The organism is Micromonospora sp. NPDC005205 (assembly GCF_040608275.1).
In the GTDB taxonomy this organism is placed as follows: domain Bacteria; phylum Actinomycetota; class Actinomycetes; order Mycobacteriales; family Micromonosporaceae; genus Micromonospora.
Window position 1 is genome coordinate 1 of record NZ_JBEXHV010000011.1, and the last position, 57671, is coordinate 57671.

Below are 57671 nucleotides of genomic sequence, written 5' to 3' on the forward strand. Positions count from 1 at the left end.
GACCTACACCACCCTCACCCGAGCAGCCTGATCAACAACACATGACACATCTATCGGGACTTCCCCTTGACACATGTCTCGGGACACGACAGTCATGGCGTGACGAAAAGTGTCCAAGATCTGCGGGTCGGCGGGGTGCGGCCGAGACCGGGCTGCACGTCGGCCTTTCCGGACCGTTCAATCTGGCCCGAGGCGCCGACGGTGGTTGGGTGGGGCACATGGAGTCATCAGATTGACGGTCTCGTGGTCGATGGCGACCATGAGGTGGCTACGCTGCTGGCGCGTTGGGAGATGATCAGAAACGCTGCGTTGTCTCGCCGCCAGTCGATCGAACTGATGAAGGAAGTTGTGACCTCATGGACCTGATCGGCGCGCTCTGGCGCACGTCCAGCCGTAGCGGCAACGGAGAGTGCGTCGAGGTGGCGGACAATCTGCCGGGGGTCGTGGGGGTGCGGGACAGCAAGGACCCGGCCGGTCCGGTGCTGGTGTTCGCGCCCGCCGCGTGGCGGGCGTTCGTGGCCGTCGCCCGTCAGCCGACTGCCTGAGCCGGGAGGTCCTGATGCCGCAGCACGACCCGTCCGGCGACGACCCGGACATGCCCCCCAATCCCCGGCCGCCGAAGACGCCACAGCCGGCTGAGGCTCCGCCGCCGGTGCCGGTTCCCGTCCCGGGGGTCGACCTGGACGAGCCGCCGGCGGTCCCGTCCGGGAAGTTCGGCACACCCGGGCGGCCACTGCGCCGCAGCAGCTTCCTGCTCGGCTTCACCGGTGCGCTGGGCGTGCTGCTGGCGTACACCCTCTATCTGGGGATTCGCAATGCCGGCGGCATCCTCGTGCTGGTGGTGATCGCGCTCTTCCTCGCGGTCGGCCTCAACCCGGCGGTGGTCCGACTGCGCCGCTGGGGTGTGCCGCACGGCCTGGCGGTGGCGGCGGTCGCCCTGACGGTGGTGCTGCTGCTCTGCGGCGGCATCGTGGCGCTGGTCCCACCGATCATCACGCAGTCGGGGCAGTTCATCGACCAGATCCCGAGCCTGCTCGACGAGTTGCGCCGCAACCCGACGGTCAATGACCTGGTGGAGCGGTACGACGTGGTGGAGCGGGTGCAGGGCGCGGCCAACGCGGAGACGGTCGGACGGGCGCTCGGCGGGGTGCTGGGCGGCGCGCAACTGATCTTCGGCACGGTGTTCCGGACGCTGACCGTGCTGGTGCTGACCATCTACTTCCTGGCGTACTTCGACAAGCTGCGCTCGCTGGGCTACTCGTTGGTGCCCCGGTCGCGGCGGCAGCGGGTGCAGCTGATCGGCGACGAGATCCTGGCCAAGGTGGGCTCGTACATGGTCGGCGCGCTGAGCATCGCGGTGCTGGCCGGCGCTACCACCTTCGTCTTCGCGCTGATCGTCGACCTGCCGTACCCGTTCGCGCTGGCCGTGGTGGTCGCGGTGACCGACCTGATCCCGCAGATCGGCGCCACCCTGGGCGCGGTGATCGTGAGCCTGGTCGGCTTCGCCGCCGACCTGCCCACCGGCATCGCCTGCGCGGTCTTCTTCCTCATCTACCAGCAGGTGGAGAACTACCTCGTCTACCCGAAGGTGATGCGGCGTTCGGTGGAGGTCAACGAGGTGGCCGCCCTGCTGGCCGCGCTGCTCGGAGTGGCGCTGCTGGGTGTGGTGGGCGCGCTGATCGCCATCCCCACGGTGGCCGCGCTGCAACTGATCCTGCGCGAGGTGGTGCTGCCCCGCCAGGAGCGCCGCTGAGCGTCAGCCCGCCTGACCGGCGGCCGGGCCCTCGGGCCCTCTGGTCAGTCCGCCTTGGTGGAGGCCGGGCCGGGCACGGGGGTGTCGGCGAAGGCGGCCACCGTCCGGTCGGCGTACGCGCTGACGTCGCCGGACTCCATCGGGCCGTCCCAGGTTGTCGGAAGCGGCACCTCGACGGCCGGGTTGACCCGCCGGACGATCTCGTCGAGCACCGTCTCCGCGTCGCCCACCCACAGGTGCTTGGCGCCCGGCACCCCGACCACCTCGGCCTGGGGCACGGCGGCGAACCGCTCCCGCGCCTCGGTGGGGCGCAGGTAGTCGTCGAACTCCGGCACCAAGGCCACCAACGGCCGACCCGAGTTGGCCCAGGTGGTCAGGTCCTCGGGGGCGGAGAAGCGCAGCGGCGGGGAGAGCAGGATCGCCCCGGCGATCGCCGGGTCGCAGCCGTACTTCAGCGCCAGGTCGGTGCCGAACGACCAACCGACGAGCCAGATGTTGGGCAGCTCGGCGAACTCCGCGTACTCGATGGCGGCGGCCACGTCGTACCGCTCGCCCACCGCGCCGTCGAAGGCTCCCTCGCTGGTGCCGCGCACGCTGCTGGTGCCCCGGGTGTTGAACCGCAGCACCGCCAGGTCGGCCAGCGCGGGCAACCGCCAGGCCGCCTTGCGGAACACGTGGCTGTCCATCATTCCGCCGTGGGTCGGTAGCGGGTGCAGGCAGACCAGGGTGGCCACCGGCGGCCGGTCGGCCGGCAGGGCCAGCTCACCGACCAGCCGAAGACCGTCGGCGGTGTGCAGCTCGATGTCCTCCCGGCGGCCGGGGAGGATCGACGACGCGCGGATCGCTGTGCTCACCGCCCAAGTCTGTCGCGAAGTCGCCGCCGCCGCCCGCCCAGGCACGAACAGGGTGACCCAGGTCGCTATCGGGCAGGCTCCCGAGCCCTTACCCGGGCGGTCGGCTCACCCCGGGCACGGCAGCGCCCCGGGGCAGTCGGCTCGGTCCAGCGTGGCAGCGCCCCGGGCCCGGTCGTTCAGTAGCGCGGGGAGCTCCGGCCCCGCTGCACCGCCGGGCCGCGCCGCTCCCGGGCCCGCCAGCAACCGCTGTGCCAGTGCCGCCGGTCGGTCAGGTCACCCAGGCCGTCCGCCGGCCAGGCGACCAGGTGCGCCACCCCCGGTGGGATCTCCTGGTTGCAACCGGGGCAGCGGTACGTCTTGACCGACGCCCCGGCGCCGATGCCGCGTACCTGCCAGGCACCGTCGGTCCACTGCTGGACCGAGGCGACGCCCTGCCGGACGCGGTCGGCGTCCAGGTTGGCGTTGTCGTCCCGGCGAGGGCGATTGCGACGGGGGCTCACAGTCACCAAGGTTACGGTCACTCCCAGCTGGCCGGCTCGCCAAGGTCGTCGGCGACCCGGAGCCCGCCGATGACCGTGCTGACCTCGGCGTCCGTGGGCGACCGTTCCCAGCGGTTCTCGTACCCCAGAGACAGCAGGGTGTTCGGAATTCCGAGCACGTGCCAGAAGTCGCCCATGTCGAACACCGGCCGGCCGGCGATCTCGCGGTTGGCCTTGGCCTTGGCCCGGTCGGGCGAGGATGGGCGCGGTGAGTAGTCGAGCCGTACCGGCAAGGTCGCCGCGCCCTTGAGAGCGACTGTCAACGCCGCCTCGGTGTGATCCGAGGCCACGAAGGGCATCTGCGTAGGCGTCGTGGTTCCCGCCACATTCACCACGCGGGGCCAGAACAGTTGCCGCACCGCCACGTCGCACGCGCTGATCCGGGCACCCGGGGGCAAGGCGGTCAGTTGTATCGGCGCGACACAGCGGCGGGCTTCGTCGAACCGAAGCGCCGCCGCCGCCCGGCGGACCTCGGCGCTGGTCTCCCCGAGAGCCGCGACCCGGACGTACAGGCCCGGAACGGGCTGCCAGCGCAGCACCCAACCCTTCGCGACCCTGTCGAGCTGACGTATCACCCCGTTGTACCTCGATGCGGCATCGACGTCCCGGCGGGGCGGGGCGAGATCCCTGTCGCCGGTGACGGTGGCCTTGTCGGGGCCGATGTCACGAAGCTGGCTCGGGTCACCGGTCTCGACCGTCCGTGGGTCAGCGGCAACGATCACCATCGCCTGCACGCCGCCACCCAGGTCCACTCGCATGCTCTCGACCTGGCCCGCGGAGCGCCAGGCGACCGGCTCCGCCGCTGTCGGATCGACCCCGAAGTGCAGCACCTGTGGGTCCGTGCCGATCAGGGCTGGGCGCTCCGCTGCCCCCGGCACCCCCGGTGCCCGGGGCGGCGTGACCACGACCGGGCTGGGTGTCACGGCCGGCTGGGGAGGCGCAGCCGACGGCGTACGCACTGCCACACCGGCCCCGAGCAGCACCGCGACGCCGAGCGCCGCCCCGATGACGGCGCGCCGTCGCCGCCGACGGGCCCGTCCCCCGTTCACCGCCGCCTTCAAGAGGCTGTCGGTGTCCACGGGCCCGTCGGCCTGCTCACGGAGTGCCCGTGCGATCCGCTCGTCGAGGTCGGTCACGGCCGGCTCCCGTTCGTCGTGGGAACGCCGTGGCGCTCCCGCAGCTGGCTGAGCGCCCGCATCGCGTGGGTGCGGACGGTGACCGGGGAACAGCCGAGAATCTGGGCGATACTCGAGTCGTCGAGGTCCTCGTAGTAGCGCAGCACGAGCACCGCGCGCTGCCGGTCGGGCAGGCCGAGGATCAGCCGCCACATCTCGTCCCGGTCGGCCGCATCGCCACCCAGGTCCCCGCGCCCCGGCCGGTCGGAGAACTCGGCCGTGGCCAACTCCCGGCTGGACCGGCGGCGCCACCAGGAGGTGTTGGCGTTGACGATCATCCGGCGCACGTAGACGTCCGGGTGGTCGGCACGGGAGATTTTCCGCCAGTGCACGTACGCGCGCGCCAACACGTCCTGGGTGAGGTCCTCGGCCCGGTGTTCGTCACCGGTCAGCAGTCGGGCCAGCCGGACGAGCGCCGGCCCGCGACTGCTGACGTATTCCTCGAAGGTCACACCACTCAGACGCCGTCACCGGCGCGCACTGTTGACACCGCTCAGCGGTGCGAGTGGTCGCGGAAGCCGCGGCGGGTCTTGCGGCCCAGGTAGCCGGCGGTGACCAGGTGCTCCAGCAGCGGCGCGGGCGCGAAGCCCGGCTCACGCAGTTCCAGGTACAGCTCGCGCTGGATGGCCAGGGAGACGTCCAGCCCGACCACGTCGAGCAGCTCGAACGGGCCCATCGGGTAGCCGCAGCCCAACTTCATGGCGTGGTCGATGTCGTCGGCCGTCGAGTAGCTGGCCTCCAGCATCTTCACCGCGTCGTTCAGGTACGGGAAGAGCAGCGCGTTGACGATGAAGCCGGACCGGTCGCCGCAGACCACGCCGGTCTTGCCGAGCGCGGCGCAGACGGCGCGGGCGGTGGCGGTGGCCTCCGGGGAGGTGCGGATGGTGCGGACGACCTCGACCAACGGCATGACCGGGGCCGGGTTGAAGAAGTGCAGCCCCACCACGTCGGCCGGACGCTGGGTGGCCATCGCCACGTCGATCACCGGCAGCGACGAGGTGGTGGTGGCCAGCACCACACCCGGCTTGCAGATCTCGTCGAGGCTGGCGAAGAGGGCCTTCTTGACGCTCAACTCCTCGACGACCGCCTCGACCACCAGGTCGACGTCGGCGAGATGGTCGAGCGTGGCGGACCAGCTGATCCGGCCCAGTGCGGCGTCCCGGTCGGCCTCGGTGAGCTTGCCGCGCACCACGCCCTTGTTGAGCGAGGTCTTCACCGCCTCGCAGACCTTCGCGGACTTCTCCATGCCGCGGGTGACCGAGACGACCTCGTAGCCGGCCTTCGCGAAGACCTCGATGATCCCGGTGGCCATCGTTCCGGAGCCGACCACGCCGACCTTCGCGATGGCGCGCGCGCCGTCGGCGAGCGCGGCGTCGGTGGCCGGCGGCGTCGCCCCATCCGGTACGACCACCGGGGAGCCGGGCCGCTCGTAGGTGTAGAAGCCCCGGCCGGACTTCCGGCCGAGCAGCCCCGCCGTCACCATCTGCTTGAGCAGCGGCACCGGGGCGTGGCGGCGGTCCCGCCCGCCGCGCCGGTACATGGTGTCAAGGATCTCGTACGCGGTGTCCAGGCCGATCAGGTCCATCAACGCCAGCGGGCCCATCGGCAGGCCGCAGCCGAGCTTCATAGCGGCGTCGATGTCCTCCCGGGTCGCGTAGTGCGACTCGAACATGCTGACCGCGTGGTTGAGATAGCCGAAGAGCAGCGCGTTGGCGATGAAGCCGGCCCGGTCGTTGATGGTGACGTCGACCTTGCCGAGCCGGGCGCAGAGCGCCTCGACGTCGGCGACCACCTCGGGTGCGGTGACGACGGTGCGGACCACCTCGACCAGCTTCATCACCGGGGCCGGGTTGAAGAAGTGGATGCCGATCACCTGGTTGGGTCGGCTGGTGGCGACCGAGATCTCGGTGACGCTCAACGACGAGGTGTTGGTGGCGAGGATCGTCTCCGGTCGGCAGACCCGGTCCAGCTCCGCGAAGATCCGCTGCTTGAGGTCGAGGTGCTCGGGCACCGCCTCGATGACCAGGTCGACGGAGTGCAGCGCGTCCAGCCCGACAGCGAAGTGCACCCGCTCGTGCAGGGCGTCGCGGTCCGCCTCGGCGAGCTTGCCCTTGGCGACCGCCCGGTCGGTGGAGCCCTTCAGGGTGGCCCGGCCGCGCTCCAGCGCCGGTGCCGAGATTTCCACTGCCACCACGTCGATGCCGTTGCGGGCGAAGACCTCGACGATGCCGGCACCCATGGTGCCCAGCCCCACCACACCAACGGTGCTGAACTCGCGCGCCACGACCGGCCTCCCCAGGACTCCGCACGGCCACTGAACGGCCGCTAAGGTTATGCGCGCGAGTCTGCCACGTGACGGTGAGTTGTCGAGACGCCGTGGCCTATGTCACCCACGACCCAGCGGTGCCGCTACCCGGCCGCCACGCTGGTCAGAGCCAACAACTCCGCGACGAACTCCGCGGGGCGCTCCAGGTGCGGGCTGTGCCCGCAGCCGGGCAGCACCACCTCGTGGTACGCGCCGCCGGCCGCCGCGTACCGGTCGAGCACCGCCCGGGTCTGGCCGACCATCGGCTGCGGTGGGCAGGCGTCCGCGCCGGGCCAGCCGGGCACGAGATCCAGCGAACCCAGGTACGCCAGGTCGAAGAGCGAGGTGTCCGAGACGATGACGTCGACGTCTCCGCGTACCCAGGTGACCGGCGGTTTCTCGGCGACGGCCACCAGCTCGTCGGCGAGCCGGAACCAGGTCGGCGCCAGCGCGTTGAGCACCCCGCGCTCCCCCGGCGCGGTGCCCGGCCAGTTCTCCGACGGCACTGCCGTGCCCGGGTAGTTGTCGTCGCCGGTGGCGGTGGAGAGCACTGTGTCCAGCAGCAGTTCCTCATCGGTGCCCAGCGAGGCGGGGTCGGCCACGTAGGTGGCTCGCAGCACGGCGCGCGGGCTGGCCGGCGCGTCAGTGCTCCGGTCACCGGCCGCCAGGCGGGCGACGAAGTCCCGGTTCGCCGTGCCGGCGCCGGTGCCGGCGAAGTCGGGGGTGGTCGGCGTGCCGGTCAGGTCCCGGGTGCCGCCGAAACCGTACGGGGAGACCGGCGCGGCGAGCAGCAACGCCCCCACCCGGTGCGGATGGTCGACCAGCAGGCGCATCGCCACCCCGCCGCCGAGGGAGTGCCCGACCACCACCGGTCGCGCGTCGGTGTCGAAGAGCGTCGGGTCGTCCAGCAGTGCGGCCACGTCGTCGGCGAAGTCCCGCAGGCCCCGGGTGGCGTCGACCGGGGCGGTCGCGGTGTCGCCGTACCCCCGCAGGTCGGGGGCGACCACCCGCAGCGTCGGCGGCAGACGGCGGACCAGCGGCTCCCAGAACAGCGCGGACGAGCAGTTGCCGTGGATGAGCAGCACCGGCGTGCCGTCCGGCGGGCCGGCCACCCGTACCGCCTGAGTGATGCCGTTCGCCGTCACGGTCCGCTGCTCGGTCTCCATCCGCGGCATGGTGCCACGGGTGTCCCCGTCGGTCCAGGTGTCGGACCGCCACCCAACGGGCCTACCCGGTGTGGCAGGCCGCCAGGCGATCAGCGACGCGAGCCCGGCGGCGCGGCCAGCGGCAGCGGCAGCGTCGGTCGGACGTCGCGTCGGGATGGGCCGAAGCTGAGCCCCACCGGGTCGGTGAGCGCCACCCCTGGGTCGAACAGGCGCAGTTCGGTACGGCCCAGCCGGATCACGTCACCGTCGGAGAGTCGTTCCACCTCGGTGATCCGCCGGTCGTTGAGCCAGGTGCCGTTGGTGGAGCCCAGGTCCCGCAGGGACGGGCCCTCCGGTGCCAGCCACACCTCGGCGTGGCGACGGCTCAGGTGTGGGTCGTTGATGACAACCTGACCGGTCGGCGCTCGGCCGATCACCTGTATCTCGGCTCGCATGCGAAAGCTCGCGCCGCGCATCGGTCCACCCGCGACCGTCAACAGCGGCATCAGTTCCGGATGTTCCTCCATGGACAGTCAGCCCTCCACCCCACACCGTCACTCCGCGCGTCAGCTTGCCATCAGACGGTAGTCGTCAATACCGACCGGCCGGTCAGCCTCTCGTCACCTCCCGGCCACCTGCCGTTCGACGATTCGGGCGGGCCATTTCCGATACCAACGCCCTGACCTGCACTGATCAACGATCGGTCGGGTTGGTGCGACGCCGCTCCCCCAGCCTCGAATCGGGCACCCTACCGGTGAGTAATCCTCGGGTCTAGACTTCCGCCATGACGGCAGTGCATATCCCGGGCGTTCCGGTCATCGATGCGGGTCAGTTGGTCTCCACCAGCCCGGCGACCGGCGCTGAGGCCGGACGCCTCACGGTCGCCACCGACGCCGACGTGCGGCAGGCCGTCGACCGCGCCCGCGCCGCCGGCGAATGGTGGGCCGGCCTCGGCTTCACCGGCCGCCGCCAGCGGATGCTGCGCTGGCGCGCCCTGCTCGCCAAGCGCATCGAGCAGCTGGCCGAGTTGGTGCACGTCGAGGGCGGAAAGCCGATCGCCGACGCCATCGTCGAGATCGTCACCGCGATCGAGCACATCGACTGGGCCGCCCGCAACGCCGGCAGCGTGCTCGGTCCACGTCGGGTGCGGTCCCGGCTCATCCTGGCCGAGTTCTCCGGGCATCTCGAATATCAGCCCTACGGCGTGGTCGGCGTGATCGGGCCGTGGAACTATCCGGTCTTCACGCCGATCGGCTCCGCCGCGTACGCCCTCGCCGCCGGTAACGCCGTGGTGCTCAAGCCGAGCGAGTACACCCCTGCCGTCGGCCAGTGGCTGGTGGACAGCTTCGCCGAGGTGGTGCCCGAGCAGCCGGTCTTCACCGCCGTGCACGGGCTGGGCGACGTGGGCGCGGCGCTGTGCCGCTCCGGCGTCAACAAGCTGGCCTTCACCGGCTCCACCGCCACCGCCCGCAAGGTGATGGCCGCCTGCGCCGAGACGCTGACCCCGGTGCTCATCGAGGGCGGCGGCAAGGACGCCATGATCGTGGACAGCGACGCCGACCTCGACGCGGCCGCCGAGGCGTGCGTCTGGGGCGCCATGACAAACGCCGGCCAGACCTGCATCGGCATCGAGCGGGTGTACGCGGTCGACGCCGTCTTCGACGCCTTCGTCGACAAGGTGGTGAGCCGCGCCGGTCGGCTGACGGTCGGGCCGGAGGGCACCGACATCGGCCCGATCACCATGCCCAAGCAGATCGACGTGATCCGTCGGCACATCGACGCCGCGATCACGTCCGGCGGACGCGCCGTGCTCGGCGGCCCGAGCGCCGTACAGCCGCCGTACGTCCACCCCACCGTGCTGGTGGACGTTCCGGAGGAGTCGGCCGCCGTCCGCGAGGAGACTTTCGGTCCCACGTTGACCATCAGCCGGGTCCGCGACGCCGACGAGGCCCTCACCCGCGCCAACGCCCTGTCGTACGGCCTCGGGGGTTCGGTCTTCGGCCGGCGGCGCGCGGTGGCCATCGCCCGGCGACTGCGCTCCGGGATGGCGTCGATCAACTCCACGTTGACCTTCGCCGGCATGTCCACCCTGCCGTTCGGCGGTGTCGGCGACTCCGGCTTCGGGCGGATCCACGGGGAGGACGGCCTGCGTGAGTTCGGTCGGGCCAAGGCGATCACCAGGCGTCGGGCCCGGTCGCTGCTGCCCTCGATGACCTTCGAGCGCACCCCGGCCGACGTGGCCCGACTCGTCAAGGCCATCAAGGTCATGTACGGCAGGTGAGTGTCAGATAACCGATCATCAACGAAGATCGGTGCATCCACATGTTTGGTCACTGTGGCCACGGCGGTACATTGCGTTAGATGGGCCCCAATCGATTGCGCTACCGCCTTGTCGACAGTGACCAGTCGTGGAGCGCCCGACGGCGTCGGCACCGCTCGGACTGGCTGGCGCGCACCTTTCCCGAGATCGGCGACATGCACGTGGTCGACCTCGGTGGTCGGCTCGGCACCTGGCACCGCGCCACCGTCCGACCGGCCCGGGTGACAGTCGTCAACCTGGAGCAGCCGCCCGCTGTCGTCCCGGATTGGGCCCACGTCGAGCAGGCCGATGCCTGCGACCTGCCCTCGCACCTCACCAAGGGCGGCTACGACCTGGTCTTCTCGAACTCCGTGCTGGAGCATGTGGGCGGGCACGAACGCCGGATCCGCTTCGCCGCCGCCGTCCGCTCACTGGCTGACCGGCACTGGGTGCAGACGCCCTACCGCTACTTCCCCATCGAGCCACACTGGATCGCGCCCGGCATGCAGTTCCTGCCGGTACGACTGCGCACCGCGTTCGCCCGACGCTGGCCGTTGGGGCACAAGCCGACCCGCAGCCACGACGCCGCCATCCACCAGGTGCTCTGGACCGAGCTGTTGGACCGCTCGCAGATGCGTCACTACTTCCCCGACTCGACAATGCTTGTGGAGCGGGTGTTCGGTCTGCCGAAGTCGCTGATCGCGGTGCGCACCGGGTAGTACGCCGGTCAGAAGAGGGTCAGCTCGTCCTTCACGATGCCGCGCAGCTTGTCGTAGTCCACGACCACACACCTGATGCCCCGGTCGGTGGCGAGCACCCGGGCCTGCGGCTTGATCTCCTGGGCGGCGAAGACCCCGACGACCGGGCTGAGCAGCGGGTCACGGTTCATCAGCTCGAGATAGCGGGTCAACTGCTCCACGCCGTCGATGTCGCCACGTCGCTTGACCTCGACGGCCACCGAGCCCGAGTTGGCGTCGCGGCACAGCAGGTCGACCGGGCCGATGGCCGTCATGTACTCACGGCGGACCAGCGTGAACCCCTCGCCCAGGGTGCCCGGGTTGGCGGCCAGCAACTCCTGTAGGTGCGCCTCCACCCCGTCCTTGCGCAGGCCCGGATCCACACCCAACTCGTACGAGGTGTCCTGGAAGATCTCCTCCAGGGTGATCCGCAGCTCCTCGCCAGCCTTGTTGACGACCCGCCACACACCGGGGGCCTCCTCCAACCGACACGGCGGGCTCATCCAGTTCAACGGCTTGTAGGCCCGGTCGTCGGCGTGAATGGACACCGACCCGTCCGCCTTCACCATCAGCAACCGGGTGGCCAGCGGCAGGTGAGCCGAGAGCCGTCCGACGTAATCAACCGAGCACTTCGCAATGACCAACCGCACCCGACGAGGGTAGCCGAGCACCCACCGGTCGCCAGCGAGCGGCACTGGCGCGTCGATGCGATGCTGAGACCGTGTTCGAAGTCCTCACCGGCACCGGTCTCGCCGCATCGGCGGGGCTCAACGCCTACATACCCCTGCTCATCCTCGGCCTACTCGGCCGTTACACCGACCTGATCGACCTGCCCAGCGGCTGGACCTGGCTCGGCAACGGCTGGGTCATCGCCATCATGGCCGTGCTGCTCGCCGTGGAGATGGTGGCGGACAAGGTGCCAGTGGTCGACCACATCAACGACGTGGTGCAGACCGTGGTCCGACCCACCGCCGGTGGCCTGGCCTTCGGTGCCGGCTCCTCGTCGGAGACGGTGACGGTCAGCGACCCGGGGAGCTTCTTCTCGTCGCACCAGTGGGTGCCGGTCGTCACCGGCGTGCTGCTGGCGTTGGGCGTGCATCTGCTCAAGTCCGCGGCCCGGCCCGTGATCAACGCGACCACCGCCGGAATCGGCGCTCCGGTCGCCAGCACCGCCGAGGACGCCACCAGCGTGGTGGTCTCCCTGGTGGCGATCATCCTGCCGGTGCTGGTGCTCGTCGCCCTGGTCGGCCTGGCGTTCTTCGCCTTCTGGTTCTTCCGTCGTCGGTCTGATCGACGCCGCGAACGGGAGGCCGCCCGCGCCGCCGGCTTCCGCGTCTGACGTGTGATCGGCGGCCCGCTATACCAGGGCTGCACGGGGCGACAAAAGCCTAGTATCGGGGCAAGAGCCCAGAGGAGGTCGGCATGACCGCAGCGTTGGAGATGCCCCGAGTCCAGGAATGCGTGGTCGCCGCATGCGCGTACAACCAGTCGGGTGACTGCCACGCCTTCGCGATCACCATCGGCAGCATGGATCACGCCCACTGCCACACCTTCGTCGAGTCGCCCGTCCGGGGTGGCGTGGAGAGCCTGATCGCGCAGGTGGGGGCCTGCCAGCGCGCCGACTGCCGGCACAACGAGCAGTTGGAGTGCCACGCGTCGTCGATCAGGGTCGGCCCGGACAACGACATGGCGGACTGCATGACCTACACCGGCCGCTGACCCACGCCGGGCCGACGACCTGCCCGAGACGGCCCTTCGTTCAGGGCAGGTCGTTGGCGCGACGGATGACGGTCACCAGGTCGTCGATGATGCCGGTGAGGGCGAAGTCCTTCGGGGTGAAGACCCGGGCGACCCCGGCCGCGCGGAGGGTTTCCGCGTCACCGGCCGGGATGATGCCGCCCACCACCACCGGCAGGTCGGCCCGGCCGGCGGCGCGCAGCCCGTCGAGCACCGCCGGCACGGCGGCCAGGTGCGACCCGGAGAGCACGGAGAGCCCGACCAGATCGACGTCCTCCTCGACAGCGGCGGCGACGATCTGCCCCGGGGTCAACCGGATGCCCTGGTAGACGACCTCGAAGCCGGCGTCACGGGCGCGTACCGCGATCTGCTCCGCGCCGTTGGAGTGCCCGTCCAGGCCGGGTTTGCCGACCAGCAGCCGCAGCCGGCCACTGCCCAGCTCCCGTGCCGTCGCGGCGACCCGCTCGCGGACCGCCGCGAGGCCCGGCTCCCCGCCGCCGCCGGTAGCTCCGGCCAGCCCGGTCGGCGCCCGGTACTCGCCGAACACCTGGCGCAGCGCGCCGGCCCACTCGCCGGTGGTCACCCCGGCCCGCACGCACTCCACTGTGGCCGGCATCAGGTTGACGGTGGTCGCGGCGTCCGCGCGCAGCCGGGCCAGCGCCGCGTCGACGACGGCCGCGTCCCGGTCGGACCGCCACCGGCGTACGCCGTCCACGGCGGCCGCCTCGACCGCGGGGTCGACCTGCTCGACGGAGCCCGCGCCGGCAGCGGTCAGCGGGGAGGGTTCGGTAGCGGTGTACCGGTTGACCCCGACCACCACGTCGGCACCGGACTCCATCCGCCGACGCCGCTCGGCGAGTGACGCGACCAGCGCGCTCTTGAGGTAGCCGGTCTCCACCGCGGCGACGACGCCGCCCAGCTTGAGCACCGCGCCCAGCTCGGCCCGTGCCCCGGTGACGATCTCGTCGACGAGTGCGGTCATCACGTGCGAGCCGGCGAAGAGGTCGGGATATTCGAGCAGGTCCGACTCGTACGCCAGGACCTGCTGCATCCGCAGCGACCACTGCTGGTCCCACGGTCGGGGCAGGCCGAGCGCCTCGTTCCAGGCGGGCAGTTGGACGGCGCGGGCCCGTGCGTCGCGGGACATCGTCACGCCGAGCATCTCCAGCACGATGCGCTGGATGTTGTTCTCCGGCTGCGCCTCGGTCAGGCCGAGCGAGTTGACCTGCACGCCGTAGCGGAACCGCCGAAGTCTTGCGTCGGTGACCCCGTACCGGTCCCGGGTGATCTCGTCCCAGAGCACGCCGAACGCGCGCATCTTGGCGATCTCCTCGACGAAGCGCACCCCGGCGTTGACGAAGAACGAGATCCGCTGGACCACGTCACCCATCCGCTCGGCCGGCACCTGACCGGAGTCCCGGACCGCGTCGAGCACGGCGACGGCGGTGGCCAGCGCGAAGCCGACCTCCTGCACGGGCGTGGCGCCGGCCTCCTGGAGGTGGTACGAGCAGATGTTCACCGGGTTCCACCGGGGCATCTCGCGCAGCGTGTACGCCACCACGTCGGCGGTGAGCCGCAGCGACGCCGCCGGCGGGAAGATATAGGTGCCCCGGGACAGGTACTCCTTGATGATGTCGTTCTGGGTGGTGCCGGCGCAGCGGGCCAGGTCGGCGCCCTGTTCCAGCCCGACGGTGCCGTACAGGGCGAGCAGCCACATCGCCGGGGCGTTGATGGTCATCGAGGTGTTCGTCTCGGCGAGCGGGAGACCGTCGAAGAGCGCCCGCATGTCGCCGAGGTGAGCCACCGGCACGCCGACCCGTCCGACCTCGCCGGCGGCGAGTTCGTGGTCCGGGTCGTACCCGGTCTGGGTGGGCAGGTCGAAGGCGACCGAGAGGCCGGTCTGCCCCTTCGCCAGGTTGCGGCGGAAGAGCGCGTTCGTCGCCGCGGCCGACGAGTGGCCGGCGTAGGTGCGCATCACCCACGGGCGGTCCCGCTCGGGCAGTCGCCCCGGGAATGGCGTCTCATCCATGGCCGGAGTCTAAGTTACCGTTCAGTAAAAGGAGCTGTGGAAAACCACACAGGTCCATGTCGGGGACGTCCGGGTGCCAAGCCCCCGCTGTGGCGCGGACCGCCACACCCCGGGCACCCACCGGTTGCTGCCAGGACGCACACTTGACGTCATGGATGACGAGCTGGCCATCTCCGTCCGAGGGCTGCGCAAGGCGTACGGCGACAACGTGGCCGTGGCGAGCGTGGATCTCGACGTGCGCCGTGGCGAGGTGTTCGCGTTGCTCGGCCCGAACGGCGCCGGCAAGACCACCACGGTGGAGATCCTGGAGGGCTACCGGCACCGGGATGCCGGCGAGGTCTCCGTGCTCGGCGCGGACCCGGCCAACCCCGACGCCGACTGGCGTTCCCGGGTCGGCATCGTGCTCCAGGGCACCGGCGAGTTCGACGAGCTGACAGTGGCCGAGGTGATCCGACACTTCTCCGGCTTCTACCCCGGCGCCGACGACCCGGCAAAGGTGATCGAGCGGGTCGGGCTGGCCGACAAGGCGAAAGCCCGCACGCACACCCTCTCCGGCGGCCAGAAGCGCCGCCTGGACGTGGCCCTGGGCATCATCGGCCGCCCCGAGCTGCTCTTCCTCGACGAGCCGACTACAGGGTTCGACCCGGAGGCCCGCCGTGAGTTCTGGGAGCTGATCCGCGATCTCGCCGCGGCCGGCACCACGATCGTGCTCACCACCCACTACCTGGACGAGGCCGAGGCTCTCGCCGACCGGGTCGGCGTGATCGCCGGTGGCCGACTTGTCGAGGTCGCCGCGCCCAATCGGCTGGGCAATCGGCAGGAGGCCCTCGCCACGGTCTCCTGGCGTACCCCGGACGGGACGCTGGAACTTGCGCAGACCGCGACGCCGACGGCCCTCGTGGCCGACCTCGCCGCGCGTCACGGCGGCGAGGTCCCCGGCCTCACGGTGACCCGGCCGACCCTGGAGGACGTCTACCTCACCATGATCGGACACGCGCGATGACGACCACGACGAAGCCGGCGACGACGGTCACCGCGACCCGCGGCCGGCGGCCGGGTGCCGGCGCGCTCGCCCTGCGCCAGGGTCGACTGGAGATCACCCAGTTCCTGCGCAGCCGGGAGTCGGTGGTCTTCACCATGGGCTTCCCGATCATCATGATCCTGATCTTCGCGTCGATCTTCGACGGCACGATCGGCGGCGGGGTCAAGTTCACCCAGTACTTCATCACCGGCATGATCGCGACCGGCCTGATGACTGTGAGCTTCCAGAACCTGGGCATCTGGATCCCGATCGAGCGGGACCGGGGTGTGCTCAAGCGCTACCGGGGCACGCCGATGCCGAAGTGGGTCTGGTTCGCCGGCAAAGTGATCATGGTGGTGGCGATCGGGATCGCCGAGACGGCGCTGCTGCTGGCGTTCGCGGTGGCGCTGTTCGACCTCGACCTGCCCGGTACCGCCGCGAAGTGGCTCACCTTCGGCTGGGTCTCCGTGCTCGGCGTGACCGCGTGCACCCTGTGCGGCATTGCCATCTCGTCGCTGGCCCGCACCGCCCGCAGCGGCTCGGCGGTGGTCACCCCGGTGGCCCTGGTGCTCCAGTTCATCTCCGGGGTGTTCTTCGTCTTCACCGACCTGCCCACCTGGATGCAGCAGGTGGCGGCACTGTTCCCGCTCAAGTGGATGTGCCAGGGGCTGCGGTCGGTGTTCCTGCCGGAGAGCTTCGGCGCCCAGGAGCCGGGCGGCTCGTTCGAGCTGGGCCGGGTGGCAGTGGTGCTGGCCCTGTGGTGCGTGATCGGCGTGGTGCTCTGCCTGACCACCTTCCGCTGGACCACCAAGCGCGACGGCTGAGCGGCCGACCGGGGCGGGCGCCCGCCCCGGTCGCCACAACTCAGTAGGTGTAGAAGCCCTTGCCGGTCTTGCGGCCCAGGTCGCCGGCGGTGACCATCCGCTGGAGCAGCTCCGGCGGGAAGAACTTCTCGTCGGCGGTGTCGGTGTAGATGTTCTTCGAGGCGTGCAGCAGCACGTCCACGCCGGTCAGGTCGGTGGTGGCCAGCGGGCCCATCGCGTGGCCGAAGCCCAGCCGGCAGGCGGTGTCCAGGTCCTCGGCGGACACCACGCCGGACTCGACCAGCTTGACCGCCTCCATCACCAGGGCGGAGATCAACCGGGTGGTGACGAAGCCGGCGATGTCCCGGTTGACCACGACGACCGTCTTGCCGATCTCCTCGGCGAAGGCCCGCGCGGTGTCCAGCGCGGCGTCGCTGGTCTTGTAACCGCGCACCAGCTCGCAGAGCTGCATCATCGGCACCGGGGAGAAGAAGTGGGTGCCGACCACCGCCTCGGGCCGCTCGGTCACCGCGGCGATCTGGGTGACCGGGATCGCCGAGGTGTTGGTGGCCAGCACCGCGTCCGACTTGCAGATCTTGTCCAGAGCGCGGAACACCTCGTGCTTGATCTCCAACCGCTCGAAGACCGCCTCGACCACGATGTCCGCGTCCGCCGCCGCCTCCAGGTCGGTGGTCGGCGTGATCCGAGCCAGCGTCGCCTCGACCTCGGACGCCTCGATCTTGCCCTTCTCGGCGAACTTCTCCAGTGACTTCCGAATACCGCCCAGACCCCGGGTGGTGGCCGCCTCGTCCAGGTCGCGCAGCGTCACCTGCCAGCCCGCCTGCGCCGCCACCTGGGCGATGCCGGAACCCATCAACCCGGCCCCGACGACCGCGAGTCGACCCGCCATCTGCTTCTCCCTCGCTGCGATTGAGTGCCTGCCTGCACCCTAGTCGGCGAGCCTGAACGATGGCTAAGTGGCGGTCGGGCCGGGACGTGGGGCCTCAGATCTCCAGTGACGGTTCCTCCGGGGTGGTGCCCCGCTCGACCGCCACCCCGAGCGCACGCAGGTCGGCCACGAAGTCGGGGTAACCCCGGTCCACGTGGTGCACGTGGGACACCGCGGTGACTCCCTGCGCACACAGCCCGGCGATGATCAGCCCGGCGCCGGCGCGGATGTCGGTCGCCTGCACCGGTGCGCCGGAGAGCCGGCCCCGTCCACGGACCACCGCGTGGTGCCCGTCGGTCTTGATGTCCGCGCCGAGCCGCATCATCTCGTTGGCGAACATGAACCGGCCGTCGAAGATGTTCTCGGTGATCAGGGAGGCGCCGTCGCTGACGGCCGCCAGCCCGATCGCCATCGGCAGCAGGTCGGTGGCGAAACCGGGGTACGGCAGCGTCACCACGTCCACCGCCCGGGGCCGCTCGTCCATCCGTACGCGGAAGCCGTCCCCCCGGGTCTCCACCAGCGCGCCGGCCGCCACCACCTTGTCCAGGGCGACCTCCAGGAAGGCCGGGTCGAGCCCGGTCACCGTCACGTCGCCGCGGGTCATCGCCGCGCCGAACGCCCAGGTGCCGGCGACGATCCGGTCCCCCACCGTGGCGTGGCGCACCGGACGCAGACCGGGCACACCGGTGATGCGCAACGTCGACGTACCCGCGCCGACGATGCGCGCGCCCATCTGGTTGAGCATCGTGCAGATGTCGACGATCTCCGGCTCCCGGGCCGCGTTGTCGATCATCGTGGTGCCCTGGGCCAGCACCGCCGCCATCACCAGGTTCTCGGTCGCGCCGACGCTGGGGAAATCCAGCACGATGTCCGCGCCGCGCAGCCCGTGCGGGGCGGAGGCGATGACGAACCCGTGCTCACCGGAGATCTCCGCGCCCATCCGGGTCAGCCCGGAGATGTGCATGTCCAACCCCCGCGACCCGATCGCGTCACCGCCGGGATGGGCCACCCGCACGTACCCCCGGCGGGCCAGCAACGGGCCCAGCACACAGATCGACGCGCGCAACCGTCGGACCAGGTCGTAGTCGGCCTCCGCGCCCGGCTGCTCGGGTACGTCGATCGTCACCGACCGGGACCGGGCCACACCGCCACGGGCGACCATCGGGTCGACCGGGTCGTCCGCGTCGAACTGGACGTCGCAGCCCAGCCGACGTAGCACCTCCCCCATGATCGCGATGTCGGTGATCCGGGGGACGTTGGTGATCACGCTGCGGCCCGGGGCGAGCAGCGCGGCGGCCATCAGCTTCAACGCCGAGTTCTTGGCACCGACCACGTGCACGGTGCCGGACAGTCGGGCGTCACCGCGTACCCGGATGACGTCGACATCGTTGACCGTCGAATCGCCGGCGTCGCCGGGGCCCACCACCACCGGCCAGCCGGCGGTGCTGTCCGGCCGCGCCGGGATCGTCAGGTCGGGAATCCGTAGGCTGTGCGTCATGGCCGTCCACCTCACGCGCATCTACACCAAGGCCGGCGACGCCGGCATGACCAGGCTGAGCAACAACGAGCAGGTGCCGAAGACCGATCCGCGGATCGCCGCGTACGCGGATGTCGACGAGTGCAACGCGGCGATCGGCGTCGCGCTCGCGCTGGGAAACCTCGACGAGGAGCTTCGCGGCGTGCTGGGGTCGGTGCAGAACGACCTGTTCGACGTCGGCGCCGACCTGTCCACCCCGGTCGAGCCGGAGCCGAAGTACCCGCCGCTGCGGGTCACCGAGGAGTACGTCGAGCGCCTGGAGGGCTGGTGCGACGAGTACAACGCACGCCTGAGCAAGCTCGACTCCTTCATCCTCCCCGGCGGCACCGCAGGTGCGGCGCTGCTACACGTGGCGCGGACCGTCGCCCGGCGTGCCGAACGGGCAGCGTGGGCGCTGGTCAGCCACGATCCGGACCGAACCAGCACGCTCCCGGCAAAGTATCTCAACCGGCTCTCCGATCTGCTCTTTATCCTGTCAAGAACGGCAAATCCGGCAGGAGACGTGCTATGGGTGCCGGGCGGCAAGCGCTGAACGTCGGGCGCTCCGCACCACGTCGAGGTCTGAGTTCCCACTCTGCCCGCCACCACGCGTAGCCAAGACCGACTCGTCCTCCGGCGACCCCCACCAAGGCCAGGGCGAGTCATCGTCTAGATCGACTCGGGTTCCATGAAGTCGGGCCATCCTGGCCACCAGGACACCACGGTTTCAAGAAACCCGAGTCGATCACCCGCGCCCAGCCACTGAGAAGGCGAGACTCGACTTTCTCAGGTAACGGCAGGTGATTGAAAACCGCGCCAGAACGGCGGACAGTGCCTACGAAGGGGTTTCCGGGGGAGCCCGCCCGGCGCAGGGATCAAGCCTGACCGCCCGGAGCCGGGCGGGCTCCCCCGGAAACCCAGAAGAGCAACCACAGAAGAGCAGATCAGGCAGCCGGCCAGTCCTGGGAGGCCATACGCGGCGAGACCGCCCCCGGAGGGGCGGCCTCGAGCCAGGAGAGAAAACCGGTCACTGTCGATCGCGCCATGGCGATCTCCACCGGTGCGTGGTGACTGGTACAGCGCAGGATCACCCAGTCGGCCGGCATGGAGAACCGTTCCTGACCTTCGGGCAACCGGCGGCGCTCCACGGCCAGCCCCTTGCGAGAGAGGACCCGCTTGGGCCGGATCGCGAAGCTGAACATCCGGTACCAGCGCAGCTCGTCACCGGCGAACCGGCCGAAGCCGGGCGACCAGCCGCGGCCGTCGAGCATGGTGGAGACCCGGACGCTGAGCCGGATGATGCCGCCGCTGCGGGTGACCAGAGCTCGCCGGACGAAGAGGGTCAGAAGCGCGCCGAGGATGACGACAACGCCGATTCCGAATCCTTCGACGATCTCCATCCCCGGTGTGGCTCAGCGGCTCTGCGCGGAGACCGGGGTTGCGCTCTCGGCCAGCACTGTGACACCTTCGGCGCTCACCGAGAGGAAGCCGCCGGCCACCTCGTAGGCGACCTGCTCGCCGCCGGCGAGCTTGATGCGCACCTGACCAGGCTCGGCGAGTTGGCCGAGCAGCGGCGCGTGCCCCGGCAGGACACCGAGCTCGCCTTCGGTCGTCCGGGCGACGACCATCTCGGCGTCACCGGACCAGACCTTCTCCTCGACGGCGACGAGCTCGACGTGAAGCTGCTGTGCCACGCTGTCTCCTTGCTGCGGCTACGGATTGCCGAAAGTCTAGCCTGACGATGCGGCGCGCCCAACGCGGGTGGGGACAACGCCGACCTGACTACTTGGCCTTGTTGACGAATTCCGGGTGCTCCAGCAGGAACGGGTCGAGTTGCTCGTTGTGCAGGGCGGTGAAGAAGTCCGGCACACCTTCCTGGAACTGCTCGCCCAGGTACTTCTGCCCCTCGAAGACTCCGCCACCGGGCAGCTTGATCATCTCGATGGTGTTCGGGCGGATGTCCTTCAGGGCGAGCCCGAAGTCGACGACGCTGTTGCCTCGACCGTTGAAGATCAACGACTGGCCGGCGGCGCGGAGCACCTTGTCCAGCTTGATCGGGTTGGACACCACGTCGGCGCTGAACGCCTGGCCGACCATCGCCTTGACGAACTGCTGCTGGTGGCGCTGACGACCGTAGTCGGAATCCGGAACGCCGTTCTTCGGGTAGCGCTGCCGGACGTAGTCCAGCGCCTGCCACCCACTCAGGTGCCGGTTGCCCTTCTTGTAGATCGCCTGCGGGCCGACGTAGCCCTCACCACGGGTGTTGCCCGGCCGCGGCTTGCCGTCCGGCTGCTTGTGCTCGGACTTCACGTCGCGCTCGATGTACATGTCGACACCGCCCATGGCGTCGACGATCTTCTGGAAACCGGTGAAGTTGATGATCGCGCCGGCATCGAAGCGCTTGATGCCGGTGACGTTCTGCACGGTGGTGGCCAGCAACTCGAAGCCCCGCGCCGCGTCCGGGTTGGCCCCCGGCACCCTGCTGCCGAACGACATCGCCGCGTTGATCTTCGTGGTCTCGCCCGGGAACTCGGCCTTCTTGAACGCGGGAATCCGCACGTAGAGGTCACGAGGCAGCGAGAACAGGTAGGCCCGGTCCATCGAGGCCGGCACGTGCAGCACCATGATCGAGTCGGCCAGCGGCGCGGCCGTCGGCGTACGCGGGTCGATGCCGACGAGCAGGATGTTGAGCGGCCCCTTGATGTCACTCTTCTTCGCCTGGGCGCCCGCCGCCTGGTCGCCGAAGAGGTCGGCCTTGCCGACGGACCCCTCGTAGCGGGCCATCAGCACCTCGGTGCCGACCAGCACGGCGCCGCTGAGCACTGTCAGCACGGTGCCGAACACCGTGCAGAGCCTGGCCCACCGCGGCACACCTCGCCAGAGGGACGCCTTGCGGCCACTCTTGCCGGCCTTACCCACGAGCAGCTCCGTTCGTTACGCCCACGACGAGGAAGACGGGCGCACGTCGTCGAAAGGTTGCAAAGATCAACGCTCGTTCAGGTGAGCGCGGATCGAACCGTAGCTCGGGAGCCGCGTAAGTGACGACCACGAGTAACGGACCGCGACGATGCTAAGGCGCGAACATGAACAAAAGACTGCCCCGGCATTGCCGGGGCAGTCTTTTTGCTACGGGGATCGACGAGGGCTGGTCAGGCCTTCATCAGCTCCTCAGCCTTCTTCTCCAGGTCCTCGAGACCGCCGCACATGAAGAACGCCTGCTCGGGGAAGTGATCGTACTCACCCTGGCTGATCTTGCGGAACGCCTCGATGGTCTCCTTGATCGGGACCGTCGAGCCCGGCACGCCGGTGAACTGCTCCGCCGCGTAGGTGTTCTGCGACAGGAAGCGCTCGATCCGCCGGGCCCGGGCCACGGTGATCTTGTCTTCCTCGGAGAGCTCCTCGATGCCGAGGATGGCGATGATGTCCTGCAGGTCCTTGTAGCGCTGCAGGATCCGCTTCACCTCGGTGGCGACCTGGAAGTGCTCGGCGCCGACGAACTCCGGGGCGAGGATCCGGGACGAGGACGCCAGCGGGTCCACGGCCGGGTAGATGCCCTTGTCGGAGATCGACCGCTCCAGGTTGGTGGTCGCGTCCAGGTGGGCGAACGTGGTGGCCGGGGCGGGGTCGGTGTAGTCGTCCGCCGGCACGTAGATCGCCTGCATGGAGGTGATGGCCTGGCCCCGGACGGAGGTGATCCGCTCCTGGAGCTCGCCCATCTCGTCCGCCAGGGTCGGCTGGTAACCCACGGCGCTCGGCATACGCCCGAGCAGGGTGGAGACCTCGGAGCCGGCCTGGGTGAAGCGGAAGATGTTGTCGATGAAGAGCAGCACCTCCTGCTTCTTCACGTCGCGGAAGTACTCCGCCATGGTCAGCGCGGAGAGCGCCACCCGCAGCCGGGTGCCCGGCGGCTCGTCCATCTGGCCGTAGACCAGCGCGGTCTTGTCGATGACGCCGGACTCGGTCATCTCGGCGATGAGGTCGTTGCCCTCACGGGTGCGCTCACCCACGCCGGCGAAGACCGAGGTACCACCGAAGTTACGGGCAACACGGGTGATCATCTCCTGGATGAGCACCGTCTTGCCCACGCCCGCGCCGCCGAACAGACCGATCTTGCCGCCCTTGACGTACGGGGCGAGCAGGTCGATCACCTTGATGCCGGTCTCCAGCATCTCGGTCTTCGGCTCCAGGTCCGCGAAGGCCGGGGCCTTGCGGTGGATACCCCACCGGTCGTCGGCCTCGAACGTCTCGCCCTCTTTGAGGTTGAGCACCTCGCCGATCGCGTTGAACACGTGGCCCTTGACCGCGTCGCCCACCGGCACACTGATCGGCTCGCCGAGGTCACGCACCTCCGCGCCGCGAACCAGACCGTCGGTCGGCTGCATCGAGATGGCGCGGACCAGGTTGTCACCCAGGTGCTGGGCGACCTCCAGGGTCAGCGTCTTCTCACCGCCGGACAGGCTCACGGTGACGTTCAGGGCGTTGAACAGGGCCGGCATGCCGTCGCGCGGGAACTCGGCGTCGACGACCGGGCCGATGACCCGGACCACGCGACCCGTGGCCGTCTTGGTCTCTACTGGTGCAGTCATCACACTTCACTTCCCGACGCGGCAAGCGCGTTGGCGCCGCCGACGATCTCGCTGATCTCCTGGGTGATCCCGGCCTGACGGGCCGAGTTCATCTCACGCGTGTACTTCTCGATCATCTCTTCGGCGTTGTCGGTGGCGCTCTTCATCGCCCGCCGCCGTGCCGCCGACTCACTCGCCGCCGACTCGAGCAACGCCGCGTAGATCCGCGTGTTGATGTACCTCGGCAGAAGCGCGTCGAGCAGCGCCTCCGCCTCGGGCTCGAACTCGTACGCCGGCAGCAGTCCTTCGGAGCGCGGCCGGTCCTCGACCTGCATCGGGCCGATGATCTTCGTGACCGGGTTCTGCGTCATCAGCGAGTGGAACTCGGTGTAGACGATGTGCAACTCGTCGACGCCGAGCACCCCGTCCGCGCCAGCGCCACCGTCGACGTCGTCCGCACCGGCGGTGAACGCCTTGATCAGCGTCTCACCCACGGTACGGGCGTCCTCGAACGACGGCTGCTCGCTGAACCCGGTCCAGTTCGCCTCGATCGGCCGGTCGCGGAACCGGTAGAACCCGACGCCCTTACGCCCGATGACGTAGAGCACCGGCTCCTTGCCGTCCGCCTTGAGCCGCGCGACCAGCGACTCGGCCATCCTGATCGCGTTGGAGCTGTAACCGCCGGCCAGGCCACGGTCGCTGGTGACCAACAGGACACCCGCCCGCCGCACCCGCTCGCGCGGGGTGAGCAGCGGGTGGTCGATCCGCGCGTTGGACGCCAGCGCCGTGAGCACACCGGTGATGGCCTGGGCGTACGGCAGGGACGCCTGCACCCGGGCCTGGGCCTTGGCGATCCGGCTCGTCGCCACGAGCTCCATCGCCTTGGTGATCTTCTTCATCGACTTCGCCGAGCGGATTCGTTGACGAAGAACGCGAACCTGGGCCGCCATGGGATCAGCTCTCGGCCGGGCGGTCGGTCGCGCTGTCGCGGAAGCGGGTCACCGTCTCGCGGTTCTCGTCGCCCTCAAGCGGGGTGGCCGGCGCGTCGTTGACCTTGCGCTCGTCCTCCTTGTTGAGGAAGACCTGCTTGAACTCCGCGATCGCGGTGTCCAGGGAGCCGGTGATGTCGTCGTTCCACTGGTTGTCGGCGATCGACGCGAGGACACCCTCGTGCTTGTGCCGCAGGTACTGGAGGAACTCCGACTCGAAGCGCCGCACCTCGCCGACCGGGATGTCGTCGAGCTTGCCCTCGACGCCGGACCAGACCGAGACGACCTCTTCCTGCACCGGGTACGGCGAGTAGTTCGACTGCTTGAGCAGCTCCACCAGACGCGAACCACGGTTCAGCTGGTTCTGCGACGCGCGGTCCAGGTCCGAGGCGAAGGCGGCGAACGCCTCCAGCTCGCGGTACTGGGCCAGGTTGAGCCGCAGCGAACCAGAGACCTTCTTCATCGGCTTCACCTGCGCGGCGCCACCGACCCGGGAGACCGAGGTGCCGACGTTGATCGCCGGACGAACGCCCTGGTTGAACAGGTCGGTCTCCAGGAAGATCTGGCCGTCGGTGATCGAGATGACGTTGGTCGGGATGAAGGCCGAGATGTCGTTGGCCTTCGTCTCGATGATCGGCAGACCGGTCATCGAGCCGCCACCCAGCTCGTCGGAGAGCTTCGCGCAGCGCTCCAGCAGGCGGGAGTGCAGGTAGAAGACGTCACCCGGGTACGCCTCACGGCCCGGCGGGCGACGCAGCAGCAGCGACACGGCCCGGTACGCCTCGGCCTGCTTGCTCAGGTCGTCGAAGACGATCAGAACGTGCTTGCCGCCGTACATCCAGTGCTGCCCGATGGACGAGCCGGTGTACGGGGCGAGGTACTTGAAGCCGGCCGGGTCGGAGGCCGGCGAGGCGACGATAGTGGTGTATTCCAGCGCGCCCGCCTCCTCCAGCTGCCCCTTGATCGAGGCGATGGTGGAGGCCTTCTGGCCGATGGCGACGTAGATGCAGCGGACCTGCTTCTTCGGGTCGCCGGTGCGCCAGTTGTCCCGCTGGTTGAGGATGGCGTCCAGCGCGACGGTGGTCTTGCCGGTCTTCCGGTCACCGATGATCAGCTGCCGCTGGCCCCGGCCGATCGGCGTCATCGCGTCGATGGCCTTGATGCCGGTCTGCAGCGGCTCGAACACCGACTGCCGGGCCATCACGTTCGGAGCCTGCAGCTCCAGCTCGCGGTAGCCCTCCTCGGCGATGTCGCCGAGGCCGTCGATCGGCTGGCCGAGGGCGTTGACCACGCGGCCGAGGAAGGCGTCGCCGACCGGGACCGAGAGGACCCGGTCGGTGCGCTTGACCCGTTGGCCCTCCGCGAGCTTGGCGGAGTCACCGAGGACGACGACGCCGATCTCCCGCACGTCGAGGTTCAACGCCACGCCGAGCGTGCCGTCCTCGAACTCCAGGAGCTCGTTGGTCTTGGTCGAGGGCAGGCCCTCGACGTGGGCGATGCCGTCGCCGGTGTCGGCGACGGTGCCGACCTCCTCGCGGGAGACGTCGGACGAGTAAGAGGAGACGTAGCGCTCCAGGGCGCCGCGGATCTCCTCCGTCGAGATGGTCAGCTCGGCCATCCTCTGCTTCCTTAAAATTCAGGGGCCCGGGATACCTAGTACCAACCGGTCCGAATGGCGTCTGTCAATCCGGGCGCTGCGGCGGCGGAGCCGCCCCAGCGGTGAGGCGGCGGAACCACCGCATTGCTGGGCGGCGAAGCCGTTCAGCGCTTCGCGAGCGCGTTGCGGGTCTCGTTGAGGCGGCGCAGGATGGTGCCGTCGTACAGGTCGGAACCGACCCGGACGCTCACGCCACCGAGAACGGCGGGGTCGACCGTCTGCTTGACGGAGACCTCTCGACCGTATATCGCGGTGAGGCTCGCACCCAGCCGACGCTCGTCCTCGTCACTCAACGGGGCCGCGACCGTCACGTACGCCACCTGCCGGTCACGCCGGTCGGCGGCCAGCTCGACCAGCCGGGTGAGCGCCCCGCTGAAGGAGCGTCCCCCGAACCCGCCGAGCGCCGCCTCGACGAGGCGGACGGTGACCGGGCGGGCCTTGTCGGCCAGCAGCTCGCGGGCCAGGGTGGCCCGCTGCTCGACCGGGGCGACCGGGTCGGCGAGCGCGTTGCTCAGCGCCGACTGCCCGGAGACGACCTGGCCGAAGCGGAACAGCTCGTCCTCGACCTCGCCCAACTCGCCGGCCTTGTCGGCGCTGGCCAGCAGCGCCTCCACGCCCAACCGCTCGGTGCCGTCGAGCAGCTCCGACGGTGCCGACCACCGGCCGGCGACCAGCGACACGAGCAGGTCGAGCGCGTCCGCGCCGATCCGCCCGCCCAGCATGTCGCCGAGCAGCGCCCCGCGATCCTCGCCGGAGCGGGCCGGCTCGGAGAGCGCCCGGCGCAGCCGCGGCTCACGCCGCAGCAGGGTCGCCACGGAGAGGATGGCGTCGGCGGTGGAGGCCACCGCCGACGGCTCCGCGCCGCGGACGTACGCGTCGAGGCGCTCGGCCGCGACCTTGTACGACTCCCGGCTGGCGGCCTGCATCAGCGGGCCCCCGTGCTCTCGAGGCCGCTCAGGAACCGGTCGACGGTGCCCTTACGCCGCGCCTCGTCGGCCAGCGACTCGCCAACGATCTTGCTGGCCAGGTCCACCGCGATGGTGCCGACCTCCGCGCGCAGCTCGCGCACGATGGTGGCCCGCTCGGCGGCGAGCGCATCCTTGCCCGCCTGGATGACCCGGTCGGACTCTTCCCGCGCCTTGACGAGGATGTCCTGGCGGATGCCCTCGGCGTCGGCCCGCGCGTCGTCACGGATCTTGGCGGCGTCGGTCCGAGCCTCAGCGAGCTGGGCACGGTACTGCTCGAGCAGCTGGTTCGCCTCGGCCTGGGCGGCCTCGGCGCGCTTGATGCCGCCCTCGATCGCGTCGACCCGAGCCTGGAACGTCTGCTCCATGCGCGGGAAGACGAACTTCATCAGCACGAAGCAGAGCACGGCGAAGGCGACCGTGCCGACCACGATCTCCTGCCAGATCGGAATGATCGGGTTGTGGTCTGACTCACCACCCTCGGCGGCGAGGAGGAACAACATGGGTGACCTCCCGGTCGGAAGGGGCGGAATCAGCCGGCCCAGATGAAGCCGAAGGCGATGCCGAACAGCGCGAGCGCCTCGATGACGGCGAAGCCGATCCAGACGTACGGCAGGGTCATGCGCGACGACTCGGGCTGCCGGGCGGTCGACTGGATGTAGGCGGCGAAGACCAGGCCAACGCCGATGCCCGGGCCGATGGCGGCGAGACCGTAGCCGATGGCAGCGGTGCTACCGGTGACCTCGGCGAGAACGCTAGCGTCCATTGGTGTGGTTCCTCCTGGTTATCACGCGTGACTCTCACGCGGGACGACAACGGTTGGTGCGTGGATCAGTGCTCTTCGGCGAGCGCGCCCTGGATGTAGCTGGCGCTCAGCACGGTGAAGACGTATGCCTGCAGGACGATGACCAGCGCCTCGAGGAGGGTCAGCGCCACTGTCATCACCCAGGAGACCACCGAGATCGGCGCCAGCCAGGCGTTGGCGTTGAGCATCGCGAAGCCGCCGAGCGTGAAGACCAGCAGGAGCATGTGGCCGGCGAACATGTTCGCGAAGAGACGGACGGCCAGCGAGAACGGCCGGATGATGAAGGTCGAGAACGCCTCGATCGGGATCAGCAGCGGCAGGATGTACCACGGTGCCGGCGGGATCAGGGCGTGCTTGAAGTATTTGCCGAAGCCGTGGTGCCGGATGCCGATGTAGTTGAACAGCACGTAGCTGATCACCGCGAGGATCGCCGGGAAGGCGATGTGCGAGTTCGGCGAGATCTGGAAGAACGGAATGATCGCGAACGAGTTCGTCAACAGCACGAAGCAGAACAGCGTCGTGAAGTACGGAGCGAACCGCACGCCCTGGTGACCGATCATGTCGACCGAGATGTTGTTGCGCACGAAGCCGTAGATCGACTCGGCGAACCACTGCTTCTTGGTCGGCACCAACTGCGGGTTCCGATAGGTCGCCAGGAAGAAGATGATCAGAACGCCGACCGCGATCCAGATCATCAGCGTGAACTTGGTGAACCACGGGGCGTTCTCCACGCCCCAGGGCACGATCGCGGGCAGGTAGAAGTCGTCCACACTGGGTGGGAATGCCGCCTGGCCCGCTGCCAGAACGTTCGCCTGTCCGAACACCGTGTCCCTTCCTAAGTAGGCGTGCCGAGCCGACGGACGACGAGGATGATCCCCCCGGTCACGCCGAGCACGACGCCGATCCCGGTGGCGACGCCACCTGTATCGAGCCACTGGTCGACCAGCCAGCCGATGAAACCCCACACGAGCATTCCTCCGATGAGGTAGCTGAGCGCGGTCCAACCCTGACCGGCGCCGGACGGATAATCGTCCGAATCACCGGCGGGACGGGGGGTTTGGTCACCAGCCATGACGGGGCGAACGATATCAGCCGGGAAGACGAGGCTGTGCCTCACCCCCCGCACAACCGTCGTTGTGTGGGCTTCTCGTGGGCGCCGTCGTCTGTGGGCACGCTACTCCCCTTCCGCCCGTCGGAAAATGACCGGAGGCCGACACATTGCGGCGCGTCCGCTGGTTGGGACGACCGCCAGGTCAGCCGTGCGGCCGGCGAGCGTGCACCGTGGTCAGCCACCAGAGGTGCACCGCTGTCCACACTGCCACCCCGGCGACGATGCCAAGGCAAAGAGGGATCAAACCGGGCCAACCAGTCGACGCCACCGCCACCAGCACCGCACCCAACAGGCTGAACTTCAGCACGTACAGGCCCACCCCGAGCGGCAGCAGCAACTGCGGGTTGGCCTGGTCGGCCCGCGCCAGCACCACCGTGGTGAGGGTGTAGCTGAGCACCGTGACGCCCACGCCGGCCGCCGCGCCGACCGCTGCCGTCACACCGCCGGTCACTCCGCCCACCACAGCGGCGACCACGGCGAGCGCCGCCGACGCGGCCAGCAACACCGGCAGGTGCCGCAGCCGCCACCGCCGGTCTGAGCCCGGCTCGACCACCCCGGGCTCAGCCACGGGGGTACGCCGGGAACGCCGCGACCAGCTCGGCCACCTCGGCACCGAGCCGGGTCAACTCGTCGACCCCGCCCGCAGCACCGGGATCGGTGCGCACCGCACGGGCGATCAGGGTCGCCACCTGGCGCAACTCCCCCTCGCGCATCCCCTGCGTGGTGACACTCGGTGTGCCCACCCGGATGCCGGAGGCCACCATCGGCGGCTGCGGGTCGTACGGGATGGCGTTCTTGTTCAGGGTGATCGACGCGGCGTCGCAGCGTCGCTCGGCCTCGGTGCCGGTCACACCCAGCTCCCGCAGGTCGATCAGGGCGAGGTGGGTGTCGGTGCCACCGGACACCGGGCGCATCCCCTCGTCGGCCAGCCCGGCGGCGAGCGCCTGGGCGTTGCTCACCACCTGCCGGGCGTACGTCTGGAACTCCGGCTGGGCGGCCTCGCGCAGCGCGACCGCCTTCGCCGCGACCGCGTGCATCAGCGGGCCGCCCTGGGTGAACGGGAAGACCGCCTTGTCGATCCGCTGGGCCAGCGACTCGCGGCACAGGATCATGCCGCCGCGCGGCCCGCGCAGCACCTTGTGGGTGGTGGCGCAGACGACATCGGCGTACGGCACCGGGGACGGGATCGCCCGACCCGCGACCAGGCCGATGAAGTGCGCAGCGTCCACCATCAGGTACGCGCCGACCTCGTCGGCGATCTCCCGGAACCGCGCGAAGTCGATCAGGCGCGGGTACGCGGTGGCCCCACAGATGATCAGCTTGGGTCGGTGCGCCCGCGCCAGGTCCCGTACCTCGTCGTAGTCGATCTGCTCGGTGTCCGGCCGGACCGGGTAGCCGACCGGGTGGAACCACTTGCCGGAGAAGTTCACGCGGCTGCCGTGGGTGAGGTGCCCGCCGTGCGGCAGGTCCATCGCCAGCACCGTGTCCCCCGGCTGCACCAACGCGGCGTACGCGGCCAGGTTGGCGCTCGCCCCGGAGTGCGGCTGGAGGTTCGCGTGCTCGGCCCCGAAGAGTTCCTTGGCCCGGGCGATGCCGATCTCCTCGGCCCGGTCCACCTCGGCACAACCGCCGTAGTAGCGCCGGCCCGGGTAGCCCTCGGCGTACTTGTTGGTCAGCGTCGAACCGAGCGCGGCCAGCACCGCCGGCGAGGTCAGGTTCTCGCTGGCGATGAGCTGCAGGCCGCCGCGCAACCGGTCCAACTCGCCGAGGACCACCCCGGCGATCTCCGGGTCGGTGGCCCTGAGCTGCGCGAAATCCGGCCCCCAGAAGGTGCTCGTCTCGGTCTCCACAGCGAACGAGTCTAGGGGGCCTCACACTGGAACCCGTGAGATGCCTCGTCACCGGCGCTACCGGCTACATCGGCGGGCGGCTGACGCCGCTGCTGCTCGCCGACGGGCACACAGTGCGCTGCCTCGCCCGCAAGGCGGTACGGCTGCGCGACGTGCCCTGGGCCTCGGCGGCCGAAATCGTCGAAGGAGACCTGAGTCGGCCGGAGACGCTGCCCGCCGCGTTCGCCGACGTGGACGTCGCGTACTTCCTGGTGCACTCGCTGGGCCGGTCCGACTTCGAGGCGGCCGACCGGGCGGCGGCGACCAACTTCGCGGCCGCCGCGCGCGCGGCCGGCGTACGGCGGATCGTCTACCTGGGCGGCCCCGAGCCGGCGTCCGACGCGGAGGTGCCCTCCCCGCACCTGCGGTCCCGTGCCGAGGTCGGCCGGATCCTGCTGGGCAGCGGAGTGCCCACTGCGGTGCTCCGCGCCGCGGTGATCATCGGGTCCGGCTCGGCGTCGTTCGAGATGCTGCGTTACCTGACCGAGCGGCTGCCCGCCATGATCACCCCACGTTGGGTCCGCAACCGGATCCAACCGATAGCGGTCCGCGACGTGCTGCACTACCTGGCCGGCTGCGCCGAACTGCCGACCGAGGTCAACCGGGGCTTCGACGTCGGCGGTCCGGACGTGCTGACCTTCCTCGAGATGATGCAGCGTTACGCCCGGGTGGCCGGGCTGCGCCGGCGGATCATCGTGCCGGTCCGCCCGCTCACCCCGTCCCTCTCCTCGCACTGGGTCGGGCTGATCACCCCGGTGCCGAACAAGATTGCCCGCCCCCTGGTGGAGAGCCTGATCCACGAAGCGGTCGCCCACGAACACGACATCGCCCGCTACATCCCCGACCCGCCCGGCGGGCTGACCGGCTTCGACGAGGCGGTGGCGCTGGCGCTGGCCAAGGTGCGCGACGCCCAGGTGGAGACCCGCTGGTCCACAGCGAGCGGCCCGGACGCGCCCGCCGAGCCACTGCCCACCGACCCGGTGTGGTCCGGTGGCACCGCCTACACCGACGTCCGGGAGCGAGCGGTTGACGCACCACCCACCGCGCTCTGGCGGGTCGTCGAGGGCGTCGGTGGCGAACACGGCTGGTACTCGTTCCCCCTCGCCTGGTCGATCCGCGGCTGGCTGGACCGGCTGGTCGGCGGGGTCGGGCTGCGGCGAGGTCGACGCGACCCGCACCGCCTCCAGGTCGGCGAGGCGCTGGACTTCTGGCGGGTCGAGGAGATCATCCCGGGCGAGCTGCTGAGACTGCGCGCCGAAATGCGCCTACCTGGCCGGGCCTGGCTGGAGATGCGGGTCCTGCCGGCCGACGACGGCCGCAGCCGCTACCAGCAACGCGCCGTCTTCCTGCCGCGCGGCCTGCCGGGGCACGCCTACTGGAAGTCGGTGGCCCCGTTCCACGCGGTGGTCTTCGGCGGAATGGCCCGCAACATAGCCCGCAACGCCGAACAACCCCGCTAACCACCCCGCGCCTCCCGCGCCTCCCCTCTCTCCCGCGCCTCTCGTGTCTCCCGCGCCTCTCGTGTCTCCCGCGCCTCCCGCCTCGCGCGCGGCGGCATCGCTCGCGTCGCCGCACCCCGCCCCGCCGCACTCACGCCCGCCCCACTCCGCGATCTTGCACTTTGTGTTGTCGATTTGAGAGCTGGTGCGCCCTATGTCGCGACAGAAACTGCAAGATCGCGGGAGTGAGGCGGGCGGGGGGCAGGGCGCGTCTCGCGCTACCCGCGTCGCGCGCGTCGCCCGCGTCGATCATGGAGTTGTGGTGCCCCACAAAAAGGGCGCTTGTGGATTCAATGCCCACCACAAGTCCATGATCGACCGGGCTGGGGTGGGGTGGGGTGGGCTTGGGGGTGGGGAGGGGTGGGGTGGGGTGGGTTAGTTGCCGGCTTGGGGTTGGGTTTGGAAGGCGGTGCGTTCGCTCGGCGGGACGAAGTCGCGGATTGGTTGGTCGCGCAGGGCGAAGGCGAGCACTTCGCCGACGGCGTTCACCATCTGGGCCTGCACCGCCTGACCGACCGCGTCCCGGGGATCGTCCGGGTTCGCGGCCATCGAGGCGACCGCGAGTTGCGGCGTGAACGCCACCACCGTCTCCGTCTCGTACCGCTCGGAGCTGCCGGTCTTGCCCGCCACCGGGCGGCCGAGCTTCGCCCGCAGCCCGGGTGCGGTGGCGCCGTCGCAGCGCCCGTACATCGACTGGTCGCCGACCGGGCAGCGGGCCGCGTCGGTGGCCGCCCGTGCCACGTCGGGGTCGAGCACCTGTCGGCAGTCCGGCTTGGCGGCGTCGACCGGTCGGCCGCCCGAGTCGGTGATCGAGACCACCGGCAGCGGCGCGCACCAGGTTCCTTCGGCCGCCACTGTGGCGTACGCGCTGGCCAGGTCCAACGGGGTGGTCGCGGCCACGCCCAGGGTGAACGGACCCCAGTCCTTCGCGCCGTAGCGGGCCAGCTTGGCGTCGGACTCGGCCCGCAGCACGATGCCGAGCCGCTCGGCCATCTCCACCACCCGGTCGGCACCGACCTTCTCGGTGAGCCAGGCGAAGTACGTGTTCACCGAGCGGCCGAACGCGCTCCACATGGTGCGGGGGCCGTCCATCGACGACGGGCTGGCGTTCGCCGGGCACCACCGTCCGTCGCAGCTCGCTGCCCCGGTCACCGGGAAGCGGGTGAGCAACTGGGTCGGCGCCACGAAGTCGGTCGACAGCGGCAGGCCGGACTCCAGCGCGGCGAGCAGGGTGAAGAGCTTGAACGTCGAGCCGCCCTGGTACCCCTCGATCGCGCCGCCGCCGGCGACCAACTGGTTGACGGTGTTCGGTCGGTTCTTCTGCCCGACCGGGTTGTCCGCCACGCTGTAGGAGCGGTTCACCGACATGGCCAGCACCCGCCCGGTGCCCGGTTGCACCACCGCGGTGGGCACCGCCTCGGCCCTGGTCGGCGCGTAGATCTTCAGCACCTGCTCGGTGGTGGCCCGCTGCACCCCCGGGTCCAGCGACGACACGATGGAGAAACCGCCCCGGCGCAGCGTGCGCTGCCGTTCGTCGGCGGTCGCCCCGAACGCGGACTGGCTGCTCCACCAGCGGGTGAACCAGTCGCAGAAGAAGCCCCAGTCGCGGTGCGCGTCGGGCACACCCGTGCAGTCGTTCGGGGTCTCGCTGGGCCGCAGTTGCAGCGGTTCGGCGCGGGCCGCCGCCGCCGCGTCCGCCGGCACCTGCCCCGTCTCCACCAGCCGCTCCAACACGTACGAGCGTCGGGCCACCGCGCTGTCGGCGTCGCCGTTGATCGGGTCGTCGCTGTCCGGCGAGCGCACCAGACCGGCGAGCAGTGCCGCCTGGGCCAGGGTCAGCTCGGCCGGGGAGCGGGAGAAGTACCGCTTGCTGGCCGCCGCGATGCCGTACGCCCCGGCACCGAAGTAGGCGATGTTGAGGTAACGGGTCAGGATCTCGTCCTTGTCGAGTTCCCGCTCCAACGCGAGCGCGTACCGCATCTCCTGGAGCTTGCGGACGGTGGTGAGTTCGGTGGCGGCGTCCCGCTGCGCCTCGGTCAGCCGAGGGTCGTTGCTGAGCACGTTGCGGACGTACTGCATGGTCAGCGTGGAGGCGCCCTGCCGGGTCTGGCCGTCGCGCTTGTTCACTGTGAACGCGCGCACGACGCCCCGCAGGTCGACCCCGCTGTGCTGGTAGAACCGGACGTCCTCGGCGGCCACGATCGCCCGGCGCATGACCGGCGCCACCTCGTGCAGCGGCACGTCCACCCGGTCCTCCTGGTAGAAGGAGGTGATCACTGTGGTGCCGTCGTTGGCGTACAGGTTGGAGCGCTGCGCGGTGGGCGGCGTCCGGAGTGTGTTCGGCAGCTCCGAGTACGGCGTCGACAGGGCGCTGAAGCCGATCCCGAAGACCAGGGCCGCGGGCAGTGCGGCGGCGGCCAGCACCAACCCGGCCAGCACTCCGGCGATCACCACGGTCAGCAGTTTGTCGAGTTGGGCCCGGATCATCAGCTCTCCCCGCAGGAGCCGGTCACGCTAGGACCCGTTCAGAATGACCCGGAACGCCCCTTTGGCCCTGGGTTTTCCCCAAACCCGGAGGAAACTCGCACCACGCTCAGGGCAGCAGCGCGCCGGCCAGCGGGTGGACCGTCTCCTCGATCTCGTCGGCGACCCGGCTGAAGCACTGGTCGCCACGACCCCACGGGTCATCCAGATCATCGGTGGTCAGCGCCGAGGCGCCGAGCCGCGCGTCGTGCGCCGCCGCCACCAGGGCCATCCCCCGGGCGTACACGGCCTCCGGGGTGGCGTCACCAGGCGGCAGCGCGGCGGTGTCCACGGCGGCCAGCAGCCGGCCGAACTCGCCCAGCACGAACGTGCGGGCCGCCGCGTCCGGACGAAGCGCCACCACGTACTCCTGCTGGTCGGCGGTGGCGGTCAGGACCAGGTCGGCGGCGTCGATGTGGTCCGAGCGCAGCTTGCGCGCGGCGAACCCCGCCACGTCCCCACCACGGCCGGTGACCTGCCGTGCCGCCGGCGGGTTCATCTCCTCACCCGCGTGCCAGCCACCCGTGCCGGCGCTGTGGCTGTGCACCAGCTCCTCGGCCTGGGCCGGATCCTGCGAACGCCGGGTCAGCCGCTCCCGCACCGCCAGGGCCAGCAGCCGCTCCGCCATCGGCGAGCGGCAGATGTTGCCCATGCAGACGTGCAGAACAGTGAACGGGGGCACTCAGACCGCCCGACCGTCGACGAGATCGGGAACCACGTCGCGCAGCTTCTCCAACGGGATCGCCCCGGCCCGCAACAGCTGCGGCACCTCACCGGTCAGATCGACGATCGTGCTGGGCACCGGATCCGGGCAGGGGCCGGCCTCCAGGTAGGCCCGCACCGAGTAGCTGAGCTGGTCACGTGCCTCGTCGGCGGTGACCGCGGCCGGCTGGCCGGTCTTGTTGGCCGACGAGACCGCCATCGGGCCGGTCTCGCGCAGCACCTCCAACGCCACCGGGTGCAGCGGCATCCGCACCGCCACCGTGCCAGTCTTGTCGCCCAGGTCCCACTGCAGGCTCGGCGAGTGCTCGACCACGATCGTCAGGGCACCCGGCCAGAACGCCTCCACGAGGTCCCGGGCGGCAGTGGGCAGCGAGAAGACCAACCCGTCCAGGGTGTGCCGCGAGCCGATCAGCACCGGCGGCGGCATCTGCCGACCCCGGCCCTTGGCATCGAGCAGCGCCTTCACCGCGTACGGGGTGAACGCGTCCGCGCCGATCCCGTACACGGTGTCCGTCGGGAGAACGACCAGCTCGCCGTTCTTGACCGCCTCGATCGCCGCGGCGATGCCGCGGTCCCGATCGGCGGGCGATCGGCAGTCGTAGAGCATCACGAGGAGTCAGTCTGCCACGCCGCCCCGATCGGGGCGTGCTGGCCGTCCGCCCGTCGGGACGCGGTCGCGTAGCGGGGACGCCCGGTGAGGTCCAGATGCTCCGCGACAGCGGTGAAGCCGCCGTCCTGGGCGAGCAGCTCGGGCACCGCCGCGCCGTGGGTGTCGTCGTGCTCGACGCCGAACGCACCCCCCGGGCGCAACAGCACCGCCGCCCGGGCGACGACCGGCCGGATCACCACCAGACCGTCCGCGCCGCCGAAGACCGCCTCCGCCGGGTCGTGCCCGGCCACCTCCGGCGGGACCACCACGTCGTCCGGCACGTACGGCGGGTTGCAGAGCAGGACGTCCACCCGGCCCACCAGTTCGGCCAGCAGGTCCGGCGCTGTCACATCGGCCTCGACCACCTCGATCGGCCGGTCCCCCGCCGCGGCGCGCTCCGCCGCGTTGCGCCGTAGCCACACCAGCGCCCCCGCAGACCGCTCAACAGCGATCACCCGCGCCCCCGGCAGCTCCTGAGCCACCGCGAGGGCGATCGCGCCCGAGCCGCTGCACAGGTCCACCACCACCGGGTCGGGCCGCCCCTGGGCCTGCTCGACGCCCCAGCCGGCCAACAGCTCGGTCTCCGGGCGGGGCACGAAGACACCCGGGCCGACCGACAGCTCCAGGTGCCGGAACCCGGCCCGCCCGGTCAGGTGCTGCAACGGCTCACGTGCGGCGCGGCGGCGCGTCAACTCGTCGAGCCGCGCCACCTGGTCGTCGCTCAGGCCGTCGGCGATGGCCAACCGACCCCGGGAAACCCCGAGCACGTACGCCGCCAGCAACTCGGCCTCCACCCGGGCGGAGCCGACCCCGGCGGCGGCGAGGGCGCGGGCCGCTCGGGCCACCGCGGCGGACGGCCGGATGGGGCCTGTCCCTTCGGGGGGGTGTTGCGGCAAAGTACTCACGACATAATCATGAAGCGTCGCGGGCGACGTGACGAACAGGTGCGCCCAGGCGCGCACGACAGGAGGTTGACGGGTGGGCTGGCTCGACCGGGTCGATGACCAGGTTGACGCCCTGACGCACGCCCGGGCGTTGCAGGAGGCAAGCCGCTCCGCGGAGGCGTACGTCCTGCTGGAGCGTGTGATCCGCACCACCGACGACCCGGCGGCGCGAGCGGACGCCATGGTGCAGCGCCTCTCCGCGCTGATCAATCTCGGTCGGACGGCGGAGTTCACCCGGGCCATCGAAGAGGCGTCGGCGGCGGTCCGCGACCTCGCCGAGCCCTATCTGCACGGTCACCTCAACGCCCTTGCCGCGCTCGCCGCGCACCACCAGGGCGCACTGGACCGCTGCGTCATGCACCTCGTCCGGGCGGCTCGGGCTCTGGGTGCCGTCGCCGACCCGGACCGGGACACCGCCTGGGGCTGGCACGACCTGGCCATGGCCTACAGCTACCTCAGCTTCCACGGGTACGCCCTGGGGGCCATCGAGCGGGCCCGGCAGCTCGGGCTGACCGCCGGGATCCCGGAGGAGACGTTCGCCGCGCCGGGCATCCGGCTGCGCAACGCGGTGGCCCTCGACCACAACGGCGACAGCGACGGTTGCCTGCGGGTGCTCCGGGACGTGGCCTCCGACCTGACCCGCTTCGTCCGCGCCGGGCGGGCGGCCCAGCTACGCCCGAGCAGCCTCGCCGCATACGGCTACGCGGCGGCTCGACAGGCCGCGCTCGGCGATCAGGTGGCGACCGAAGGCCCCGAGCCGGCCCGGTTGATGACCCATGGCGGGGACAGCGCCCGCGCCCGCGACCTGCGTCAGCTCGGGCAGGTGTGCCTCGCCGTCGCCGACGGTCGGCCGATCGAGGCGGTCGCCCGACTGGACACCGTCCAGGTCTCCAACGAGACGCTCGGGGCGGCCGAGCCGGCACGGCTGCGCAGCATCGCGTTGACCCGCGCCGGGGACCACCTGGCGGCGCACCGGGCCGACCGGCTGGCGTTCCGGCTCGCCGCGCAGCGCAACGACCGGCTGCGCGACGTCTACATCGACGGCATCGCCGCCCGCATCGACCACGAGGAGATGCGCCGTGAGGCGGCACGCTTCGAGGGCGAGGCGTTGACCGACCCGCTCACCGGGCTGCCCAACCGCCGCCGGTTGGAGCGCTACATAACGGCAGTGGTCACCCGCGGCGATCGAGTGGTGATCGGCGTCTGCGACCTGGACGGTTTCAAAGCGGTCAACACCCGGCACGGGCACCACTCGGGCGACCTGGTGCTGCAACGCATCGCCGGCGTGATCAACCGGGTGATGCGCCGGGGCGACTTCGTGGCCCGCTACGGCGGTGACGAATTCGTGGTGGTGCTGCCGGACACCGGCATGCTCGAGGCCGCCGAGGTGGCCCGCCGGATCGAGGCAGCGGTCCGCCTGGAGGACTGGGAGTCGTTGGTCCCGGGCACCCCGGTCGGGGTCAGCATCGGCTTCGCCGAGGTCTCCGGTGGCAGCGGGCTGCGCGACGCGCTCAGCGTCGCGTTCGAGCAGGCCGACCGCGAGATGCTCCGCGCCAAGACCCGTCCGCGCGCAAGCTGATCACCCCCTGCGGGGTCGATCATGGAGTTGTGGTGCCCCACAAAAGGCCCACGACGCCACAATCAACCCACCACAACTCCATGATCGACCCTGACAGCGAGGGCCGGGGGTTGGGGTCGGGTCAGCGGCGGGTCAGCTCGGTGTCGCCGGCCAGCCGGGCGGCCCGGTCGGCCTCGGTGAGGGCGTCCAGCACCCCGTCCAGCTCGCCGCCGAGCGCCAGATCCAGGTTGTACGCGGTGTAGCCGATCCGGTGATCGGTGATCCGGTTCTGCGGGAAGTTGTAGGTGCGGATCCGCTCCGAGCGGTCCACGGTGCGCACCTGGGCCTTACGCGCGTCCGAGGCGGCGGCGTCGGCCTGCTCCTGGGCGGCGGCGAGCAGCCGGGCCCGCAGGATCCGCATCGCCTGCTCCCGGTTCTGCAACTGGGACTTCTCGTTCTGGCAGGAGACGACGATGCCGGTCGGCAGGTGGGTGATCCGCACCGCCGAGTCGGTGGTGTTCACCGACTGGCCACCCGGGCCGGACGAGCGGAACACGTCGATGCGTAGCTCGTTCTGCTCGATCGTGACGTCGACGTCCTCGGCCTCCGGAAGCACCAGCACCCCGGCGGCGCTGGTGTGGATCCGGCCCTGCGACTCCGTCACCGGGACCCGCTGCACCCGGTGCACGCCGCCCTCCCACTTGAGCCGCGACCAGACGCCGTTGCCACCGTCCGGCACACCCTTGGTCTTGATCGCCAGGGAGACGTCCTTGACCCCGCCGAGGTCGGAATCCTGTGCGTCGATCACCTCGGTGACCCAGCCGTGCCGCTCGGCGTACCGGGTGTACATCCGCAGCAGGTCACCCGCGAACAGCGCTGACTCCTCGCCACCCTCACCGGCCTTGATCTCGACGATCACGTCCTTGGCGTCGTGCGGGTCGCGCGGAATGAGCAGCTCGGCGAGCCGTTCCTCCAACACCGGCAGGGACCCGGCGATGGCGTCCGCCTCAGCCGAGAAGGACGGGTCCTCGGCGGCCAGCTCGCGAGCCGCGGCCAGATCGGCGCGGGCCTGCTCCAACTCGTCGGCGGCCTTGTGCAGCGGCACCAGCTCGGCGTACCGGCGGCCGACCCTGCGCGCGGTGGCCTGGTCGGCGTGGATGGCCGGATCGGCCAACCGCTTCTCCAGCTCCGCGTACTCGTCGAGAAGGCCGGCCAGACGCTCGCTGCTCATGCTGCGGATGCTCCTTCGACGGTGCGCGACGACCGGGCCGGGGCCGGGAGGCCAGCGGCCGGGCGGAAACGGAGGAAAACGCGGACGGCGCCCGCGTCCGGTGAAAAACCGGACGCGGGCGCCGAACGAGGAGTTACTTGGCCTTCTTGGCCTGAACCTTGGCGTACTTCTGCTGGAACTTCGCGACCCGGCCGGCGGTGTCGAGAACGCGCTGCTTACCGGTGTAGAACGGGTGGCAGGCGCTGCAGGTCTCGGCGTGGATCGTGCCGCCCTTGGCGGTGCTGCGGGTCGTGAACGTGTTGCCACAGGAGCAGCTGACCTCGGTGGTCACGTACTCCGGGTGGATGTTTGCCTTCATGTCGCCTCGGTCCTCTCGTTGGTGGTCGCCGGGTCGCCGTCATCGCTCGTCGCGCCGTACGCGACGGGCTCGGGCGTGAACCGGAACCGGTGGCCGATTGACCAGTGTGCCATGGGCCTGAGCCGACCCGGTAATCGGGCCGCACACCTCGTCCGGCATCGTCAACACGTGCCTACCCGTCCGCATTCCCGCCGCTTGGCGGGGCATTCGCGCACCCGGCGGACCGCCGCCAGGTACCCCGACCGGGGTACGCCCGTCGAGCCGGAGGTGGGTCGATGACCCGTCTGATCGCCACCCGGGGACTGCCCGCCTCAGGCAAGACGACGTTCGCCCGCACGCTCCAGCCGTCCGTGTCGCGGGTGAACCGGGACGATCTGCGTCGGATGCTGCACGGCGAACGGCTGTTCACCCAGTGGGCCGAGGCACAGGTGACGGCCGTACAGCAGGCTCAGGTCGAGGCGCTGCTGCGGGCCCGAGCGGACGTCTGCGTGGACGACACCAACCTACGCGCGCGGACCCTGCGCGGCTGGGCCGAGCTGGCCGCCCGCCACGGCGCGGACTTCGAGGTGCACGACTTCACCGACGTGCCGCTGGACGAGTGCCTGCGCCGCGACGCCGCCCGACCGGCCACCGACCAGGTCGGCGCGGACGCGATCCGCCGGCTGCACGAGCGCTACCTTCAGGGCCGGGAGTTGCCGTTGCCGGTGCCGCAGGCTCGCACCGGACGACCCGCCGTGGTGCACCCGCCGTCGACCGAGCCACCGGAGATCGTCCTGGTGGACATCGACGGCACAGTCGCGCTGGCCGTCTCCCGCAGCCCGTACGACATGACCCGGGTGGGTCAGGACCAGCCGAACACGGCGGTCATCGCGGCGGTCCGGGCGATGCACGCCGCCGGCTACGGGGTGGTCTTCTGCTCCGGGCGGGACGCCTCCGCCCGCGCGGCCACCGAGGCGTGGCTGGCCCGGCACGTACGAGTGCCGTACCTGGCCCTGCACCTGCGCGCCGTCGGCGACTCCCGGAAGGACTCGATCGTCAAGCGGGAGATCTACGACCGGGAGATCCGGAACCGCTACCGGGTGGCCGGAGTCTTCGACGACCGCGTCCAGGTGGTCCAGATGTGGCGATCCCTGGGCCTCACCGTCTTCCAGGTGGCCGACGGCGACTTCTGAGGTGTCCGGGGACGGGCCCCGCGCGTTGGGGGCCCGTCCGGACGGTTCACCCGGTGACGGTGATGGTGGCCTCGGCACGCACGCCGTTCACCTCGACCGTCAGGCGTATCGGCGCGCCGGGCCGCACTGCCGTCAGGGTGCCGGTGGCCGGGTCGAACCGGGCGGTGTGCCAGGGGCGCACCCCGGCCGCCGAGCCGACGTGCACTCCCGGCGACGCCGACCAGTCGGCGCTGACCGGTGCGGCCACCCGGACCGTACGCCCGCCGGGCTGGGTCAGCGTGGCGGTGACCGCCACGGGGGTGCCGACCGCGACGCTGGCCGGGGCGGCCACGGTGAGGCGGTCGGCGTGCGCGTGGAACTCCGCGTCCACCCAACGCGGGCCCTCGGCGAGCGGGTCACGACGGGCCCGGTCGGCCTCGGCGGGGGTCACCGGATCCACGCCGAACTCCGTCCAACCGGTGAAGCCGCCCTGGTCGGCAGGGGTGGACGGCGTCTTGCCGGCGTTGCCGTTGATCACGTACGGCACCCCGTCGACCCGGTCGGCGTGGAAGGTGCCGACGTGCCCACCCACGAACAGCGCGCCCTTGCCGGTGCGGTGCTGGAAGTCGGCCAGCCACTGTTCCAGCAGCGCCGCCTCCTTGCGGTCGCCGAGCTGGCTGGCCTGCGCCGGGCTGGGGTCACGCGTCGGGTGGTGGTGCAGGACGACGACCGAACCCACGCGCCGGTCGGTGGCCGCGGCGTCCAGCGTCTCGCGGAGCATCCGTACCTGGTCGAAGCCTCCGCCGCGCAGCGTCCCCGTGGACGAGTTCAGCGTGACGAACCGGGTGCCGTTGTGGTCGAACACCCGGGAGGTGGCACCGAACACGGCAGCGAAGTTGCTGATCGGAGCGCCCATGATCTCGTGGTTGCCGGGCACGTAGTACCAGGGCAGCGCGTCGCCCAACTCCTCGTCGAGAATCCGCCGGGCCAGCGCGAAGTCGGCCGGGTAGGCGGTGTCCACGAAGTCGCCGTTGATCAGGAGGAATTCCGGCCGGGCCGCCAGCACCTCGCGCAACGTCCGCCGGGCCTGGGCGACCAGGTCGCTGTCCGGGTCGGCGGCGACGAACTGGGCGTCGGAGAGCACAGCGAACCGCCACGGCGCGCCGTCCACAGTGCCGTCGCGGACCACCACCCGATCGGTACGCGGGGCCACCTGCGGCACGTCGACAGTCGGGGGCACCTTCGCCACCAGGTCATCGATGATCACCTCGCTGGTGTACTGCGCCGCCGCGTTCGTCTCGGCCACGTAGAAGCGGCGTACCCGCACCGGGTACTGCACCCCGGCCGGCACCGCGAACTCCACGTACCGCCAACCGGTCCAGGTGATCAGTGGGCCACGCAGCACGTGTTGCGTGTCCTGGGCGTCGTGCAGGTGCAGGCTGGGCCACTCCCCGGTGCCGTTGCCGTGGATCCACATCCCGAAGGCCTGCGGTTGACCGGGCACCTCGATCCAGGCGGGCGGGTCGGCGTACGCGGCCCGCGTGCCGGTGGACTGGCTGAAGTCGTACGACATTCGCAGGCCGGTGCCGGTGTGCCCGGGCGCCGGCGCCACCGAGCCGCTGGCACGGGCCTGACTGAACCGCCAGGACGCGGCATCGTCGAAACCGGCTACCGGCACGTCGGTCAGCCCGACGGTGACCGGCAGGACCGCGCTCGTGCGTCCGACGTGAACGGTCACCAGGCCGGAGCCGGCGTCCCGTAACGCGGCGATGGACAGGTTGCCGTCCCCGGTGGGGGTGATCCGCAGCAGGTCCCGGTCGTAGTCGAGGGTGAGGTCGTCCGGCTCGATCGGCGCGGTGTTGCCTTCGGCGTCGTACCCGACGACGCCGACCAGGGCGTCGCTGTCCCGGCCGGTCAGCCCGACCCGCGGCGCGGTGGTGCCGATCCGGGCCAGCGGGCCGAGCACCGTGAGGTTCAGCGAGCCGGTGACCCGCCCCCGTCCGGCGGTGACCGTGCTGGCCCCCGGCGCGGCGGCGTGGAACACGCCGTCACGGTCCACCCGGCCGCGTACCGCCGGGGTCGCCCGCCAGGTGGGGGCGCCGGACGCCGGGCCGTACGTCTCGTCGTAGCCGGATGCGGTGAGAGTACGGGTCAGCCCCGGGAAGACCCGGTCGGGCCGCCCACCTCGCACCGGTGAGACACCCGGGGCGGTGGTGGGGTCGCTGGCCGTCTCGACCCAGTAGCCGGTGAGTCGCCCGCTGCCCTTCGGCGCGTAGATGGCCAGGCCGTTGGGCACGGCCCGCTCGCTGCCGTCGGAGGGGCCGTTCTCCACCTGCACGGTGGGCGAGCCCGGCTCCCGGGCCAGCAGCGTGGACGATCCGCCGCCATCCAGGTTGAGCGCGTGGTGGGCGCCCAGCTCGGCCATCATCCGGCCCATCTCGGTCTGCGTCACGCCGCGGCTGTCGACCTGACGACCGTCCACCGTCAGCATGATCATCTTTCGACCGTCGGCGCTGAACCCGACGGCGGTGCGGGGTGCGAGGGTCGGGTCGGCGATGGCCTGCACGACACCGTCGCGGACCAGGACGTTGCCGCCCCCGACCGCCGCGTGCAGGGTGCTGCCATCGGACGGCTTCGGCCGCCAGGCGACCGCCACCGGGTCACCGGGGCGCAGACCGGCAAGCGCGTCCGCGCCGAGGTCGCGGCCGAGCAGCACGGTGCTGCCCGCGACGATCGGGCCGCTACCGGCCACGCCTCCCACCGCGGCCACCCGACCGCCGGTCACGGTGACCTCGACCACGCGGGCCGCGCCCTCCACGGCACGCTGCCGGGAGTACGTCCCCCACAGCTCGGTGAAGGCGCCGATGCCGTCGGCCTGCACCATGTTGTTGAACTGGGTCAGCGGGACCGGCCCGGTGGGCAGGGTGGCGCTGCCGTCGAAGTTCACCTCGATCACCCGCCCGACCCCGTTGGTGGTGACCGCCACCGCGTTGCGATGACCGCTGACCCCCGACTGGATCAGCTCGCCGTCACGGACGCCGACGCCCTGGGCGGCACCGGAGTTGTTGATGTCGAAGAAGTCGCCGTTGACCGCGGCGACAGCGCGCGACTGGTCCACCGCCTTTCGCAGCGGCTCGGCCCGGCTGACCGCGCCGGAGTTGACGTAGTCGACGGTGGAGCCGCCGGTCAGGTCGGTGGTGAGCGCGTCGGCGCGCAGCCAGCCCTCGGCGTCGTACCGGTCGAAGGACGTCAGTCGCACGCCCAGCGCGACCGGCCGGGTGGCCTTCGTGGTCTCCAGCCCGCCGGCCGGCTCCAGACCACCAGCGCCGGTGGTCGGGGCGGTCGCGACCGTCGGCGCGGCGGACAGGCTGACCGAGCCGGCCGGGCGGGAGGACGCGGGCGGCGCGTCCTCGGCGATGGTGGGTGAGGCCACGGACGGTGAGGCCAGTGTGGGCGGGTCGATGGTGGGTGCGGCGGTGGCCGGCGGGGACAGGGCCAGGGCGAGCAGCGGCGTCAGCAGCAGGACGCCGGTGCGGCGGGCGGATCGTCTGCGGGTACGCATGGACGACAGTCAACCCGGCGATGAATAGAAGTTTCAATACCTGTCGACTGAACCGAAGGAAAATTCCATCGGGCCCGGGAACATGACGAAGGGGCACGGCCGCGATGGCCGTGCCCCTTCGTCGTCACCCGGGGATGGTTACTCCCCCGGCGTCGACTTCGCGATCTGCATCAGGAACTCGATGTTCGTGCGGGACTGCTTGAGCCGGTCCAGCAGGAGATCCATCGCGGCCTGCGAGTCCAGCGAGTGCAGCACCTTCCGGAGCTTGTGGATGATGGCCAGCTCTTCCGGTGCGAGCAGGACCTCTTCCTTACGCGTACCGGACGGGTTGATGTCGATGGCCGGGAAGGTCCGCTTGTCGGCGATCTTCCGGTCCAGCTTCAACTCGGCGTTGCCGGTGCCCTTGAACTCCTCGAAGATGACCGTGTCCGCCATGGACCCGGTCTCCACCAGCGCCGTGGCGATGATGGTCAGCGACCCGCCGTTCTCGATGTTGCGGGCCGCGCCGAGGAAGCGCTTCGGCGGGTACAGCGCCGTGGAGTCGATACCACCCGACATGATCCGGCCGCTGGCCGGTGCCGCCAGGTTGTACGACCGACCGAGCCGGGTCACCGAGTCGAGCAGCACGACGACGTCGTGCCCAAGCTCGACGAGGCGCTTGGCCCGCTCGATGGCCAGCTCCGCCACTGTGGTGTGGTCCTGCGGCGGACGGTCGAACGTGGCCGCGATGACCTCGCCCTTGATCGACCGCTGCATGTCGGTGACCTCTTCAGGCCGCTCGTCCACCAGCACCACCATCAGGTGGCACTCCGGGTTGTTGCGGGTGATCGCGTTCGCGATCGCCTGCAGCACCATCGTCTTACCCGCCTTGGGCGGAGACTGGATGAGTGCCCGCTGGCCCTTGCCGATCGGCATGACCAGGTCGATGACCCGGGTGGTGAGGATGTGCGGCTCGGTCTCCAGCCGCAGGCGCTCCTGCGGGTAGAGCGGGGTGAGCTTGTAGAACTCCGGACGACGCCGGGCCTCTTCGGGCTCCATCCCGTTGATCGTGTCCAGCCGCATCAGCGGGTTGTACTTGTCGCGCCGCTGGTCGCCGCTGTTGCCGCCCTCGCGGGCCGCCCGCACCGCACCGGTGATCGCGTCACCGCGGCGCAGGCCGTACTTCTTGATCTGGGACATCGAGACGTACACGTCGTTCGGGCCGGCCAGGTAACCGGTCGTCCGCACGAAGGCGTAGTTGTCGAGCACGTCGATGATGCCGGCCACCGGGACGAGTACGTCATCCTCGTTGACCTGCGGCTCACGCCCACCGGTCTCGGCACCGGTCTCGGTACGCTCGCCGCGCCCACGGCGACGGTCCCGGAAACGGCTGCGCCGGCCGCGCCGGCCGCCATTCTCGTCGTCGTCGTCGCTGTCCCGCTCGACACGCTGACCACGGTCGTTGCGGTCGTTGCGGTCACCGCGGTCGGGTCGGTCGTTGCGCTCGGCACGATCGCCCCGGTCGGAACGCTCGCCCCGGTCGTTGCGCTCGCCACGCTCGGCACGCTCGCCCCGGTCGGCACGCTCGCCCCGGTCGTTGCGCTCGCCACGCTCGGTCCGCTCACCCCGGTCGGCACGCTCACCGCGGTCGGCCCGCTCGGTCCGCTCGCCACGCTCGGTCCGCTCACCCCGGTCGGCACGCTCGCCCCGGTCGGCCCGGTCGGTCCGCTCGGCCCGGTCGGTCCGCTCGGCCCGGTCGGAACGCTCGGCGCGCTCCGGACGCTCGGCCCGGTCGCGGCGGTTCTCGCCACGCTCGGCCCGCTCGCCGGCTTCCGCCTCGTCGCTACGCGGCTCGGTCGTCCGCGGCTCGGTCGCCCGCGCCTCGGTCGCCAGCGCCTCGGTCGCCCGCGCCTCAGCGGGGCGAGCCTCGGTGGTACGGGCCTCCGCCGTTGCGGTCCGGCTCCGCCGGGTGCGGCTACGGCCCTCGGTCTCGGCGGCCGGCTCGGCCGGCGCCTGCTCGGCACCGCGTCCTTCGGCTGCCGGCCGGTCGGCGGTCTCCCGCACCTCGGCGCGCACTCCCTCACGGGCCGGGGCTGCGGCCGCCGCGACCTCGGCCCGTGGTCGAGGGGTCCCGGCGGCGTTGCCGCCCTGCCGCTCGGAAATCGCGGCGATCAGCTCGCCCTTGCGCATGCGAGCCGTGCCGGAGATGCCGAGCGACGCAGCCAGGCTCTGCAGCTCTGGCAGCAGCATCGCCGACAGACCGGTGCCGCTACGCCGACGACGGGCGGGAGCGGCTGCGGTGGCATCGCCAGCGACGTTGGAAACATCCGACGTCACGTCGGTGGTGTCGCTCAATGGATTCCTTCCCTCGATAGGCCGGGACTGCCCGGAGTCGGAGCTCAGGTGGCCGGGCGGCCTCGGTGCACCCGCCTCGCAAGGACGCGTCGCGGGAGTCTGTGACACAGCAGCCGGTCGGTATCCCGACTCACCAACGTCGGTGAGCAGGTCTCGCCGTCTGCGGCGACCTGTGGAAACTGCGGTGCGGCGTGGGCCTTTGGCAGGGGTAGACGGGCTGACCGCCGAGAGCTTCGGGGGTGCGCCGCCCCGCAGGAGATCGCGTGCTTCGCGGCTGTGCTAGGTCTAGAGCGTAATCAACTCTTCCGACCTGCGGCAACAGGGTCCCGCTCGGCGTGTCCAAGTCTACCCCGTGCGACCCGCGCGCCGCTGACGTCTATCGGTAACTGCCAGATCTCCCAGTCTGTTCCCACTGGGAAGCCCGCCGGAGGCTGACTGAGCGCCAGAACAGTCGGCCCCGCCCCACTGACCACAGCTGCCACATCGGCCGCACGCAACGCGCTGACCAGGGCAGACGTGCCTGGCATCCCGGCTGCGCGGTAATCCTGATGGAGTCGGTCGACGGTCGCCGGCAGCAGCAGGGCCGGGTCCGTGGTGAGCGCGTGCACCAGCAGCGCTGCCCGCCCGGCGGTCAACGCGGCGTCACCGTGCGGCACGGTTGCCGGCAGAGCCGCCCGCGCGGTCGCGGTCAAACCGCGTTCCGCCGGAACGAAAACAGTGAGCCGCACCGCTGCGGCGACAGGCAGCGAAACCGCCCGGGCGCCGCCCGGCTCGGACCAGGCCACAGTGAAACCGCCGAGCAGGCACGGTGCCACATTGTCGGGGTGGCCCTCGATCTCGGCGGCCAGTCGCAGCGCGCCGGCGTCGTCGAGGCGCTGCTCCCCATCGACGACCAGGGCACGGGCCAGCAGCACCCCGGCGACGATCGCGGCGGACGAGGAGCCCAGCCCACGTGCCTGCGGGATCCGGTTGACGCACTCCACGCTCAGCCCCGCAGGGTGGGCCCCGAGCACGTCGAACGCGGCGCGCATGGCCCGCACCACCAGGTGCCGGTCGTCGTCGGGCAGCTCACCGGCGCCCTGCCCGGTCACTGTCACCCGGACACCGCCCGAGGCGACCTCGGCGGCCACGTCGTCGTAGAGCCCGAGGGCGAGACCCAGCGCGTCGAAGCCCGGGCCCAGGTTGGCGCTGGTCGCCGGGACGCGGACCCGGACCGGCTCGGCGGTGAAGTTCGTCGGCACGCGCCCATGCTAGGGCTCGGGACCGACGAACCGGTCCCGCGCCCGCTGCCTGGGACCGTCGAGTTCAGCCGGCCGGGTCCGGGACCGGCTCGACGGCCGGATCGGTGAGCGACAGCCGGCGGGTGGCGATCCGCCAGCCGACCGCGTAGACGAGGGTGATCAGACCGCAGCCGGCGAGCACCACCCGTTCGTCGACCGAGTCCACCACCAGGGCCACCGCCAGTTGACTCACCGAGATCGCCAGCGTCGCCAGCATCATGTCGGTGGCGAAGACGCGGCCCCGCAACCGGTCCGGAACTTCACCCTGAAGGGCGAAGTTCGACATCACCCAGTTGCTGCCACCCGCGAAGTGCGCCACGAAGACCAGCAGCAGCACCAGCGGAAACCATCGCACCACCGAAGTGCCCAGGTAGGACAGGCCGTAGAGCGACATGGACAGCGCGAGCCCGGGCAGCAGCCAGGCCCGGTTGGTCAGCACCCGGCGCATCAGGATCGGCCCCACCAACGCTCCCGCGCCACGTACGGCGAAGAGCAGGCCGGCGCCGAGCGGGCCGACACCGTACACGCCGGCCAGCAGCGGAAACACCGTCAGCACGCCGTTGCCGAGGCCCACCGCGGACTTGACGGTGACCAGCGCGAGCACCCGGGGGCGGTGACCGATGTAGCCGAGCGCCTCGCGGACCGCCGACCAGGTCCGCTGGGCCGGTTGGTCGGCGTCCCGGGGCGCCTGCAACGGCCGACGGATCCGGGTGGCGAGGGCCGCGGCCGCCGCCAGGCCCACCGCCGCGACCCAGAAGCAGACGTACGGGCCGGCAGCGGTGCTGAGCACGCCGCCAAGCGACGCACCGACCACGGTCATGGTGCCCCAGGCCGAGCCGGCGACGGCGTTGCCAGCGGCGAGTTCGTGGGGCTCCAGCACGTTGGGCAGCGCGGCCTGGGCGGCCGGCGAGTAGAACGCCTTGGCGACCGCCACCACTCCGATGGCGACCAGCGCCAGCCACGCGGTTCCGGCGTTCCGCACGCCGAGCAGCAGCAACACGCCCGCCAGCGCGGCCACGTTCGCGGCGATCATGATTTTTCGGCGGTCGAAGCGGTCGGCGATCGTGCCGGTGTACGGCAGCAGCAACGCCACGATGCCGGTGTCCACGGCCAACACCAGCGCGCCCCAGACGCCGCTGCCGGTCAGGTGCGGCAGCAGCACCAGCAGCGGCACCATGACGAACCAGTCGGCGCCGAAGACCACCAGCTCGGCGAGGAAGAGGTTGCGGAAGCTCCGATTGCCGGTCAGAACCGAGAGGGTGGACGCCACGGAGCGCGACCCTACCTGGTCGGTGTCGTACTCACACCCGCTCCCAGCAGCGCCGAAACCGTGACGAAGGTGTAACCGCGCGACCGTAGCCCGTTGATCATGTCGGTCAGGCCCCGCAGTGCGACCAGCCGCCGGTGCGCTCCCACATCGTGGCCGAGCACGATCGTTCCCGGTCGAACCTCGGCCACGATCCGTTGGGCGTGACCGGCCGGATCGTCGGGGAACTGGCGCTCCACCATCTGCAACGACCAGAGCACCAGCCGATAGTCCAGCCGGGCCGCCGCGTGCAGCACCGCCCCGCCCAGGTGGCCGTACGGCGGGCGGAGGAGCGCCGGCGGCACCCCGGTCAGGTCGGCGATCACGTCGTGGCTGCGGCGCAGGTCGTCGTACGCCTCGGCGGCGTCCAGTTCGGCCAGGTCCCGGTGTTCCCAGCTGTGGTTGCCCACCTCGTGCCCGGCGAGCCGGTCGCGGACGACGTCGGCATGTCGACGGACCTGCGCCCCGACCATGAAGAAGGTGGCCGGCACCCGGTGCTGGGCCAGTGTGTCGAGCACCATGGGAGTCCACTGTGGTGCCGGCCCGTCGTCGAAGGTGAGGGCCACCAGGCGCTGGTTGGTCCGCCCGGACCAGACGACGTCCACAGCGCCGGAGCCGACATCCTGTTGGCCGTTGCCGAGGGTGGCGCTGGCGGGGCCGCCGGCGATCGGCATCCGGCGATGGGTGATCCACCACGCCTCGGACGTCCCCGCGCCGAGGGCCACACCGCCCACCACCAGCAGGCCACGGCGCAGCAGGTCGCGTCGGCCCCACCCGCGCGCGCCCTCGGCCATCTGCCCACCCCGCTTCACCCACACCCCCACCCGTCTACGAGGAGTATGCAAGAAGTTACACAAAGTGTGGGGTGGTCGAGGCGGAGTGTTTTCGGTCGAATGAACCGGGAACGCCCCCGGCGACAATCCGCCGGGGGCGTTCCGAACTGCTCTGCGACCTACTCGGTCGGCTCCGCCGGAGGCAGCGGGGAGGTGCGGCTACGCGGCAACCGCAGCACCTCGAACTGGTCCGTGCCCTCCACCAGCGCGGCCGACGGCGCGGGTCGCCCAGCCGGCTGCACACCCTCGGTCGCGACCGGGGCGGGTGCGCCACTCGGCACCGCGACCTGGTTCGGCGCTGGCGCCTCGTCGGTCTCCGTCGTCGTGGTCACCGCCGACCCGCCGGAACGCCGTCGTGCGCGCCGAGCCCGCAGCGACTCCTTGGTGTGTTCCACCATCGTGTAGAGCGTCGGCACCAGGATCAGCGTGAGCAGCGTCGAGCTGAGCAGACCACCGATCACCACGACCGCCAGCGGCTGAGAGATGAAGCCGCCCTCACCGGTCAACCCGAACGCCATCGGCAGCAGCGCGAAGATCGTCGCTACCGCCGTCATCAGGATCGGGCGCAGCCGGCGACGGCCACCCTCGACCACCGCTTCCCGGACCCCCATGCCCTGCGCCCGGTACTGGTTGATCAGGTCGAGCAACACGATCGCGTTGGTCACCACGATGCCGACCAGCATCAGCACACCGATCAGCGCCGGCACACCGAGCGCCGTCCCGGTGATCAACAGCAGACCGATGGCACCGGTCGACGCGAACGGGATGGAGATCAGCAGGATCAGCGCCTGGGTGAGGCTACGGAACGTGGCCACCATGATCAGGAAGACGATGGCGATCGCGGCCAGCACCGCCAGGCCCAGGTCCGCGAAGGCGTCCGCCTGGTCCGCGCTGACACCACCGATGGTGAAGCTCGCACCCGGCACGTTGAGGCCGTCCAGCCGCTTCTGCAACTCCGTGCTGGTCGCGCCCAGGTTCGAGCCGGTCGCCGCGCCGGTCACCGACACGCTGCGCTCACCGTCGATGCGGGTGACCTGCTGCGGGCCCTCACCCTGGGTGACCTGCGCGATGTCGCCCAGCTTGACCGGACCAACCGGCAGTGCCCGCAGCTCCTCCACCGTCATCGGCGGCTGCGTGCCCAACCGCAGCACCACGTTCTGCTGCTGGCCGTCGAGCGCGACCTGACCCAGCGGCGCTCCCCGGAACGCCTGCGACACGAGCTGCCCCACGGCGGCCTCGGTGAGCCCGACCCGACCGGCGGCGACCCGGTCCACCACCACGTCGACCCGCGGCACCCGCGCGGCCAGGCTGGTGGAAACGTCCTCGACGTCCGGCAGGCCGGCCATCGCGGCCCGCGCCTCCTCGGCCGCCCGAGTCAGCGCCTCCGGGTCGCTGGCCTGGACGATCACCTCCAGCTGGCTGGTCGACGCCTCCTGCCCGCCACCGAAGCTGATCTCACCCACACCGGCGCCGAGCTTGTCGAACTCCTTGCGCAGCACCTCACGCATCTGCTTCGCGTCGGTGTCACCGTCGAGCGCCAGCGACCAGCTGGCGACGTTGTTGCCGCCGCCGCCCGCCCACGGGTTGTCCCCACCGCCGGCGGTCACCTGGTACGTCTCGACGCCGTCGGTGTTCGACAGCACCGACTCGACCTGCTTGGCCGCCGCGTCGGTGGCCGCCAGGCCACTGCCGGCCGGCAGCTCCTGGCTCATGTTGAGGGTGTCCTGGCCGGAGTCGTCCAGGAAGTTGGTCTCCAACTTCTGCGCCAGACCGAAGGTGCCGAAGAGCACCAGCAGGCCGAGCCCGACGGTGATCCAACGGGTCGACCGCTTGCCGGTGGCGAACCCGATCACGGGCAGGTACGCCCGCTGCAACGGGCTGCGCAGCTCCTTCTCCTCCGCCGCGTGCCGTACCGCCTCGTCGTCAGCGGTGCCGCCGCGCGGCTTGAGGAACCAGTACGCGAGGACCGGAATCACTGTCAGCGACACCAGCAGCGAGGCGAGCAGGGCCACCGTCACGGTGATCGCGAACGGCGCGAAGAGCTGGCCCACGAACCCGCCGACCAGCGCGATCGGCGCGAACACCGCCACCGTGGTGAGGGTCGACGCGGTCACCGCACCGGCGACCTCCCGGACGCCGGTGATGATGGCGTGCCGTTTCTCCTCGCCGTACTCCAGGTGGCGTTTGATGTTCTCCAACACCACGATCGAGTCGTCGACCACCCGACCGACCGCGATGGTCAACGCGCCGAGGGTGAGCAGGTTGAGCGAGTAGTCACCGATCCACAGGGCGATCAACGCCACCAGCACGGAGAGCGGGATGGAGACCGCGGTGACCACCGTCGAGCGCACCGACAGCAGGAACACCAGGATGACGATGACCGCCATCACCAGGCCCAGCAGGCCCTCCGTGGTCAGCGACTCGATCGACTTCTCGACGAACGGCGCCTGGTCGAAGACCACTGTCAGCTCCGCGCCGGAGGCGTCCTTCAGGTCGTCGAGCCGGTCCCGGATCTCGTGCGAGATCTCCACGGCGTTGCCGTCCGGTGCCGCGGTGACCGCGATGCCGAGGCTGTCCTTGCCGTTGGTCCGGGTGATCGCCGTGGCCGGGGCGAGCTGCTGCTCGACCGTCGCCACGTCACCGAGGCGAACGGGTGCCGCGGCTGGGACGACCACGATGCCGCGCAGGTCCTCCAGGGTGGCGATCGGCGTGCCGACCTGCACCGGGAGGGCCAACGCTCCGTCGGTCACCGCGCCGGCCGGAACCGCCACGCCGTTGGTCTTCAGCGCCGCGCCGATCGCCGTCGGCTGGATCTTCGCTGCGGCCAACTTCGCCGGGTCCGGGGTGACCACCACGACGTCGTCGCGGGTGCCGGTCACCTCGACAGTGCGTACCCCGTCGATGCCCTCCAGCTCCGGCACCACAGTCGTGCGCAGCTTCTCGGCCAGCGCCCGCTCGTCTCCGGCGCCGGCCGCGGCCAGCACCACCGCCGGCAGGTCGTCGGTGCTACCCGCGATGACCTGCGGGTCGACGCCCTCCGGCAGTTGGGAGTCGATCCGGCTCAACGCGGTCTGCATCTTGTTGACGACGTCGTCGAGGTCGGTGCCGAACTCGTACGTCACCTGGACGGTGGCCGCCCCCTCGCGGGAGGTGGAGGTGACCTGGTCCAGCCCCGGGATGCCCTGGAGGGCGTTCTCGATCGGCTCGGTCACCTGCGACTCGACGATCTCGGGGCCGGCGCCGGGGAAGGGAGCCACGATGAACGCGGCCGGGAACTCGAGCGACGGCAGCAGTTGCTGCTTCAGCGACGGCACGGCGAACACTCCGAACACCGTGGTCACCACCGCGATGAGGGCAATCAGCCCTCGGTTGGCGAGGCTGAATCTGGCGAGCAGCGACATCGGCCTGGCTCACTCCTGAACGAGAATGCGGGCGGGGATACCCGAAAGTGTGCCGGACTCGCATACCTCGGCCCCCGCCGCCCCCGGACCGTCGCGCCGTTCAGCTGCCCGCCGTCCAACACCGCCCGGACGGCGGCGCGCTCAGGCCAGGTCGAGGGCGCGCGCCGCGGCCAGCGGGTCGTTCGCGATGGTGACCGGTGCCGGCGCGGTGGAAATCGCCCACTCCGGGTCCTTCAGCCCGTGGCCGGTCACCGTGCAGACCACTGTGGAGCCGGGCGGCACCGCGCCCGCCGCGGCCTGCTGCAACAGGCCGGCCACGCTGGCCGCGCTGCCCAGCTCGACGAAGACCCCCACCTCACGGGCGAGCAGACGGTACGCGGAGAGGATCTCCCGGTCGGTCACCGACGCGATCAGGCCACCGGAGGCGTCTCGGGCATCCAGTGCCTTGGTCCAGCTCGCCGGGTTGCCGATCCGGATCGCGGTGGCGATGGTGGACGGCTCCGGCACCACCTGGCCGGTCACGATCGGGGCCGCGCCGGCCGCCTGGAAGCCGTACATCTTCGGGGTGCGGGTGGTGGCACCGGCGGCCCGATCCTCCGCGTATCCCATCCAGTACGCGGAGATGTTGCCGGCGTTGCCGACCGGCAGGCAGTGGATGTCGGGCGCGTCGCCGAGCGCCTCGACGATCTCGAAGGCTGCGGTCTTCTGGCCGTGCAGCCGGTCGATGTTGACCGAGTTGACCAACGCGACCGGGTAGTCCTGGGCGAGCTTGGCGGCCGTCGCGAGGCAGTCGTCGAAGTTGCCGTTCACCTGGAGCAGCTTCGCGCCGTGCACCAGCGCCTGGGCCAACTTGCCCAACGCGATCTTGCCCTGCGGCACCAGCACGGCGCAGGTCAACCCGGCCCGGGCCGCGTACGCCGCGGCGGAGGCGCTGGTGTTGCCGGTGGAGGCGCAGATGATGGCCTTGTTGCCGGCCTCGACCGCCTTGGACACCGCGAGGGTCATCCCCCGGTCCTTGAAGGAGCCGGTCGGGTTGGCGCCCTCCACCTTGAGGTGCACGTCGCAACCGAGCCGGGCGGACAGCACCGGCGCCGGCAACAGCGGGGTGTTGCCCTCGTGCAGCGTGACGACCGGCGTGGCCGCGGTGACCGGCAGCCGATCCCGGTACGCCTCGATCAGACCCCGCCACATGTCGCTCTCCTCGCCTCTACCGCCGTGCCCACCCGATTGTCAGGGCCACCTTGGACCAGCCTGCTGGAGTGGTCAATGGCACACCCCCGCCTACCCACCTGGCGGGACGGGCGCGCCGCCCCGTCGATGATGCAACGACTCAGGCGCCGCCCTCGACCCGCAGCACACTGGTGACCGACCGGACGATGTCCAGACCGCGCAGCTCGCCGACGGTCGCGGCGAGCGCGGCGTCCGGTGCCACGTGGGTGACGATGACCAGCTCGGCGTCGCCGTCGCGACCCGCCGGCCCGCCCGCCGAGCCCTGCCGCACAGTCGCGATCGACACGTCGTGCCGGGCGAACACGCTCGCCACCGACGCCAGCACACCCGGGCGGTCGGCCACGTCGAGGCTCACGTGGTAGCGGGTCAACGCCTCACCCATCGGCCGGACCGCGAGGTCCGCGTACGCGCTCTCGCTGGCCGCGCGAACCCCGGCGAGCCGGTTGCGGGACACCGCGACCACGTCACCGAGCACCGCGCTGGCGGTGGGCGCGCCACCGGCGCCCCGGCCGTAGAACATCAACTGCCCGGCCGCGTCCGCTTCCACGAAGACCGCGTTGAACGCGTCCCCGACGCTGGCCAGCGGGTGGCTGCGCGGGATCATCGCCGGGTGCACCCGGACGCTGACCGTCTCCTGGCCGGTGGAGTCGACACCCCGGGCCGCGATGCAGAGCAGTTTGATCGTGCAGCCCATCGCCTGGGCGCTGGCCATGTCCGCGGCGGTCACCTCGGTGATGCCCTCGCGGTGCACGTCGGCGGCGCCGACCCGGGTGTGGAACGCCAGCGAGGCGAGGATCGCCGCCTTCGCCGCCGCGTCGAAGCCCTCCACGTCGGCGGTCGGGTCGGCCTCCGCATACCCCAGGGCGGTGGCCTCTTCAAGGGCCTCGGCGAAGCCGGCGCCGGTCGCGTCCATCGCGGAGAGGATGAAGTTGGTGGTGCCGTTGACGATGCCGGTGACCCGGTTGATCCGATCGCCGTGCAGCGACTCGCGTAGCGGGCGCAGCAGCGGGATGGCCCCGGCCACGGACGCCTCGTAGTAGAGGTCGCCGCCGCCCTCGGCCGCCGCCTCGTGCAGGGTCACGCCGTCCTCGGCCAGCAGCGCCTTGTTGGCGGTGACCACGCTCTTGCCGGCGCGCAACGCCTCGACCAGCCAACTCCGGGCCGGTTCGATGCCACCGACCACCTCGATGACCACGTCCACGTCGTCGCGCTTGATCAGGCCGAGCGCGTCGGTGGTGAACAGGTCCTCGTCGACCGGCAGGTCACCCCGGTCGCGGCCGAGCCGACGGACGGCGATGCCGGCGATCTCCAGCGGGGCGCCGATCCGCGCGGTGAGGTCGGCCGACTGCTCGTGCAGCAGCCGGACCACCTCCTGGCCGACAGTGCCACAGCCGAGCAGCGCCAAGCGCACAGGTGACGTCATCCAACATCCAATGCGAGCAGGTCGTCTTCGGTTTCCCGCCGGACGATCAGACGCGCCTGGCCGTCGCGCACGGCGACCACCGGTGGCCGGGGCACATGGTTGTAGTTGCTGGCCATGCTTCGGCAGTACGCACCGGTGCCGGGCACTGCGACAAGATCTCCGGGCTGCACGTCGGCGGGCAGGAATTCATCCTTCACCACGATGTCCCCGGACTCACAGTGCTTTCCCACCACGCGGGCGAGCAACGGCTGCGCTGTCGAGGCCCGCGAGGCCAGCGTCGCCGAGTAGGACGCGTCGTAGAGGGCGGTGCGGATGTTGTCGCTCATCCCGCCGTCGACGCTGACGTACGTCCGGAGGCCGTCGAGGTCCTTGACCGTGCCGACCTCGTAGAGGGTGAACACGGACGGGCCGACGATGGCCCGGCCCGGCTCGATCGACAGGTGCGGCACCGCCAGATTTTCCGCCGCGCACTCCGAATCGACGATCTTGCGGAGCCGCTTGGCCAGATCCTGCGGGGTCGCCGGGTCGTCCTGGGTGGTGTACGCGATACCGAAGCCGCCGCCCAGGTCCAGCTCGGGCAGCTCCACCCCGCGCGCGTCGCGGATCTGCGCCTGCAGGGCGAGCACCCGACGGGCCGAGACCTCGAAGCCGCTGGCGTCGAAGATCTGCGACCCGATGTGCGAGTGCAGGCCGCGCAGCTCCAGCACGCCCTCGTCGAGGATCTTGAACGCAGCGGTCGCCGCGGCACCGCCAGCGAGGGAGAAGCCGAACTTCTGGTCCTCGTGGGCGGTGGCGATGAACTCGTGGGTGTGCGCCTCGACGC

51 protein-coding genes and 1 pseudogene (1 of these 52 running past the window's edge) are annotated in these 57671 nt (G+C 70.9%); 13 read left to right on the forward strand and 39 right to left on the reverse strand.

What is annotated here, in order from left to right:
• Positions 1-149 precede the first annotated feature (149 nt).
• The 3 genes and pseudogenes from ABZU43_RS20270 to ABZU43_RS20280 all read left to right on the forward strand — a co-directional run.
• Positions 150-366, forward strand: a pseudogene (locus ABZU43_RS20270) (Scr1 family TA system antitoxin-like transcriptional regulator); the annotation flags it as partial.
• Complete coding sequence (locus tag ABZU43_RS20275; protein WP_355008039.1) at positions 357-545, forward strand: DUF397 domain-containing protein; 189 nt, start codon at positions 357-359, stop codon at positions 543-545. The pseudogene ABZU43_RS20270 and the gene ABZU43_RS20275, both read left to right, overlap by 10 nt.
• A 14-nt stretch (positions 546-559) precedes the next feature.
• A complete protein-coding gene (locus ABZU43_RS20280) occupies positions 560-1753 on the forward strand; it encodes an AI-2E family transporter (protein ID WP_355008040.1) in 1194 nt (397 codons plus the stop codon).
• 44 nt (positions 1754-1797) lie between these two features.
• On the opposite strand, the gene ABZU43_RS20285 is transcribed toward ABZU43_RS20280, so the two are convergent.
• The 7 genes from ABZU43_RS20285 to ABZU43_RS20315 all read right to left on the reverse strand — a co-directional run bounded on the left by ABZU43_RS20285 (position 1798) and on the right by ABZU43_RS20315 (position 8298).
• The gene (locus ABZU43_RS20285; RefSeq protein ID WP_355008041.1) at positions 1798-2607 is read right to left on the reverse strand and encodes an alpha/beta hydrolase; all 810 of its coding nucleotides are present in this window, start codon (positions 2605-2607) and stop codon (positions 1798-1800) included.
• A gap of 176 nt (positions 2608-2783) precedes the next feature.
• Positions 2784-3113, reverse strand: coding sequence for a hypothetical protein (locus tag ABZU43_RS20290; protein WP_355008042.1), 330 nt, complete (start codon positions 3111-3113; stop codon positions 2784-2786).
• A gap of 11 nt (positions 3114-3124) precedes the next feature.
• Positions 3125-4282: a hypothetical protein gene (locus tag ABZU43_RS20295; protein WP_355008043.1), complete on the reverse strand. Its 1158-nt coding sequence runs from the start codon at positions 4280-4282 to the stop codon at positions 3125-3127.
• Entirely contained in the window at positions 4279-4773 is a 495-nt protein-coding gene (locus tag ABZU43_RS20300; RefSeq protein WP_355008044.1) for a SigE family RNA polymerase sigma factor, read from the reverse strand. The genes ABZU43_RS20295 and ABZU43_RS20300 overlap by 4 nt, the downstream gene beginning before the upstream one ends.
• Positions 4774-4814: 41 nt before the next feature.
• The gene (locus ABZU43_RS20305) at positions 4815-6605 is read right to left on the reverse strand and encodes a 3-hydroxybutyryl-CoA dehydrogenase (RefSeq protein WP_355008045.1); all 1791 of its coding nucleotides are present in this window, start codon (positions 6603-6605) and stop codon (positions 4815-4817) included.
• Between the two features lie 125 nt (positions 6606-6730).
• Positions 6731-7792 carry an alpha/beta hydrolase gene (locus ABZU43_RS20310; protein ID WP_355008046.1) on the reverse strand — a complete coding sequence of 354 codons (1062 nt, stop codon included), beginning with the start codon at positions 7790-7792 and terminating at the stop codon, positions 6731-6733.
• Positions 7793-7881: 89 nt separating this feature from the next.
• Positions 7882-8298, reverse strand: coding sequence for an FHA domain-containing protein (locus tag ABZU43_RS20315; protein ID WP_091405846.1), 417 nt, complete (start codon positions 8296-8298; stop codon positions 7882-7884).
• A 257-nt stretch (positions 8299-8555) separates the two neighbouring features.
• Between ABZU43_RS20315 and ABZU43_RS20320 the strand changes: the two genes are divergently transcribed.
• Positions 8556-10052 carry an aldehyde dehydrogenase family protein gene (locus tag ABZU43_RS20320; RefSeq protein WP_355008047.1) on the forward strand — a complete coding sequence of 499 codons (1497 nt, stop codon included), beginning with the start codon at positions 8556-8558 and terminating at the stop codon, positions 10050-10052.
• A gap of 80 nt (positions 10053-10132) precedes the next feature.
• Positions 10133-10789, forward strand: coding sequence for a class I SAM-dependent methyltransferase (locus ABZU43_RS20325; protein ID WP_355008048.1), 657 nt, complete (start codon positions 10133-10135; stop codon positions 10787-10789).
• Positions 10790-10797: 8 nt separating this feature from the next.
• On the opposite strand, the gene nucS is transcribed toward ABZU43_RS20325, so the two are convergent.
• Positions 10798-11457, reverse strand: coding sequence for an endonuclease NucS (gene nucS / locus ABZU43_RS20330; protein ID WP_354943221.1), 660 nt, complete (start codon positions 11455-11457; stop codon positions 10798-10800).
• A 71-nt stretch (positions 11458-11528) separates the two neighbouring features.
• On the opposite strand from nucS, the gene ABZU43_RS20335 reads away from it, so the two are divergent.
• Together ABZU43_RS20335 and ABZU43_RS20340 are read left to right on the forward strand one after the other, a co-directional pair.
• A complete protein-coding gene (locus tag ABZU43_RS20335; protein WP_355008049.1) occupies positions 11529-12146 on the forward strand; it encodes a DUF4126 domain-containing protein in 618 nt (205 codons plus the stop codon).
• 83 nt (positions 12147-12229) lie between these two features.
• A complete protein-coding gene (locus ABZU43_RS20340; RefSeq protein ID WP_355008050.1) occupies positions 12230-12526 on the forward strand; it encodes a DUF1540 domain-containing protein in 297 nt (98 codons plus the stop codon).
• A 40-nt stretch (positions 12527-12566) separates the two neighbouring features.
• Here ABZU43_RS20340 and ABZU43_RS20345 read toward each other — a convergent pair whose 3' ends face one another.
• Entirely contained in the window at positions 12567-14573 is a 2007-nt protein-coding gene (locus ABZU43_RS20345) for a protein meaA (RefSeq protein WP_355008051.1), read from the reverse strand.
• A 151-nt stretch (positions 14574-14724) separates the two neighbouring features.
• On the opposite strand from ABZU43_RS20345, the gene ABZU43_RS20350 reads away from it, so the two are divergent.
• Together ABZU43_RS20350 and ABZU43_RS20355 are read left to right on the forward strand one after the other, a co-directional pair.
• Positions 14725-15576 (forward strand): ABC transporter ATP-binding protein, encoded by an 852-nt coding sequence (locus ABZU43_RS20350; RefSeq protein WP_355008052.1) that lies wholly within the window; start codon positions 14725-14727, stop codon positions 15574-15576.
• Complete coding sequence (locus tag ABZU43_RS20355) at positions 15573-16418, forward strand: ABC transporter permease (protein ID WP_355008053.1); 846 nt, start codon at positions 15573-15575, stop codon at positions 16416-16418. Before ABZU43_RS20350 ends, ABZU43_RS20355 begins: the two co-directional genes overlap by 4 nt.
• Positions 16419-16458: 40 nt before the next feature.
• On the opposite strand, the gene ABZU43_RS20360 is transcribed toward ABZU43_RS20355, so the two are convergent.
• Positions 16459-17307 (reverse strand): 3-hydroxyacyl-CoA dehydrogenase family protein, encoded by an 849-nt coding sequence (locus tag ABZU43_RS20360; RefSeq protein ID WP_355008054.1) that lies wholly within the window; start codon positions 17305-17307, stop codon positions 16459-16461.
• A 94-nt stretch (positions 17308-17401) separates the two neighbouring features.
• Positions 17402-18844: a UDP-N-acetylglucosamine 1-carboxyvinyltransferase gene (murA, locus tag ABZU43_RS20365; protein ID WP_355008055.1), complete on the reverse strand. Its 1443-nt coding sequence runs from the start codon at positions 18842-18844 to the stop codon at positions 17402-17404.
• Here murA and ABZU43_RS20370 point away from each other — a divergent pair.
• Positions 18843-19415, forward strand: coding sequence for a cob(I)yrinic acid a,c-diamide adenosyltransferase (locus ABZU43_RS20370; RefSeq protein ID WP_355008056.1), 573 nt, complete (start codon positions 18843-18845; stop codon positions 19413-19415). The genes murA and ABZU43_RS20370 overlap by 2 nt on opposite strands.
• A gap of 391 nt (positions 19416-19806) precedes the next feature.
• Here the strand turns inward: ABZU43_RS20370 and ABZU43_RS20375 are convergent, their stop codons facing one another.
• The 13 genes from ABZU43_RS20375 to glyA all read right to left on the reverse strand — a co-directional run bounded on the left by ABZU43_RS20375 (position 19807) and on the right by glyA (position 30804).
• Entirely contained in the window at positions 19807-20262 is a 456-nt protein-coding gene (locus ABZU43_RS20375) for a DUF2550 domain-containing protein (RefSeq protein WP_355008057.1), read from the reverse strand.
• A gap of 12 nt (positions 20263-20274) precedes the next feature.
• Positions 20275-20556 (reverse strand): F0F1 ATP synthase subunit epsilon, encoded by a 282-nt coding sequence (locus tag ABZU43_RS20380; protein WP_355008058.1) that lies wholly within the window; start codon positions 20554-20556, stop codon positions 20275-20277.
• A gap of 88 nt (positions 20557-20644) precedes the next feature.
• The gene (locus ABZU43_RS20385) at positions 20645-21787 is read right to left on the reverse strand and encodes an LCP family protein (RefSeq protein ID WP_355008233.1); all 1143 of its coding nucleotides are present in this window, start codon (positions 21785-21787) and stop codon (positions 20645-20647) included.
• Between the two features lie 224 nt (positions 21788-22011).
• Positions 22012-23448 (reverse strand): F0F1 ATP synthase subunit beta, encoded by a 1437-nt coding sequence (atpD, locus tag ABZU43_RS20390; protein WP_355008059.1) that lies wholly within the window; start codon positions 23446-23448, stop codon positions 22012-22014.
• Complete coding sequence (locus ABZU43_RS20395; RefSeq protein ID WP_355008060.1) at positions 23448-24377, reverse strand: F0F1 ATP synthase subunit gamma; 930 nt, start codon at positions 24375-24377, stop codon at positions 23448-23450. Before ABZU43_RS20395 ends, atpD begins: the two co-directional genes overlap by 1 nt.
• Positions 24378-24381: 4 nt before the next feature.
• Complete coding sequence (gene atpA / locus ABZU43_RS20400; protein WP_355008061.1) at positions 24382-26034, reverse strand: F0F1 ATP synthase subunit alpha; 1653 nt, start codon at positions 26032-26034, stop codon at positions 24382-24384.
• Positions 26035-26177: 143 nt separating this feature from the next.
• Entirely contained in the window at positions 26178-26999 is an 822-nt protein-coding gene (locus tag ABZU43_RS20405; protein ID WP_355008062.1) for a F0F1 ATP synthase subunit delta, read from the reverse strand.
• Positions 26999-27538 carry a F0F1 ATP synthase subunit B gene (locus tag ABZU43_RS20410; protein ID WP_355008234.1) on the reverse strand — a complete coding sequence of 180 codons (540 nt, stop codon included), beginning with the start codon at positions 27536-27538 and terminating at the stop codon, positions 26999-27001. Before ABZU43_RS20410 ends, ABZU43_RS20405 begins: the two co-directional genes overlap by 1 nt.
• A 32-nt stretch (positions 27539-27570) precedes the next feature.
• The gene (locus ABZU43_RS20415) at positions 27571-27804 is read right to left on the reverse strand and encodes an ATP synthase F0 subunit C (protein WP_091405890.1); all 234 of its coding nucleotides are present in this window, start codon (positions 27802-27804) and stop codon (positions 27571-27573) included.
• Positions 27805-27869: 65 nt separating this feature from the next.
• On the reverse strand, positions 27870-28667 hold the full coding sequence (gene atpB, locus ABZU43_RS20420) for a F0F1 ATP synthase subunit A (RefSeq protein ID WP_355008063.1): 798 nt from the start codon (positions 28665-28667) through the stop codon (positions 27870-27872).
• Positions 28668-28678: 11 nt separating this feature from the next.
• Positions 28679-28915 (reverse strand): hypothetical protein, encoded by a 237-nt coding sequence (locus ABZU43_RS20425; RefSeq protein ID WP_355008064.1) that lies wholly within the window; start codon positions 28913-28915, stop codon positions 28679-28681.
• 181 nt (positions 28916-29096) lie between these two features.
• Positions 29097-29522 carry a hypothetical protein gene (locus ABZU43_RS20430; RefSeq protein ID WP_355008065.1) on the reverse strand — a complete coding sequence of 142 codons (426 nt, stop codon included), beginning with the start codon at positions 29520-29522 and terminating at the stop codon, positions 29097-29099.
• The gene (gene glyA / locus ABZU43_RS20435; protein ID WP_355008066.1) at positions 29515-30804 is read right to left on the reverse strand and encodes a serine hydroxymethyltransferase; all 1290 of its coding nucleotides are present in this window, start codon (positions 30802-30804) and stop codon (positions 29515-29517) included. Before glyA ends, ABZU43_RS20430 begins: the two co-directional genes overlap by 8 nt.
• A gap of 35 nt (positions 30805-30839) precedes the next feature.
• Here glyA and ABZU43_RS20440 point away from each other — a divergent pair, with 35 nt between their 5' ends.
• Positions 30840-32303 (forward strand): SDR family oxidoreductase, encoded by a 1464-nt coding sequence (locus ABZU43_RS20440; RefSeq protein ID WP_355008067.1) that lies wholly within the window; start codon positions 30840-30842, stop codon positions 32301-32303.
• A 414-nt stretch (positions 32304-32717) separates the two neighbouring features.
• On the opposite strand, the gene ABZU43_RS20445 is transcribed toward ABZU43_RS20440, so the two are convergent.
• The 4 genes from ABZU43_RS20445 to prmC all read right to left on the reverse strand — a co-directional run bounded on the left by ABZU43_RS20445 (position 32718) and on the right by prmC (position 37142).
• Entirely contained in the window at positions 32718-34829 is a 2112-nt protein-coding gene (locus tag ABZU43_RS20445) for a transglycosylase domain-containing protein (RefSeq protein ID WP_355008068.1), read from the reverse strand.
• 106 nt (positions 34830-34935) lie between these two features.
• Positions 34936-35547 (reverse strand): phosphotyrosine protein phosphatase, encoded by a 612-nt coding sequence (locus ABZU43_RS20450; RefSeq protein WP_355008069.1) that lies wholly within the window; start codon positions 35545-35547, stop codon positions 34936-34938.
• The gene (locus ABZU43_RS20455) at positions 35548-36195 is read right to left on the reverse strand and encodes an L-threonylcarbamoyladenylate synthase (protein ID WP_091406475.1); all 648 of its coding nucleotides are present in this window, start codon (positions 36193-36195) and stop codon (positions 35548-35550) included.
• Complete coding sequence (prmC, locus tag ABZU43_RS20460; RefSeq protein ID WP_355008070.1) at positions 36195-37142, reverse strand: peptide chain release factor N(5)-glutamine methyltransferase; 948 nt, start codon at positions 37140-37142, stop codon at positions 36195-36197. Before prmC ends, ABZU43_RS20455 begins: the two co-directional genes overlap by 1 nt.
• Positions 37143-37215: 73 nt before the next feature.
• Between prmC and ABZU43_RS20465 the strand changes: the two genes are divergently transcribed.
• Positions 37216-38760 carry a GGDEF domain-containing protein gene (locus tag ABZU43_RS20465; RefSeq protein ID WP_355008071.1) on the forward strand — a complete coding sequence of 515 codons (1545 nt, stop codon included), beginning with the start codon at positions 37216-37218 and terminating at the stop codon, positions 38758-38760.
• A 121-nt stretch (positions 38761-38881) separates the two neighbouring features.
• Here the strand turns inward: ABZU43_RS20465 and prfA are convergent, their stop codons facing one another.
• Positions 38882-39970 carry a peptide chain release factor 1 gene (prfA, locus tag ABZU43_RS20470; protein ID WP_355008072.1) on the reverse strand — a complete coding sequence of 363 codons (1089 nt, stop codon included), beginning with the start codon at positions 39968-39970 and terminating at the stop codon, positions 38882-38884.
• 133 nt (positions 39971-40103) lie between these two features.
• Positions 40104-40328, reverse strand: a complete 225-nt coding sequence (gene rpmE / locus ABZU43_RS20475; protein ID WP_355008073.1) for a 50S ribosomal protein L31 — start codon at positions 40326-40328, stop codon at positions 40104-40106.
• Positions 40329-40603: 275 nt separating this feature from the next.
• On the opposite strand from rpmE, the gene ABZU43_RS20480 reads away from it, so the two are divergent.
• Entirely contained in the window at positions 40604-41500 is an 897-nt protein-coding gene (locus tag ABZU43_RS20480) for an AAA family ATPase (RefSeq protein ID WP_355008074.1), read from the forward strand.
• A 46-nt stretch (positions 41501-41546) separates the two neighbouring features.
• Here the strand turns inward: ABZU43_RS20480 and ABZU43_RS20485 are convergent, their stop codons facing one another.
• From ABZU43_RS20485 to lysA, 9 genes are all read right to left on the reverse strand, one after another.
• Positions 41547-45041, reverse strand: a complete 3495-nt coding sequence (locus ABZU43_RS20485) for a phosphodiester glycosidase family protein (RefSeq protein WP_355008075.1) — start codon at positions 45039-45041, stop codon at positions 41547-41549.
• Positions 45042-45179: 138 nt separating this feature from the next.
• On the reverse strand, positions 45180-47375 hold the full coding sequence (gene rho / locus ABZU43_RS20490) for a transcription termination factor Rho (RefSeq protein WP_355008076.1): 2196 nt from the start codon (positions 47373-47375) through the stop codon (positions 45180-45182).
• 296 nt (positions 47376-47671) lie between these two features.
• Complete coding sequence (gene thrB, locus ABZU43_RS20495; RefSeq protein ID WP_355008077.1) at positions 47672-48616, reverse strand: homoserine kinase; 945 nt, start codon at positions 48614-48616, stop codon at positions 47672-47674.
• Between the two features lie 64 nt (positions 48617-48680).
• Positions 48681-49925 (reverse strand): MFS transporter, encoded by a 1245-nt coding sequence (locus ABZU43_RS20500; RefSeq protein WP_355008078.1) that lies wholly within the window; start codon positions 49923-49925, stop codon positions 48681-48683.
• Positions 49926-49936: 11 nt separating this feature from the next.
• Positions 49937-50755 (reverse strand): polysaccharide deacetylase family protein, encoded by an 819-nt coding sequence (locus tag ABZU43_RS20505; RefSeq protein WP_355008079.1) that lies wholly within the window; start codon positions 50753-50755, stop codon positions 49937-49939.
• Positions 50756-50913: 158 nt separating this feature from the next.
• Positions 50914-54195 (reverse strand): efflux RND transporter permease subunit, encoded by a 3282-nt coding sequence (locus tag ABZU43_RS20510; protein ID WP_355008080.1) that lies wholly within the window; start codon positions 54193-54195, stop codon positions 50914-50916.
• A 141-nt stretch (positions 54196-54336) separates the two neighbouring features.
• Positions 54337-55386, reverse strand: coding sequence for a threonine synthase (gene thrC / locus ABZU43_RS20515; protein ID WP_355008081.1), 1050 nt, complete (start codon positions 55384-55386; stop codon positions 54337-54339).
• Between the two features lie 139 nt (positions 55387-55525).
• The gene (locus ABZU43_RS20520) at positions 55526-56836 is read right to left on the reverse strand and encodes a homoserine dehydrogenase (protein WP_355008235.1); all 1311 of its coding nucleotides are present in this window, start codon (positions 56834-56836) and stop codon (positions 55526-55528) included.
• 8 nt (positions 56837-56844) lie between these two features.
• Positions 56845-57671 carry the 3' portion of a diaminopimelate decarboxylase gene (gene lysA / locus ABZU43_RS20525; protein ID WP_355008082.1) on the reverse strand. The gene runs 559 nt beyond the window's last position, so only the last 827 of its 1386 coding nucleotides appear in the window; its start codon lies off the right edge, out of view; the stop codon is at positions 56845-56847.

Coding starts and splice junctions, on each gene's coding strand:
- ABZU43_RS20325 (WP_355008048.1), top strand. CDS start 10,133: ATGGGCCCCAATCGATTGCGCTACCGCCTTGTCGACAGTGACCAGTCG.
- ABZU43_RS20355 (WP_355008053.1), top strand. CDS start 15,573: ATGACGACCACGACGAAGCCGGCGACGACGGTCACCGCGACCCGCGGC.
- ABZU43_RS20485 (WP_355008075.1), bottom strand. CDS start 45,041: ATGCGTACCCGCAGACGATCCGCCCGCCGCACCGGCGTCCTGCTGCTG.
- ABZU43_RS20415 (WP_091405890.1), bottom strand. CDS start 27,804: ATGGACGCTAGCGTTCTCGCCGAGGTCACCGGTAGCACCGCTGCCATC.
- rpmE (WP_355008073.1), bottom strand. CDS start 40,328: ATGAAGGCAAACATCCACCCGGAGTACGTGACCACCGAGGTCAGCTGC.
- ABZU43_RS20395 (WP_355008060.1), bottom strand. CDS start 24,377: ATGGCGGCCCAGGTTCGCGTTCTTCGTCAACGAATCCGCTCGGCGAAG.
- atpA (WP_355008061.1), bottom strand. CDS start 26,034: ATGGCCGAGCTGACCATCTCGACGGAGGAGATCCGCGGCGCCCTGGAG.
- ABZU43_RS20310 (WP_355008046.1), bottom strand. CDS start 7,792: ATGGAGACCGAGCAGCGGACCGTGACGGCGAACGGCATCACTCAGGCG.
- ABZU43_RS20280 (WP_355008040.1), top strand. CDS start 560: ATGCCGCAGCACGACCCGTCCGGCGACGACCCGGACATGCCCCCCAAT.
- ABZU43_RS20455 (WP_091406475.1), bottom strand. CDS start 36,195: ATGCTCTACGACTGCCGATCGCCCGCCGATCGGGACCGCGGCATCGCC.
- ABZU43_RS20480 (WP_355008074.1), top strand. CDS start 40,604: ATGACCCGTCTGATCGCCACCCGGGGACTGCCCGCCTCAGGCAAGACG.
- ABZU43_RS20320 (WP_355008047.1), top strand. CDS start 8,556: ATGACGGCAGTGCATATCCCGGGCGTTCCGGTCATCGATGCGGGTCAG.
- ABZU43_RS20505 (WP_355008079.1), bottom strand. CDS start 50,755: ATGGCCGAGGGCGCGCGCGGGTGGGGCCGACGCGACCTGCTGCGCCGT.
- ABZU43_RS20510 (WP_355008080.1), bottom strand. CDS start 54,195: ATGTCGCTGCTCGCCAGATTCAGCCTCGCCAACCGAGGGCTGATTGCC.
- thrC (WP_355008081.1), bottom strand. CDS start 55,386: ATGTGGCGGGGTCTGATCGAGGCGTACCGGGATCGGCTGCCGGTCACC.
- atpD (WP_355008059.1), bottom strand. CDS start 23,448: ATGACTGCACCAGTAGAGACCAAGACGGCCACGGGTCGCGTGGTCCGG.
- ABZU43_RS20345 (WP_355008051.1), bottom strand. CDS start 14,573: ATGGATGAGACGCCATTCCCGGGGCGACTGCCCGAGCGGGACCGCCCG.
- ABZU43_RS20275 (WP_355008039.1), top strand. CDS start 357: ATGGACCTGATCGGCGCGCTCTGGCGCACGTCCAGCCGTAGCGGCAAC.
- ABZU43_RS20375 (WP_355008057.1), bottom strand. CDS start 20,262: ATGGAGATCGTCGAAGGATTCGGAATCGGCGTTGTCGTCATCCTCGGC.
- ABZU43_RS20370 (WP_355008056.1), top strand. CDS start 18,843: ATGGCCGTCCACCTCACGCGCATCTACACCAAGGCCGGCGACGCCGGC.
- murA (WP_355008055.1), bottom strand. CDS start 18,844: ATGACGCACAGCCTACGGATTCCCGACCTGACGATCCCGGCGCGGCCG.
- ABZU43_RS20425 (WP_355008064.1), bottom strand. CDS start 28,915: ATGGCTGGTGACCAAACCCCCCGTCCCGCCGGTGATTCGGACGATTAT.
- ABZU43_RS20315 (WP_091405846.1), bottom strand. CDS start 8,298: ATGGAGGAACATCCGGAACTGATGCCGCTGTTGACGGTCGCGGGTGGA.
- ABZU43_RS20405 (WP_355008062.1), bottom strand. CDS start 26,999: ATGCAGGCCGCCAGCCGGGAGTCGTACAAGGTCGCGGCCGAGCGCCTC.
- prfA (WP_355008072.1), bottom strand. CDS start 39,970: ATGAGCAGCGAGCGTCTGGCCGGCCTTCTCGACGAGTACGCGGAGCTG.
- ABZU43_RS20340 (WP_355008050.1), top strand. CDS start 12,230: ATGACCGCAGCGTTGGAGATGCCCCGAGTCCAGGAATGCGTGGTCGCC.
- ABZU43_RS20360 (WP_355008054.1), bottom strand. CDS start 17,307: ATGGCGGGTCGACTCGCGGTCGTCGGGGCCGGGTTGATGGGTTCCGGC.
- ABZU43_RS20445 (WP_355008068.1), bottom strand. CDS start 34,829: ATGATCCGGGCCCAACTCGACAAACTGCTGACCGTGGTGATCGCCGGA.
- ABZU43_RS20350 (WP_355008052.1), top strand. CDS start 14,725: ATGGATGACGAGCTGGCCATCTCCGTCCGAGGGCTGCGCAAGGCGTAC.